Origin of the sequence: Frigoribacterium sp. Leaf263, assembly GCF_001422285.1 — a bacterium.
Classification (GTDB): domain Bacteria; phylum Actinomycetota; class Actinomycetes; order Actinomycetales; family Microbacteriaceae; genus Frigoribacterium.
In genome coordinates, this window is the sequence record NZ_LMMO01000004.1 from 500,298 (window position 1) to 555,492 (window position 55,195).

The 55,195-nt window shown below is 69.4% G+C and carries 64 protein-coding genes (2 of these 64 only partly in view); 57 read left to right on the plus strand and 7 right to left on the minus strand.

Annotated elements, in window-relative coordinates; all coding sequences use genetic code 11:
• From fusA to map, 28 genes are all read left to right on the plus strand, one after another.
• On the plus strand, positions 1–1,172 hold the 3' portion of the coding sequence (gene fusA / locus ASF17_RS11650) for an elongation factor G (RefSeq protein ID WP_055799864.1). The gene continues 943 nt to the left of window position 1, outside the view; the window shows 1,172 of its 2,115 coding nt (coding positions 944–2,115); the start codon falls outside the window, past its left edge; it ends in the stop codon at positions 1,170–1,172.
• A gap of 126 nt (positions 1,173–1,298) precedes the next feature.
• Positions 1,299–2,492, plus strand: coding sequence for an elongation factor Tu (gene tuf, locus ASF17_RS11655; protein ID WP_055799868.1), 1,194 nt, complete (start codon positions 1,299–1,301; stop codon positions 2,490–2,492).
• A gap of 126 nt (positions 2,493–2,618) precedes the next feature.
• Positions 2,619–2,831: an Rv0909 family putative TA system antitoxin gene (locus ASF17_RS11660; RefSeq protein ID WP_055799870.1), complete on the plus strand. Its 213-nt coding sequence runs from the start codon at positions 2,619–2,621 to the stop codon at positions 2,829–2,831.
• A 108-nt stretch (positions 2,832–2,939) separates the two neighbouring features.
• On the plus strand, positions 2,940–3,914 hold the full coding sequence (locus ASF17_RS11665) for a DNA topoisomerase IB (protein WP_055799872.1): 975 nt from the start codon (positions 2,940–2,942) through the stop codon (positions 3,912–3,914).
• A 96-nt stretch (positions 3,915–4,010) separates the two neighbouring features.
• On the plus strand, positions 4,011–4,838 hold the full coding sequence (locus tag ASF17_RS11670) for a DarT ssDNA thymidine ADP-ribosyltransferase family protein (RefSeq protein WP_055799874.1): 828 nt from the start codon (positions 4,011–4,013) through the stop codon (positions 4,836–4,838).
• A gap of 424 nt (positions 4,839–5,262) precedes the next feature.
• Positions 5,263–5,571 carry a 30S ribosomal protein S10 gene (gene rpsJ / locus ASF17_RS11675; protein WP_043593369.1) on the plus strand — a complete coding sequence of 103 codons (309 nt, stop codon included), beginning with the start codon at positions 5,263–5,265 and terminating at the stop codon, positions 5,569–5,571.
• Between the two features lie 17 nt (positions 5,572–5,588).
• Positions 5,589–6,239 (plus strand): 50S ribosomal protein L3, encoded by a 651-nt coding sequence (gene rplC, locus ASF17_RS11680; protein WP_167627285.1) that lies wholly within the window; start codon positions 5,589–5,591, stop codon positions 6,237–6,239.
• A gap of 3 nt (positions 6,240–6,242) precedes the next feature.
• Complete coding sequence (gene rplD / locus ASF17_RS11685) at positions 6,243–6,905, plus strand: 50S ribosomal protein L4 (protein ID WP_055799880.1); 663 nt, start codon at positions 6,243–6,245, stop codon at positions 6,903–6,905.
• The gene (gene rplW / locus ASF17_RS11690) at positions 6,902–7,201 is read left to right on the plus strand and encodes a 50S ribosomal protein L23 (RefSeq protein WP_055799883.1); all 300 of its coding nucleotides are present in this window, start codon (positions 6,902–6,904) and stop codon (positions 7,199–7,201) included. The genes rplD and rplW overlap by 4 nt, the downstream gene beginning before the upstream one ends.
• Positions 7,202–7,219: 18 nt before the next feature.
• A complete protein-coding gene (gene rplB / locus ASF17_RS11695) occupies positions 7,220–8,059 on the plus strand; it encodes a 50S ribosomal protein L2 (RefSeq protein ID WP_055799887.1) in 840 nt (279 codons plus the stop codon).
• Between the two features lie 12 nt (positions 8,060–8,071).
• Positions 8,072–8,353 carry a 30S ribosomal protein S19 gene (gene rpsS / locus ASF17_RS11700; RefSeq protein ID WP_055799891.1) on the plus strand — a complete coding sequence of 94 codons (282 nt, stop codon included), beginning with the start codon at positions 8,072–8,074 and terminating at the stop codon, positions 8,351–8,353.
• A 24-nt stretch (positions 8,354–8,377) separates the two neighbouring features.
• On the plus strand, positions 8,378–8,770 hold the full coding sequence (rplV, locus tag ASF17_RS11705) for a 50S ribosomal protein L22 (protein WP_055799894.1): 393 nt from the start codon (positions 8,378–8,380) through the stop codon (positions 8,768–8,770).
• Positions 8,770–9,549 carry a 30S ribosomal protein S3 gene (gene rpsC, locus ASF17_RS11710; RefSeq protein WP_043593357.1) on the plus strand — a complete coding sequence of 260 codons (780 nt, stop codon included), beginning with the start codon at positions 8,770–8,772 and terminating at the stop codon, positions 9,547–9,549. Before rplV ends, rpsC begins: the two co-directional genes overlap by 1 nt.
• Positions 9,550–9,551: 2 nt before the next feature.
• Complete coding sequence (rplP, locus tag ASF17_RS11715) at positions 9,552–9,971, plus strand: 50S ribosomal protein L16 (protein WP_055799897.1); 420 nt, start codon at positions 9,552–9,554, stop codon at positions 9,969–9,971.
• On the plus strand, positions 9,971–10,300 hold the full coding sequence (gene rpmC / locus ASF17_RS11720) for a 50S ribosomal protein L29 (protein ID WP_055799900.1): 330 nt from the start codon (positions 9,971–9,973) through the stop codon (positions 10,298–10,300). The genes rplP and rpmC overlap by 1 nt, the downstream gene beginning before the upstream one ends.
• Complete coding sequence (gene rpsQ, locus ASF17_RS11725) at positions 10,300–10,596, plus strand: 30S ribosomal protein S17 (protein WP_055799902.1); 297 nt, start codon at positions 10,300–10,302, stop codon at positions 10,594–10,596. Before rpmC ends, rpsQ begins: the two co-directional genes overlap by 1 nt.
• A gap of 34 nt (positions 10,597–10,630) precedes the next feature.
• Positions 10,631–10,999 carry a 50S ribosomal protein L14 gene (gene rplN / locus ASF17_RS11730; RefSeq protein WP_043593350.1) on the plus strand — a complete coding sequence of 123 codons (369 nt, stop codon included), beginning with the start codon at positions 10,631–10,633 and terminating at the stop codon, positions 10,997–10,999.
• Positions 11,000–11,002: 3 nt separating this feature from the next.
• On the plus strand, positions 11,003–11,362 hold the full coding sequence (gene rplX / locus ASF17_RS11735) for a 50S ribosomal protein L24 (protein ID WP_055799906.1): 360 nt from the start codon (positions 11,003–11,005) through the stop codon (positions 11,360–11,362).
• Positions 11,362–11,949 (plus strand): 50S ribosomal protein L5, encoded by a 588-nt coding sequence (gene rplE / locus ASF17_RS11740; protein ID WP_055799910.1) that lies wholly within the window; start codon positions 11,362–11,364, stop codon positions 11,947–11,949. Before rplX ends, rplE begins: the two co-directional genes overlap by 1 nt.
• Before the next feature lie 141 nt (positions 11,950–12,090).
• Positions 12,091–12,489 carry a 30S ribosomal protein S8 gene (gene rpsH / locus ASF17_RS11745; RefSeq protein WP_055799913.1) on the plus strand — a complete coding sequence of 133 codons (399 nt, stop codon included), beginning with the start codon at positions 12,091–12,093 and terminating at the stop codon, positions 12,487–12,489.
• A 6-nt stretch (positions 12,490–12,495) separates the two neighbouring features.
• Complete coding sequence (gene rplF, locus ASF17_RS11750; protein WP_055799916.1) at positions 12,496–13,032, plus strand: 50S ribosomal protein L6; 537 nt, start codon at positions 12,496–12,498, stop codon at positions 13,030–13,032.
• 2 nt (positions 13,033–13,034) lie between these two features.
• Positions 13,035–13,406 (plus strand): 50S ribosomal protein L18, encoded by a 372-nt coding sequence (gene rplR, locus ASF17_RS11755; RefSeq protein WP_055799919.1) that lies wholly within the window; start codon positions 13,035–13,037, stop codon positions 13,404–13,406.
• Positions 13,403–14,143 (plus strand): 30S ribosomal protein S5, encoded by a 741-nt coding sequence (rpsE, locus tag ASF17_RS11760; RefSeq protein WP_055799922.1) that lies wholly within the window; start codon positions 13,403–13,405, stop codon positions 14,141–14,143. The genes rplR and rpsE overlap by 4 nt, the downstream gene beginning before the upstream one ends.
• Positions 14,143–14,328, plus strand: a complete 186-nt coding sequence (rpmD, locus tag ASF17_RS11765) for a 50S ribosomal protein L30 (protein WP_055799925.1) — start codon at positions 14,143–14,145, stop codon at positions 14,326–14,328. The genes rpsE and rpmD overlap by 1 nt, the downstream gene beginning before the upstream one ends.
• Positions 14,328–14,957, plus strand: a complete 630-nt coding sequence (gene rplO / locus ASF17_RS11770) for a 50S ribosomal protein L15 (RefSeq protein WP_082475306.1) — start codon at positions 14,328–14,330, stop codon at positions 14,955–14,957. The genes rpmD and rplO overlap by 1 nt, the downstream gene beginning before the upstream one ends.
• Positions 14,958–15,025: 68 nt before the next feature.
• Positions 15,026–16,348, plus strand: a complete 1,323-nt coding sequence (secY, locus tag ASF17_RS11775) for a preprotein translocase subunit SecY (RefSeq protein WP_055799928.1) — start codon at positions 15,026–15,028, stop codon at positions 16,346–16,348.
• Entirely contained in the window at positions 16,345–16,968 is a 624-nt protein-coding gene (locus ASF17_RS11780) for an adenylate kinase (RefSeq protein ID WP_055799932.1), read from the plus strand. Before secY ends, ASF17_RS11780 begins: the two co-directional genes overlap by 4 nt.
• Positions 16,965–17,807: a type I methionyl aminopeptidase gene (gene map, locus ASF17_RS11785; protein WP_268761078.1), complete on the plus strand. Its 843-nt coding sequence runs from the start codon at positions 16,965–16,967 to the stop codon at positions 17,805–17,807. Before ASF17_RS11780 ends, map begins: the two co-directional genes overlap by 4 nt.
• A 62-nt stretch (positions 17,808–17,869) precedes the next feature.
• On the opposite strand, the gene ASF17_RS11790 is transcribed toward map, so the two are convergent.
• Positions 17,870–19,135: an LCP family protein gene (locus tag ASF17_RS11790; protein WP_055799936.1), complete on the minus strand. Its 1,266-nt coding sequence runs from the start codon at positions 19,133–19,135 to the stop codon at positions 17,870–17,872.
• 176 nt (positions 19,136–19,311) lie between these two features.
• Here ASF17_RS11790 and infA point away from each other — a divergent pair, with 176 nt between their 5' ends.
• The 12 genes from infA to ASF17_RS11850 all read left to right on the plus strand — a co-directional run bounded on the left by infA (position 19,312) and on the right by ASF17_RS11850 (position 30,058).
• A complete protein-coding gene (infA, locus tag ASF17_RS11795; RefSeq protein ID WP_043593329.1) occupies positions 19,312–19,533 on the plus strand; it encodes a translation initiation factor IF-1 in 222 nt (73 codons plus the stop codon).
• A 68-nt stretch (positions 19,534–19,601) separates the two neighbouring features.
• Positions 19,602–19,718 (plus strand): 50S ribosomal protein L36, encoded by a 117-nt coding sequence (gene rpmJ / locus ASF17_RS11800; protein WP_043593327.1) that lies wholly within the window; start codon positions 19,602–19,604, stop codon positions 19,716–19,718.
• A gap of 177 nt (positions 19,719–19,895) precedes the next feature.
• Positions 19,896–20,270, plus strand: coding sequence for a 30S ribosomal protein S13 (gene rpsM, locus ASF17_RS11805; RefSeq protein ID WP_055799939.1), 375 nt, complete (start codon positions 19,896–19,898; stop codon positions 20,268–20,270).
• Between the two features lie 45 nt (positions 20,271–20,315).
• A complete protein-coding gene (gene rpsK / locus ASF17_RS11810; RefSeq protein ID WP_055799944.1) occupies positions 20,316–20,714 on the plus strand; it encodes a 30S ribosomal protein S11 in 399 nt (132 codons plus the stop codon).
• Positions 20,715–20,902: 188 nt separating this feature from the next.
• On the plus strand, positions 20,903–21,895 hold the full coding sequence (locus ASF17_RS11815) for a DNA-directed RNA polymerase subunit alpha (protein WP_055799947.1): 993 nt from the start codon (positions 20,903–20,905) through the stop codon (positions 21,893–21,895).
• Between the two features lie 51 nt (positions 21,896–21,946).
• Positions 21,947–22,513, plus strand: a complete 567-nt coding sequence (gene rplQ / locus ASF17_RS11820) for a 50S ribosomal protein L17 (RefSeq protein WP_055799951.1) — start codon at positions 21,947–21,949, stop codon at positions 22,511–22,513.
• A 231-nt stretch (positions 22,514–22,744) separates the two neighbouring features.
• A complete protein-coding gene (locus ASF17_RS11825) occupies positions 22,745–25,432 on the plus strand; it encodes an ExeM/NucH family extracellular endonuclease (protein ID WP_082475308.1) in 2,688 nt (895 codons plus the stop codon).
• 89 nt (positions 25,433–25,521) lie between these two features.
• A complete protein-coding gene (locus tag ASF17_RS11830) occupies positions 25,522–26,424 on the plus strand; it encodes a tRNA pseudouridine synthase A (protein WP_200913477.1) in 903 nt (300 codons plus the stop codon).
• A gap of 173 nt (positions 26,425–26,597) precedes the next feature.
• Complete coding sequence (gene rplM, locus ASF17_RS11835) at positions 26,598–27,044, plus strand: 50S ribosomal protein L13 (protein ID WP_055799954.1); 447 nt, start codon at positions 26,598–26,600, stop codon at positions 27,042–27,044.
• Positions 27,045–27,076: 32 nt separating this feature from the next.
• On the plus strand, positions 27,077–27,562 hold the full coding sequence (gene rpsI / locus ASF17_RS11840) for a 30S ribosomal protein S9 (RefSeq protein WP_055799957.1): 486 nt from the start codon (positions 27,077–27,079) through the stop codon (positions 27,560–27,562).
• A gap of 26 nt (positions 27,563–27,588) precedes the next feature.
• Entirely contained in the window at positions 27,589–28,950 is a 1,362-nt protein-coding gene (gene glmM / locus ASF17_RS11845) for a phosphoglucosamine mutase (protein WP_055799961.1), read from the plus strand.
• Positions 28,951–29,020: 70 nt separating this feature from the next.
• Positions 29,021–30,058: a YdcF family protein gene (locus ASF17_RS11850; protein WP_055799965.1), complete on the plus strand. Its 1,038-nt coding sequence runs from the start codon at positions 29,021–29,023 to the stop codon at positions 30,056–30,058.
• Between the two features lie 55 nt (positions 30,059–30,113).
• On the opposite strand, the gene coaA is transcribed toward ASF17_RS11850, so the two are convergent.
• On the minus strand, positions 30,114–31,067 hold the full coding sequence (gene coaA, locus ASF17_RS11855) for a type I pantothenate kinase (RefSeq protein ID WP_055799968.1): 954 nt from the start codon (positions 31,065–31,067) through the stop codon (positions 30,114–30,116).
• A gap of 43 nt (positions 31,068–31,110) precedes the next feature.
• On the opposite strand from coaA, the gene glmS reads away from it, so the two are divergent.
• From glmS to ASF17_RS15760, 10 genes are all read left to right on the plus strand, one after another.
• Positions 31,111–32,973, plus strand: coding sequence for a glutamine--fructose-6-phosphate transaminase (isomerizing) (gene glmS / locus ASF17_RS11860; protein WP_055799972.1), 1,863 nt, complete (start codon positions 31,111–31,113; stop codon positions 32,971–32,973).
• A 37-nt stretch (positions 32,974–33,010) separates the two neighbouring features.
• Entirely contained in the window at positions 33,011–33,460 is a 450-nt protein-coding gene (locus ASF17_RS11865; RefSeq protein ID WP_082475309.1) for a holo-ACP synthase, read from the plus strand.
• Positions 33,457–34,545 (plus strand): alanine racemase, encoded by a 1,089-nt coding sequence (gene alr, locus ASF17_RS11870; protein WP_055799975.1) that lies wholly within the window; start codon positions 33,457–33,459, stop codon positions 34,543–34,545. Before ASF17_RS11865 ends, alr (ASF17_RS11870) begins: the two co-directional genes overlap by 4 nt.
• Positions 34,542–35,675: an alanine racemase gene (gene alr / locus ASF17_RS11875; protein ID WP_055799978.1), complete on the plus strand. Its 1,134-nt coding sequence runs from the start codon at positions 34,542–34,544 to the stop codon at positions 35,673–35,675. Before alr (ASF17_RS11870) ends, alr (ASF17_RS11875) begins: the two co-directional genes overlap by 4 nt.
• A complete protein-coding gene (tsaE, locus tag ASF17_RS11880; protein ID WP_055799981.1) occupies positions 35,672–36,196 on the plus strand; it encodes a tRNA (adenosine(37)-N6)-threonylcarbamoyltransferase complex ATPase subunit type 1 TsaE in 525 nt (174 codons plus the stop codon). Before alr (ASF17_RS11875) ends, tsaE begins: the two co-directional genes overlap by 4 nt.
• Before the next feature lie 61 nt (positions 36,197–36,257).
• Positions 36,258–36,938, plus strand: coding sequence for a tRNA (adenosine(37)-N6)-threonylcarbamoyltransferase complex dimerization subunit type 1 TsaB (gene tsaB / locus ASF17_RS11885; protein ID WP_055799983.1), 681 nt, complete (start codon positions 36,258–36,260; stop codon positions 36,936–36,938).
• Positions 36,935–37,477 carry a ribosomal protein S18-alanine N-acetyltransferase gene (gene rimI / locus ASF17_RS11890; RefSeq protein WP_055799986.1) on the plus strand — a complete coding sequence of 181 codons (543 nt, stop codon included), beginning with the start codon at positions 36,935–36,937 and terminating at the stop codon, positions 37,475–37,477. Before tsaB ends, rimI begins: the two co-directional genes overlap by 4 nt.
• Positions 37,474–38,562 (plus strand): tRNA (adenosine(37)-N6)-threonylcarbamoyltransferase complex transferase subunit TsaD, encoded by a 1,089-nt coding sequence (gene tsaD / locus ASF17_RS11895; RefSeq protein WP_055799989.1) that lies wholly within the window; start codon positions 37,474–37,476, stop codon positions 38,560–38,562. Before rimI ends, tsaD begins: the two co-directional genes overlap by 4 nt.
• Before the next feature lie 140 nt (positions 38,563–38,702).
• Positions 38,703–39,104, plus strand: coding sequence for a DUF4190 domain-containing protein (locus tag ASF17_RS11900; protein WP_055799990.1), 402 nt, complete (start codon positions 38,703–38,705; stop codon positions 39,102–39,104).
• A gap of 129 nt (positions 39,105–39,233) precedes the next feature.
• Positions 39,234–40,274, plus strand: coding sequence for a DUF4190 domain-containing protein (locus tag ASF17_RS15760; protein ID WP_162236421.1), 1,041 nt, complete (start codon positions 39,234–39,236; stop codon positions 40,272–40,274).
• A gap of 162 nt (positions 40,275–40,436) precedes the next feature.
• Here ASF17_RS15760 and ASF17_RS11915 read toward each other — a convergent pair whose 3' ends face one another.
• Positions 40,437–41,624 (minus strand): class I SAM-dependent methyltransferase, encoded by a 1,188-nt coding sequence (locus tag ASF17_RS11915; protein ID WP_055799999.1) that lies wholly within the window; start codon positions 41,622–41,624, stop codon positions 40,437–40,439.
• Positions 41,625–41,821: 197 nt separating this feature from the next.
• Here ASF17_RS11915 and groES point away from each other — a divergent pair, with 197 nt between their 5' ends.
• From groES to ASF17_RS11930, 3 genes are all read left to right on the plus strand, one after another.
• Positions 41,822–42,118 carry a co-chaperone GroES gene (gene groES / locus ASF17_RS11920; protein WP_055800001.1) on the plus strand — a complete coding sequence of 99 codons (297 nt, stop codon included), beginning with the start codon at positions 41,822–41,824 and terminating at the stop codon, positions 42,116–42,118.
• A gap of 289 nt (positions 42,119–42,407) precedes the next feature.
• Positions 42,408–43,337 (plus strand): EamA family transporter RarD, encoded by a 930-nt coding sequence (gene rarD / locus ASF17_RS11925; RefSeq protein ID WP_055800004.1) that lies wholly within the window; start codon positions 42,408–42,410, stop codon positions 43,335–43,337.
• Between the two features lie 108 nt (positions 43,338–43,445).
• Entirely contained in the window at positions 43,446–44,789 is a 1,344-nt protein-coding gene (locus ASF17_RS11930; protein ID WP_055800008.1) for an ABC transporter substrate-binding protein, read from the plus strand.
• A gap of 565 nt (positions 44,790–45,354) precedes the next feature.
• Here the strand turns inward: ASF17_RS11930 and ASF17_RS11935 are convergent.
• The 4 genes from ASF17_RS11935 to ASF17_RS11950 are packed head-to-tail and all read right to left on the minus strand — an operon-like array spanning position 45,355 to position 49,628.
• Positions 45,355–46,122: an ABC transporter ATP-binding protein gene (locus tag ASF17_RS11935; RefSeq protein WP_055800798.1), complete on the minus strand. Its 768-nt coding sequence runs from the start codon at positions 46,120–46,122 to the stop codon at positions 45,355–45,357.
• A gap of 17 nt (positions 46,123–46,139) precedes the next feature.
• Positions 46,140–47,204 (minus strand): ABC transporter ATP-binding protein, encoded by a 1,065-nt coding sequence (locus ASF17_RS11940; protein WP_156357433.1) that lies wholly within the window; start codon positions 47,202–47,204, stop codon positions 46,140–46,142.
• Positions 47,205–47,262: 58 nt separating this feature from the next.
• Entirely contained in the window at positions 47,263–48,249 is a 987-nt protein-coding gene (locus ASF17_RS11945) for a branched-chain amino acid ABC transporter permease (protein WP_055800011.1), read from the minus strand.
• 11 nt (positions 48,250–48,260) lie between these two features.
• On the minus strand, positions 48,261–49,628 hold the full coding sequence (locus tag ASF17_RS11950) for a branched-chain amino acid ABC transporter permease (protein ID WP_235476588.1): 1,368 nt from the start codon (positions 49,626–49,628) through the stop codon (positions 48,261–48,263).
• 281 nt (positions 49,629–49,909) lie between these two features.
• Between ASF17_RS11950 and guaB the strand changes: the two genes are divergently transcribed.
• From guaB to ASF17_RS11970, 4 genes are all read left to right on the plus strand, one after another.
• A complete protein-coding gene (gene guaB, locus ASF17_RS11955; RefSeq protein ID WP_055800015.1) occupies positions 49,910–51,412 on the plus strand; it encodes an IMP dehydrogenase in 1,503 nt (500 codons plus the stop codon).
• 139 nt (positions 51,413–51,551) lie between these two features.
• Entirely contained in the window at positions 51,552–52,673 is a 1,122-nt protein-coding gene (locus tag ASF17_RS11960) for a GuaB3 family IMP dehydrogenase-related protein (protein ID WP_055800018.1), read from the plus strand.
• Between the two features lie 115 nt (positions 52,674–52,788).
• Positions 52,789–54,648 carry a glycerol-3-phosphate dehydrogenase/oxidase gene (locus ASF17_RS11965; RefSeq protein WP_082475314.1) on the plus strand — a complete coding sequence of 620 codons (1,860 nt, stop codon included), beginning with the start codon at positions 52,789–52,791 and terminating at the stop codon, positions 54,646–54,648.
• A 226-nt stretch (positions 54,649–54,874) separates the two neighbouring features.
• On the plus strand, positions 54,875–55,195 hold the 5' portion of the coding sequence (locus tag ASF17_RS11970; RefSeq protein ID WP_055800022.1) for a cation:proton antiporter regulatory subunit. It continues 210 nt past the right edge of the window; the window shows 321 of its 531 coding nt (coding positions 1–321); its start codon is at positions 54,875–54,877; its stop codon lies beyond the right edge, outside the window.

The window sequence follows — 55,195 nt, forward strand, 5'->3', positions numbered from 1 at the left end:
AGCCCTTCTCGGCTCTGGCCTTCAAGGTCGCGGTGCACCCCTTCTTCGGTCGACTGACCTACGTGCGCGTCTACTCGGGATCCATCGAGTCCGGCGCCCAGGTCATCAACTCGACCAAAGACAAGAAGGAGCGCATCGGCAAGATCTTCCAGATGCACTCCAACAAGGAGAACCCGGTCGACAGCGTCACCGCCGGGCACATCTACGCGGTCATCGGTCTGAAGTTCACGACGACCGGCGACACCCTGTGCGACCCCTCCGAGCAGATCGTCCTCGAGTCGATGACCTTCCCGGAGCCCGTCATCGAGGTCGCCATCGAGCCGAAGACGAAGGCCGACCAGGAGAAGCTCTCCCTGGCCATCCAGAAGCTCGCCGAAGAGGACCCGACGTTCCGCGTCGAGCTCAACGCCGAGACCGGTCAGACGGTCATCAAGGGCATGGGCGAGCTGCACCTCGACATCCTCGTCGACCGCATGAAGCGCGAGTTCAACGTCGAGGCCAACGTCGGCAAGCCCCAGGTGGCCTACCGCGAGACGCTCAAGAAGGGCATCGAGCGCTACGACTACACCCACAAGAAGCAGACCGGTGGGTCGGGTCAGTTCGCCAAGGTCCAGATCGCGCTCGAGCCCTTCGAGGTCACGGCGGAGTCGACCTACGAGTTCGTCAACAAGGTCACGGGTGGTCGCGTTCCGCGCGAGTACATCCCGTCGGTCGACGCCGGCATCCAGGACGCCATGCAGGTCGGTGTCCTCGCGGGCTACCCGACCGTCGGCGTCCGGGCGCTGCTGCTCGACGGTGCGGCGCACGACGTCGACTCGTCCGAGATGGCCTTCAAGATCGCTGGGTCGATCGCCTACAAAGAGGCGGCTCGCAAGGCCCAGCCCGTTCTCCTCGAGCCGCTCATGGCGGTCGAGGTCCGTACGCCCGAGGAATACATGGGCGACGTCATCGGCGACCTCAGCTCGCGACGCGGGCAGATCTCGTCGATGGAAGACGCCAGTGGTGTGAAGGTCGTTCGGGCCAGCGTGCCGCTGTCGGAGATGTTCGGATACGTCGGTGACCTGCGGTCGAAGACCTCGGGCCGCGCCGTCTACTCGATGACGTTCGAGTCCTATCAGGAGGTCCCCTCGGCTGTCGCCGAGGAGATCATCCAGAAGAACAAGGGCGAATAGTCCCGAACCACGCGGCCGAACCTCGACCGCGTAACATGTACACACACCAATCCGCAGTGTCCGGTAGGCCGGGTCATCGACCCGGCCCCCGGCTCCACTGCAACCGAGTCCTGAGGAGGACCCACAGTGGCTAAGGCCAAGTTCGAGCGGACCAAGCCGCACGTCAACATCGGAACCATCGGTCACGTCGACCACGGCAAGACCACCCTCACCGCGGCGATCACCAAGGTGCTGCACGACAAGTACCCGACCCTCAACGAGGCGTCGGCCTTCGACCAGATCGACAACGCGCCCGAAGAGAAGCAGCGCGGCATCACGATCAACATCTCGCACGTCGAGTACCAGACCGAGAAGCGTCACTACGCTCACGTCGACGCTCCCGGCCACGCCGACTACATCAAGAACATGATCACCGGTGCGGCTCAGATGGACGGCGCGATCCTCGTGGTCGCCGCCACCGACGGCCCGATGCCCCAGACGCGTGAGCACGTCCTGCTCGCTCGCCAGGTCGGCGTCCCCTACATCGTCGTGGCCCTGAACAAGTCCGACATGGTCGACGACGAGGAGATCCTCGAGCTCGTCGAGATCGAGGTGCGCGAGCTCCTCTCCAGCCAGGACTTCGACGGCGACAACGCCCCCGTCGTGCAGGTCTCCGCTCTCAAGGCCCTCGAGGGCGACGAGAAGTGGGCCGCCACGGTCGCCGACCTGATGGACCAGGTCGACGAGAACGTCCCCGAGCCCGTCCGTGCCACGGACCAGCCCTTCCTCATGCCCGTCGAGGACGTCTTCACGATCACCGGTCGTGGAACCGTCATCACCGGTCGTGTCGAGCGCGGCATCCTGAAGCCGAACGACGAGGTCGAGATCGTCGGCATCAAGGAGAAGTCCTCCAAGACCACCGTCACCGCCATCGAGATGTTCCGCAAGACGCTCGAAGACGCACGCGCCGGTGAGAACGTCGGACTCCTCCTCCGCGGCACCAAGCGCGAGGACGTCGAGCGCGGCCAGGTCGTCGTCAAGCCCGGCTCGATCACGCCCCACACCGAGTTCGAGGCGAACGTCTACATCCTGTCCAAGGATGAGGGCGGCCGTCACAACCCGTTCTACGCGAACTACCGCCCGCAGTTCTACTTCCGCACCACCGACGTCACGGGTGTCATCACGCTGCCCGAGGGCACCGAGATGGTCATGCCCGGCGACACGACTGAGATCACCGTTCAGCTGATCCAGCCCATCGCCATGGAAGAGGGCCTCCGCTTCGCCATCCGTGAGGGTGGACGCACGGTGGGTGCCGGTACCGTCACCAAGATCATCAAGTAAGTACTGGTCCTCCAGCACTTCTGATCTCGTCAGAGAGGTCGGACCCTCCGGGGTCCGGCCTCTTCGTCGTATCCGGGTCCACCATGGAGGCGAGCCGGACGGACCGGCACGGACAGGAGAGATCTCATGGCTGGCTTCGACGACATCAGCAAGAAGGCCCAGGCGTTCCTCAAGGACGGCAAGGTCCAGGACGCCCTGAAGAGCGAGAAGGCCGAGGGTGTCAGCGACGACGTCCTCTCCGCGGTCGCGAAGGCCGCCGACAAGGCGACCGGCGGCAAGCACACCGACAAGATCGAGCAGGCGCGCCAGCAGGCGGACAAGCGGATCGGCGATCGCTGACCCGACCGCTCCAGCGACGCCCTCGTCGGGCGGCCCGGTCCTCCGAGGTCGCCCGATGGCGTACCCCGGGCCGATGCCGGCCCTGTCGGTGCGGTGTTGACTCGACGCATGCCGCGTCTCCGCCGTACAGATGCCAGCCGACCCGGGATCACGCGCCGACGATCGGGGACGGGCTTCACCTACCGTGACGAGACGGGCCTCCTCGTCACGGATCCCGATCTGCGGGCGCGCATCCGGCATCTCGGCATCCCGCCGGCCTGGACCGACGTGTGGATCGCGCCGTATCCGAACGGACACGTGCAGGCGACGGGCGTCGATGCCGCGGGCCGCCGTCAGTACGTCTACCACCCGACGTGGCGCGAGCAGAAGGATCGGGTCAAGTTCGACCGGGCCATGTCCCTCGCGGAGTCGCTTCCGGCGGCGCGTGGCCGGGTGACGCGTGACCTCCACCTGCCCGAACCCGTCCGGGCGAGGGCGCTGGCGGCGGGGTTCCGCATGCTCGACACCGGCTCCCTCCGCGTCGGGTCCGAGCGTTACGCCGAGCAGCACGGCAGTCATGGTCTCTCCACGCTCCTCTGCGCCCATGTCACCGTGTCGGACGACACCGTGGCGCTGTCGTTCCCGGCGAAGAGCGGACAGGCGTGGGAGTCCTCCATCCGGGACCCTGATCTCGCCGCCGTCGTGCGGGGGCTCAAGCGCCGGGGCCCGCGGGCCCGGCTCCTGGCCTGGCGCCCCGAGGCCGGCGCCGCCTGGCGCCCGTTGCACGCGGCGGAGATCAACGAGTACGTCAAGGAGCAGACCGGCGGCGACTTCACGGCCAAGGACTTCAGGACCCTCCACGGCACGGTGGCCGCCGCCGTCAGCCTCGCGAAGAGCGGGCCCCAGGAGTCCCGGACGAGGAGGCGCCGAGCCGTCTCGCAGGCGATGCAGGCGGCTTCCGAGGTGCTCGGCAACACCCCGACGGTCGCTCGCGGGTCGTACGTCGACCCGCGACTGGTCGACGCCTACGAGCACGGCGAGACGATCGACCCGAGGCGTCCGACCGCGGCCGAGTCCGAGGTCAGGGCCCTCCTCTACCGCTGATCCGGCATCACGGCATTAGTCACTGCTCGGCTCCATGACGTACCGTTGAGGGTTGCGTCGGATCGAGTCCGACGCCCGAGAGGAAATACTGCAGTGATGGACGAGTGCATCCACGGTTTCGAGAGGGAGCTCTGCGACATCTGCGCACCTCGCCGACGCGAGCCCCAGGTCGACGCCGACGGTCAGGTCGTGACCCTGGCGCCCAAGCGACGCGCCGCTTCGCGGAAGCCCGAGTCGCTCCGCAGCACCCCGGCCCTCCCGCGGGACATGGCCGCCTCGGCCGTGGCGGCGCAGTCCGCTCTGACGCCCGTGCCGGTGTTCGCCCAGCAGCGGGTCTACCACTGGACCCACGTCTCGAACCTCCCGGGGATCCTCGAGTCGCGTGAGATCACGGCGGGTGCCACGCCGACGCTCGACGTGAGCTCCGAGGCGACGCGGGCGCTCCGTGCCTCCGTGGCCACCGCCTCCGGTGCTCCCGTGGCGGATCACGTCCCGTTCTCGCTGTCCCCGCATGCGAGCGCCTGGGACACCCTCCGCACCGGTGCGGAGGGCTACGAGTGGTCGGACGCCGCGCGCTCGGCCAAGGCGACCGACTTCGTGATGCTCGTCGTCCCGGTCTCGGCGCTCGGTGACGACTTCGTGGTGACCGAGGGCGACGCCGCCGTGCAGGGCGTCCGCGCCGCCGTCGGCGTCGACGCGGCCTCGAGCATGGTGCGACGCTTCTCGCTCGCCGACCCCGACCTCCTCGAGCCCGAGGTCCTGGTCCCGTCACGGGTCGCCTTCGACGCCGTGACCCTCGTCGGCGTTCCGAACGACAAGGTCCGCGACTCGGTCAAGGCCCTCGTCGCCGACGCCGGCGGACACGCTCCGCGGGTCGCCGTCTACCCGCCCTGGTTCCGGCCCTCGCCCGTCGAACAGGCCTGATCACGCGGGTGCCGCGTCCGCCCAGGAGGCGCGCGCGGCACCTGCGGAAATCCGCGACACGCCCGGGTTGCAGCAAATGCAGGCGTGTGGCAAAATCGTCTAGTTCAACATTCCGAGTTGCGCCACGGGCGCCGCTATGGATCACTGCCAGGCAGTGCACAGACGCCATGCGTCTGGGCCGCGGGTAGCAGGACACATCTCACAATGGAATCCCTCGCGACGTCCGCCCTCCGGGTGCGACAGGCGGGGTGATGACCGCGATGATTGCCCTCCCCGGGTCTTCGCCGCGGCCTCCGCCCGGGTTCCGAGATGTTTGACACGAGAACAGCGGTACGCGAGAGACACGTAGTGCCAGATGTTTGCCCAGCAAACAGCGTCAGGCGGCCCCCGAGGTGCGCGACGTCCGAATGAGAGAGAGTCACACATGGCGGGACAAAAGATCCGCATCCGACTTAAGTCGTACGACCACGAGGTCATCGACACTTCCGCGCGCAAGATCGTCGACACGGTCACCCGCGCGGGCGCTACGGTGGTCGGCCCCGTGCCGCTGCCGACCGAGAAGAACGTGGTCGTCGTGATCCGTTCGCCCCACAAGTACAAGGACTCGCGCGAGCACTTCGAGAAGCGCACGCACAAGCGCCTCATCGACATCGTCGACCCGACGCCGAAGGCCGTCGACTCGCTCATGCGTCTCGACCTGCCTGCCGACGTCAACATCGAGATCAAGCTGTAGGGGAGGCGACCATGACCATCAGCACCACCAAGAACGTCAAGGGCCTGCTCGGCAAGAAGCTCGGCATGACCCAGGTCTGGGACGAGAACAACAAGCTCATCCCCGTGACCGTCGTGGAGATCGCGCCGAACGTCGTGACCCAGGTCCGCTCGCTCGAGAAGGACGGCTACACGGCCGTCCAGATCGCCGCCGGTCAGATCGACCCCCGCAAGGCCACCAAGCCCGCCGTCGGACACTTCGACGCAGCCGGTGTGACGCCCCGCCGCCACCTCACCGAGGTCCGCACCGCCGACGCCGCCGAGTACGCACTCGGTCAGGAGCTCACGGTCGACACCTTCGAGGCCGGCCAGAAGGTCGACGTCGTCGGAACCTCCAAGGGCAAGGGCTTCGCCGGTGTCATGAAGCGTCACAACTTCAAGGGCGTCGGCGCCTCGCACGGTGCTCACCGCAACCACCGCAAGCCCGGCTCGATCGGCGCCTCGTCGACCCCCAGCCGTGTCTTCAAGGGCATGCGCATGGCCGGTCGCATGGGTGGCGACCGCGTCACCATCCTGAACCTCACGGTGCACGCCGTCGACGCCGAGAAGGGTCTGCTGCTCGTCAAGGGCGCCGTCCCCGGTGCTCGCGGCCGCATCGTTTTCGTCCGTACCGCCGTGAAGGGGAAGTAGCTCATGGCCACCACTACAGCATCGGCCACCTCGGTCGACGTCCTCGACGCCACCGGCTCGAAGACCGGCACCGTCGAGCTCCCCGTCGAGCTCTTCGACGTCGTCACCAACGTCCCGCTGATCCACCAGGTCGTCGTGGCCCAGCAGGCCGCAGCCCGTCAGGGAACCCACAAGACCAAGCGTCGTGGCGAGGTCTCCGGCGCCGGCCGCAAGCCGTTCAAGCAGAAGGGAACCGGTCGCGCTCGTCAGGGCTCGATCCGCGCCCCTCAGATGACCGGCGGTGGCATCGTCCACGGGCCGCAGCCGCGCGACTACGCGCAGCGCACGCCCAAGAAGATGATCGCCGCAGCCCTGCTCGGAGCCCTCTCCGACCGTGCGCGCGGAGCCCGCGTCCACGTCGTCGAGAGCTTCGTCGCCGATTCGATCTCGACCAAGGTCGCGCTCGACCTCCTCGCGTCCGTCGCGTCGAGCAAGCACGTCCTGATCGTCGTCGACCGCGACGACGAGCTGACCCGCAAGAGCGTTCGCAACGTGACCACGGTCCACGTGATCACGTACGACCAGCTCAACGCCTACGACGTGCTCGTCAGCGACGACATCGTCTTCACGAAGAGCGCCTTCGACGGCTTCGTCGCCTCGAAGACCAAGAAGGAGGCCTCCGCATGAGCGGCTACGGCAAGGACCCTCGCGACGTCATCATCTCGCCCGTCGTCTCCGAGAAGAGCTACTCCCTGATCGATCAGGGCAAGTACACCTTCATCGTCGACCCGCGGTCGAACAAGACCGAGATCAAGCTCGCCATCGAGAAGATCTTCGACGTCAAGGTCGACAGCATCAACACGCTCAACCGGACGGGCAAGACCCGTCGCACCCGTTTCGGCACCGGCAAGCGCAAAGACACCAAGCGCGCCATCGTGACGCTCAAGTCCGGTTCCATCGACATCTTCACGGCTGTCGGCTAGGGAGCAGAGGGATAAAACATGGCTATTCGTAACTACAAGCCCACGACGCCGGGTCGCCGCGGTTCGTCGGTCGCCGACTTCGCGGAGATCACGCGTTCGACGCCCGAGAAGTCGCTGCTCCGTCCGCTGACCAAGTCGGGCGGGCGCAACAACGCCGGCCGCATCACGACGCGACACATCGGTGGTGGCCACAAGCGCCAGTACCGCGTGATCGACTTCCGTCGTCACGACAAGGACGGCATCAACGCCAAGGTCGCTCACATCGAGTACGACCCCAACCGCACCGCGCGCATCGCGCTGCTCCACTTCCTGGACGGCACGAAGCGCTACATCATCGCCCCGAACAAGCTGTCGCAGGGCGACATCGTCGAGTCGGGTGCCGGTGCCGACATCAAGCCCGGCAACAACCTGCCGCTGAAGAACATCCCCGTCGGTACGGTCATCCACGCCATCGAGCTGAAGCCCGGTGGAGGCGCCAAGATGGCTCGCTCCGCCGGTGCCTCGGTCCGTCTGGTCGCCAAGGACGGCCCTTACGCGCAGCTCCGTCTGCCGTCGGGCGAGGTCCGGAACGTCGACGCCCGCTGCCGCGCCACGATCGGCGAGGTCGGCAACGCCGAGCAGTCGAACATCAACTGGGGCAAGGCCGGCCGCATGCGCTGGAAGGGCGTCCGCCCGACCGTCCGTGGTGTCGCCATGAACCCCGTCGACCACCCGCACGGTGGTGGTGAGGGCAAGACCTCCGGTGGTCGCCACCCGGTCAGCCCGTGGGGCCAGAAAGAGGGCCGCACGCGCCACCCCAACAAGGAGAGCGACAAGCTCATCGTCCGTCGTCGTAACGCTGGCAAGAAGCGTAAGTAGGAGTTGTAGAAGATGCCACGCAGTCTTAAGAAGGGCCCCTTCGTTGACGACCACCTGCTCCGCAAGGTCGTCTCGCAGAACGAGGCCAGCACGAAGAACGTCATCAAGACCTGGTCGCGCCGATCGATGATCATCCCGAACATGCTGGGACACACCATCGCCGTGCACGACGGACGCAAGCACATCCCCGTGTTCGTGACCGAGAGCATGATCGGCCACAAGCTCGGTGAGTTCGCGCCCACCCGCACCTTCCGTGGTCACGTGAAGGACGACAAGAAGGGTCGTCGCCGCTAACGCGGCGACGTAAGGAGGAGAGAAATGGTGGAGTCGATCGCACGCGTGCGTCACATCCGCGTCACCCCCATGAAGGCCCGTCGCGTCGTCAACCTGATCCGCGGCAAGCAGGCCCTCGAGGCCCTGGCCATCCTGAAGTTCGCCCCCCAGGGTGCGAGCGAGCCCGTCTACAAGCTCGTCGCGTCGGCCATGGCCAACGCCCGTGTCAAGGCGGACAAAGACAACAGCTACCTCGACGAGCAGGACCTCTACGTGAGCCGTGCATTCGTCGATCAGGGTGCAACCCTCAAGCGGTTCCAGCCGCGAGCCCAGGGGCGCGCCTTCCAGATCCTGAAGCGCACCAGCCACATCACGATCGTCCTCGCGACGCCTGATGAGGTCGAGGCTGCCGACGCTACGAAGAAGGCGAGCAAGTAATGGGCCAGAAGGTCAACCCGTACGGCTTCCGTCTGGGCATCACCACCGACCACGTGTCGCGGTGGTTCACCGACAGCACCAAGCCGGGACAGCGTTACAGCGACTACGTCGCCGAGGACGTCAAGATCCGCACCCTGCTCAAGACCTCGCTCGACCGCGCCGGCGTGGCCAAGATCGAGATCGAGCGCACCCGTGACCGTGTCCGCGTCGACATCCACACCGCCCGTCCGGGCATCGTGATCGGTCGTCGTGGCGCCGAGGCCGAGCGCATCCGCGGCGACCTCGAGAAGCTCACGAGCAAGCAGATCCAGCTCAACATCCTCGAGGTGAAGAACCCCGAGGCCGAGGCTCAGCTCGTCGCGCAGGGAATCGCCGAGCAGCTCGCTGCTCGTGTCGCGTTCCGTCGTGCGATGCGCAAGGGCCTCCAGGGCGCCCAGCGCGCCGGCGCCAAGGGTGTCCGCATCCAGGTGTCGGGTCGCCTCGGCGGCGCCGAGATGAGCCGCTCGGAGTTCTACCGCGAGGGCCGCGTGCCCCTGCACACGCTCCGCGCCAACATCGACTACGGCTTCTACGAGGCCAAGACCACCTTCGGTCGCATCGGTGTCAAGGTCTGGATCTACAAGGGCGACATCACCAACAAGGAGCTCGCACGCGAGCAGGCGAACCAGAAGTCGTCTCGCCCCGAGCGCCGTAACGACCGTGACGGTGCCCGTCGCGGCGGGGGCGACCGCGCTCCCCGCGAGCAGAAGGCACCCGCCACCACAGGAGCTGAGGCGTAACCATGCTTATCCCCCGTCGTGTCAAGCACCGCAAGCAGCACCACCCCGGTCGCAGTGGCCAGGCCACTGGTGGCACCAAGGTCAGCTTCGGTGAGTACGGCATCCAGGCACTCACGCCCGCTTACGTGACCAACCGTCAGATCGAGTCCGCTCGTATCGCCATGACGCGTCACATCAAGCGCGGCGGCAAGGTCTGGATCAACATCTACCCCGACCGTCCCCTCACGAAGAAGCCCGCCGAGACCCGCATGGGTTCCGGTAAGGGTTCGCCCGAGTGGTGGGTCGCCAACGTCAAGCCGGGTCGCGTGCTCTTCGAGCTCAGCGGCGTCAGCGACGAAATCGCGCGCGAGGCACTCACTCGTGCGATCCACAAGCTGCCCCTCAAGGCACGCATCATCAAGCGCGAGGAGGGCGACGCATAATGGCGATCGGATCCAAGGAGCTCCGTCCGACCGAGCTCGACACTTTCGAAGACGAGCGTCTGGTCGACGAACTGAAGAAGGCCAAGGAAGAGCTGTTCAACCTGCGCTTCCAGTCGGCGACCGGCCAGCTCGAGAGCCACGGCCGCCTGCGCGCCGTGAAGCGCGACATCGCTCGCATCTACACGGTCCTGCGTGAGCGCGAGCTCGGCATCCGTGCCACCCCCGTCGCCGTCGAGGCCGCCCCCAAGGCGACCAAGAAGTCGACCAAGAAGGCCGCCGCCGACGAGGCGCCCGCCGCCGAGACCGTCGAGACTGCCGAGGAGAAGTAATGGCTACCGAGAACAAGACCGAGGTCGACTCGGCAGCCGTCGAGACCCGCGGCTACCGGAAGACCCGTCGCGGCTACGTGACCAGCGACAAGATGGACAAGACCATCACCGTCGAGGTCGAGGACCGCGTCAAGCACCCCCTGTACGGCAAGGTCATCCGCCGCACGTCCAAGGTCAAGGCGCACGACGAGGCCAACGCGGCCGGTGTCGGCGACCTCGTCGTGATCAGCGAGACCCGTCCGCTCAGCGCCTCCAAGCGCTGGCGCCTGGTCGAGATCCTCGAGAAGGCGAAGTAGGCCTCGCGGCCTGCTTGCGTAGAAGGAGACACAAGTGATTCAGCAGGAATCCCGCCTCAAGATCGCCGACAACACCGGTGCGAAAGAGATCCTCACCATCCGCGTCCTCGGAGGCTCCGGCCGTCGTTACGCCGGCCTCGGTGACGTGATCGTCGCGACGGTGAAGGACGCCATCCCCGGCGGAAACGTGAAGAAGGGTGACGTCGTCAAGGCGGTCATCGTTCGTACCAAGAAGGAAGTCCGTCGTCCGGACGGCTCCTACATCAAGTTCGACGAGAACGCCGCAGTGATCCTGAAGGCCGATGGGGACCCTCGTGGCACCCGCATCTTCGGGCCGGTCGGTCGCGAACTTCGCGACAAGAAGTTCATGAAGATCATCTCGCTGGCGCCGGAGGTTATCTAAGTCATGGCAAACATCAAGAAGGGTGACCTGGTTCAGGTCATCACCGGCGCGACGCAGACGCGTGGCGGCGACCGAGGCAAGCAGGGCAAGGTCCTCGAGGTCCTCGTCGAGCGCAACCGCGTCGTCGTCGAGGGTGTCAACCTCGTCACGAAGCACGTGCGCGTCGGCCAGACGCAGCGCGGCACCAAGACCGGTGGCATCGAGACGCACGAGGCTCCCATCCACGTGTCGAACGTCGCCATCGTCGACCCCAAGACCAAGAAGCCCACGCGAGTCGGCTTCCGTGAAGAGACGGTCACCAAGGACGGCGTCACCAAGACCGTCCGTGTCCGTTACGCCAAGGCGTCGGGAGAGAACCTCTGATGACTGACACCACCACCACGACCCCGACGGCGCTCCCGCGCCTGAAGGCGAAGTACCGTGCGGAGATCCTTCCGCAGCTGAAGAGCGACTTCGGTTTCACGAACGTCCACCAGGTCCCCGGCCTGGTCAAGATCGTCGTGAACACCGGTGTCGGCGAGGCGGCCCGCGACAGCAAGATCATCGACGGTGCCATCAAGGACCTCACCGCCATCACGGGTCAGAAGCCGCAGGTCACGAAGGCCCGCAAGTCGATCGCCCAGTTCAAGCTCCGCGAGGGTCAGCCCATCGGCGCCCACGTGACGCTTCGCGGCGACCGCGCCTGGGAGTTCCTCGACCGGCTCCTGTCGCTCGCTCTTCCCCGTATCCGCGACTTCCGTGGTCTGAGCGACCGCCAGTTCGACGGCAACGGCAACTACACGTTCGGTCTCACGGAGCAGAGCATGTTCCACGAGATCGACCAGGACCGCATCGACCGTGTGCGTGGATTCGACATCACCGTCGTGACCACCGCCAAGAACGACGACGAGGGACGCGCGCTGCTCAAGGCGCTCGGCTTCCCGTTCCGTTCGGCCGACTCGGCCAAGTAAGATCGTCCGGTCGGCAACTCGCACGTCGAGTTGCCGACCGTTCCCCTGAGGTCGCAGAGATTCGCTCTGCGACCACCCGATCGTCCAGGTCGGCACCCGGTGTACCGGATGTCGAAACCGGATGAGAAAGAGATCAATCGCATGACGATGACAGATCCGGTCGCAGACCTGCTGACCAGACTGCGCAACGCGAACTCGGCCTTCCACGAGACCGTGTCGCTTCCGAGCAGCAAGCTCAAGTCCCACATCGCCGAGATCCTCAAGCGCGAGGGTTTCATCGAGGCGTGGAAGGTCGAAGACGCTCGCGTCGGTCAGACCCTCACCATCGACCTCAAGTACGGCCCCGCCCGTGAGCGCTCCATCAAGGGCATCAAGCGCGTGTCGAAGCCCGGTCTCCGGGTCTACGCGAAGTCGACCGAGATCCCTCAGGTGCTCGGTGGACTCGGTGTAGCCATCCTGTCGACTTCCTCCGGTCTGCTGACCGACCGTGAGGCCCAGAAGAAGGGCGTGGGCGGAGAAGTCATCGCCTACGTGTGGTAACTCGTCATGTCTCGAATCGGAAGACTCCCCATCTCGATCCCGTCCGGGGTCGACGTGAAGATCGACGGCCAGGCCGTCACCGTCAAGGGCCCCAAGGGTGAGCTGTCGCTCATCGTCAAGAGCCCCATCGAAGCCAAGCTCGAAGAGGGCACGGTCGTCGTGACCCGCCCCGACGACGAGCGCGAGTCGCGTTCGCTGCACGGCCTCACCCGTACCCTCATCGCCAACCAGATCATCGGTGTGACGCAGGGCTACACGAAGGGCCTCGAGGTCGTCGGAACCGGCTACCGCGTCCAGGCCAAGGGCTCGAACGTCGAGTTCGCCCTCGGTTACTCGCACCCCATCACCGTCGAGCCGCCCGCGGGCATCAGCTTCACGGTCGAAGGCAACAACAAGCTCACGGTCGTCGGCATCGACAAGCAGGCCGTCGGCGAAGTCGCCGCCAACATCCGCAAGCTGCGCAAGCCCGAGCCCTACAAGGGCAAGGGCGTGCGCTACGCCGGCGAGGTCGTCCGCCGCAAGGCCGGAAAGTCAGGTAAGTAATCATGGGTCTCGGTACACGAGGAAAGAGCAAGTCGGCCGCCACCAAGCGCCGTCACACCCGCCTGCGCAAGAAGGTCGTGGGCACCGAAGAGCGCCCCCGTCTCGTCGTCACCCGTTCGGCCCGGCACGTCTTCGTGCAGGTCGTCGACGACAGCAAGGGCTTCACCGTCGCCAGCGCATCGACCCTCGAGGCCGACATGCGCTCGTTCGACGGCGACAAGACCGCGAAGTCCCGCAAGGTCGGCGAGCTCGTCGCCGAGCGCGCGAAGGCAGCGGGCATCGAGGCCGTCGTGTTCGATCGCGGCGGCAACAAGTACGCCGGACGCGTCGCGGCCATCGCCGAAGGCGCCCGAGAGGCTGGTTTGAACCTGTGAGCGACGCTACGAACACCACACCCCCCGCTGAGCCCGAGGCGACCAAGGCTCCGGCCGAGGCCGTCGTCGAGCGTCCCGTCGAGACGGCTGCCGGATCCGAGTCCAACAACCGCGAGGGTGGTCGCACCGACCGCCGTGGCGGCCAGGGCCGCGGAGACCGCAACGCCGGTGGCCGTGGCCGTGGCGACCGCGACGACAAGAGCCAGTTCCTGGAGCGCGTCGTCACGATCAACCGCGTGTCGAAGGTCGTCAAGGGCGGTCGTCGCTTCAGCTTCACCGCGCTCGTCGTCGTCGGAGACGGCAACGGACTCGTCGGCGTCGGCTACGGCAAGGCCCGCGAGGTCCCCACGGCCATCAGCAAGGGCGTCGAAGAGGCCAAGAAGAACTTCTTCCGCGTCCCGCGCATCGGCAACACCATCCCGCACCCCGTGCAGGGTGAGGCCGCTGCCGGCGTCGTCATGCTGCGTCCGGCTTCCGCCGGTACCGGTGTCATCGCCGGTGGTCCCGTCCGCGCCGTGCTCGAGTGCGCCGGTGTCCACGACGTCCTGAGCAAGTCGCTCGGTTCGTCGAACACGATCAACATCGTCCACGCGACCGTCGAGGCGCTCAAGCAGCTCGAGGAGCCGCGCGCCGTCGCTGCTCGTCGTGGGCTCGACATCGACGCCGTCATGCCGGCCTTCATGGTCCGTGCAGAGCAGGCCGCGCGCGACGCCGCAACCGAGAAGGCAGGTGCATGATGGCCGCCAACCTCAAGGTGACCCAGATCAAGTCCGTAATCAGCGAGAAGCAGAACCAGCGTGACACGCTGCGGAGCTTGGGCCTCAAGCGCATCGGCCAGTCGGTCGTGCGCGAAGACAACAAGCAGAACCGCGGCTACGTCAACACGGTCGCTCACCTCGTGAAGGTCGAGGAGATTGACTAATGGCTGACGAGAAGAAGGAGACGGCCGAGAAGGCCGCTCCGAAGAAGGCTGCCGCCACGAAGGCGACGACCACCAAGGCGGCTCCCAAGGCCGCCGCCAAGAAGCCGGCCGCCGACAAGGCAGCTGCTTCGACGGGTTCGACCACCAAGGCCGCTCCCGCCGCGAAGTCGTCCGACGACGTCGCCCGTCCCCAGGTGCTCAAGGTGCACCACCTTCGCCCGGCTCCCGGTGCCAAGAAGGCGAAGACCCGTGTGGGACGCGGTGAGGGTTCGAAGGGTAAGACCGCCGGACGTGGAACCAAGGGTCAGAAGGCCCGGTACCAGGTCAAGGTCGGCTTCGAAGGTGGGCAGATGCCTCTGCACATGCGTACTCCGAAGCTGCGCGGGTTCAAGAACCCGTTCCGCGTCGAGTACCAGGTCGTGAACCTCGAGAAGCTCGGCGAGCTCTACCCGCAGGGTGGGGACGTCACCGTGAGCGACCTCGTCGCGAAGGGCGCCGTCCGCAAGAACGAGAAGGTCAAGGTCCTCGGACAGGGCGACCTCAGCGTCAAGCTGACCGTCGCGGTCGACAAGGTCTCCGGCTCCGCCGAGGACAAGATCGTCGCCGCCGGCGGGTCCGTCACCAAGTAATCACCTGAGGGGGTGGTCCGCAAGGGCCACCCCCATCAGTCGTCTATCCTCGTACCGGGAGGCACCACGTGTTCAGAGCTGTCGCGCGAATCATGCGCACCCCCGACCTTCGTCGCAAGATCGGGTTCACGCTCGGCATCATCGCGCTCTTCCGGTTGGGTTCGTTCATCCCCGCACCGTTCGTGGACTACCAGAACGTGCAGCTCTGCCTGGCCGGCAACACGGGCACCTCGGGTCTCTACGAGCTCGTCAACCTCTTCAGCGGCGGGGCGCTGCTCCAGCTCTCCGTCTTCGCGCTCGGCATCATGCCGTACATCACATCGTCGATCATCGTGCAGCTGCTGCGCGTGGTCATCCCGCACTTCGACACCCTGTACAAAGAGGGCCAGTCGGGTCAGGCGAAGCTCACCCAGTACACGCGCTACCTCACCATCGCCCTCGGCATCCTCCAGTCGACGACCCTGATCACCGTGGCCCGCTCCGGCGCCCTGTTCAGCGGATCCGGCGCTGCCGAGTGCAGCCAGCTGATCACGAACGACGCCTGGTACGCCGTGATGCTCATGGTCATCACCATGACGGCCGGAACCGGCCTCATCATGTGGATGGGCGAGCTCATCACCGAGCGCGGCATCGGCAACGGCATGTCGCTGCTGATCTTCACCTCCATCGCGGCGCGTTTCCCCACGGCCCTCTGGAGCATCGCTCAGGCCCGCAGCTTCGAGATCTTCCTCATGGTCATCGCCGTCGGCCTGGTCATCATGGCCGCCGTCGTCTTCGTCGAGCAGTCCCAGCGACGCATCCCCGTGCAGTACGCCAAGCGGATGGTCGGCAGGCGGACGTACGGCGGCAACAACACGTACATCCCCATCAAGGTGAACATGGCCGGCGTCGTGCCCGTCATCTTCGCCTCGTCGCTCCTGTACCTCCCGGCTCTCGTCGCTCAGTTCAACCAACCGGCCGACGGCACGGCGCCTCCCGCGTGGGTCAGCTGGGTGCAGGCCAACCTCACCTCAGGCGACAACCCGCTCTACATGCTCGTGTACTTCGCGCTCATCGTCGGGTTCACGTACTTCTACGTCGCGATCACCTTCAACCCCGAAGAGGTCGCCGACAACATGAAGAAGTACGGCGGGTTTATCCCGGGCATCCGCGCCGGTCGACCCACGGCCGAGTACCTCGACTACGTGCTCACCCGCGTCACGCTCCCCGGTGCTCTGTACCTCGGCATCATCGCCCTCATCCCGCTGATCGCCCTGGCGACCGTGGGGGCGAACCAGAACTTCCCCTTCGGAGGCGCGAGCATCCTGATCATCGTCGGCGTCGGTCTCGAGACGGTCAAGCAGATCGACTCGCAACTCCAGCAGCGTCACTACGAAGGGCTCCTCCGATGACCGCCGGTGTCGACGGCGCGGTCAGCCCGCGCCTCCTGATCGTCGGTCCTCCCGGCGCGGGCAAGGGCACTCAGGCCACGGCGATCGCTCAGGCCTTCAAGATCCCCGCCATCTCGACGGGCGACATCTTCCGGGCGAACGTGAAGAACGAGACCGAGCTCGGACTCAAGGTCAAGGCGATCCTGGACGCCGGAGACTACGTCCCGGACAGCCTCACCAACGAGCTCATCTCCGACCGCCTGAGCCAGGCGGACGCGGCCGAAGGGTTCCTCCTCGACGGCTACCCCCGCACGATCCCTCAGGTCGAGTTCCTCGACGCCCGTCTCGCCGCTCAGGGTCAGGCGCTCACCGCGGTCGTCCAGCTCGTCGCCGACCGCGACGCGATCGTCGAGCGGCTCCGCAAGCGGGCTCTCGAGCAGGGGCGCTCCGACGACACCGAAGACGCCATCCGCCACCGTCAGGACGTCTACCTGCGCGAGACCGCTCCTCTCATCGAGACGTACCGTGAGCGCGGACTGCTCGTCGACGTCGACGGACTGGGCAGCGTCGACGAGGTGGCCGCACGCATCGACGCGGCCCTGAACGACCGCGGCCTGCGTCCCGTCGCGGCGGCCTCCTGACGCGCGTGGGTCTGCGCCGACCCGGGATCTACAAGAGCCGGGACGAGATGCGGTCCATGATCCGTCCGGGTCTGCTGACGGCGGAGTCGCTCGACGCCGTGGCCGCGGCCATCCGACCCGGGGTCTCGACTCTCGAGCTCGACGCCATCGCCGAGAAGGTCATCCGCGACGGTGGCGGCGTGCCCAACTTCATGCTCGTCCCCGGATACAGTCACACGGTCTGCGCCTCCGTCAACGACGAGGTCGTTCACGGGATCCCGGGTGAGCGCGTGCTCCGCGCCGGCGACATCGTCTCGATCGACAGCGGTGCCGAGGTCGACGGGTGGAACGGCGACAGCGCCCGCACGTTCGTCCTCGACGCGGCCGATGCCACCGAGGTGGACTTCGAGCGCCGTCGTCTGAACCGGGTGACCGAAGAGGCCCTCTGGCACGGCATCGCGGCTCTGGCGACCGCCCGTCGACTCGACGAGGTCGGTGGCGCGATCGAGGACCACGTCGAGAGCCAGGGCGTGTTCGGGATCATCGAGGACTACACCGGTCACGGCATCGGCCGTTCCATGCATGAGGATCCGCCGGTCTTCAACTACCGCGTGTCCGGTCGCAGCCCAGTCGTCAAGCCGGGTCTCGTGGTGGCCATCGAGCCCATGATCACCCTCGGAACGATCGACACGGTGACGCAGGCCGACGACTGGACGGTCTCGACGACGGACGGCTCCGACGCCGCGCACTGGGAGCACTCGGTGGCCGTCCACGACGGTGGCATCTGGGTCCTCACGGCAGCCGACGGAGGAGCCTCAGGACTCGCGCCCCTCGGCATCCGCCCGGTGCCCATCGCCTGACGGGCGCGACGTCGCCGCGACGTCCCCGCCGGACCCTCTCGCGCCTCCTCGGGCCGCCGGGGTCAGCCGTTGCCGACCGAGCAGGTCTGCTCGGCCGCCGTCTGACCGCTGATGGACGACGGGAGCGTCGAGACCGGCGCCTCCGTCGAGGCCGGATCTGGGACGGATGTCGGAGCCGGGGAGGTGCCGGTCGCCTCGGTCGGTTCGGTCGTCTCGCTGGGCGCGGGGGCATCCGAGGAGCCTTCGACGACGGAGGCGCGTCCGGTGGCCTCGTCTCCGACCGTGAACTTGGTGTCGGCGGCGAGGGCGGCGTTGAGCGTCGCGGCGTCCGCCTCGGCCGGGACGACGCGGTTGGAGTCGTACGGGTCGTCGACCACGGGGTACTGCACGAAGACGATGTCGGCGGGGGAGAGCCCGCGCGCCGCGTACGCGAGCTGGACGAGCGTGTCGGGGGAGTTGAGGGTCGACGAGAGCTCCATGTTGCCGAGAGCCGCCGACGCCAGCTTGTAGAGGGTCGCCGGGTTCGAGAGCGTGCCCACGGAGAGGATCTGGCGCATCATGGCCGACAGGAACACCTGCTGCGAGCTGATCCGCGCGAGGTCGCTGCCATCGCCGACACCGTGACGCGTGCGCAGGAACGCCAGCGCATCGACGCCCTGGAGAGAGTGCGTCCCGGCCGCCAGGTCGAGACCGCTGTCGGTGTCGGTGATCTGCTGCGCGACGCAGACGTCGACGCCGCCGAGGGCGTTGGACATCTCGATGACTCCGTCGAAGGTGATGGCCGAGGCGTAGGGGATGGCGAGCCCCGTGAGGGACTCCACGGTCGACACGGTGCACGACAGGCCGCCGCGTTCGAGGGTGGTGTTGAACTGCGTGCGGCTCTCCGCGGGGTAGTACGTGCCATCCGGACCGGTGCACTCGGGGACGTCGACCATCAGGTCGCGCGGGAAGCTGATGGCGCTCAGCTGCTGGTGGTCCTCCGACAGGTGGACGAGGATCGTCACGTCGTTGCGGGCGCCCTCGGTCGTCCCGGCGTCGATGGCGCTGTCGGCCACGCGGACGTCCGTCCCGACGAGCAGGATGTTCGCGCCTCCCTGGATCTCGGAGATCTTGACGTCCCGCACGGTGTCCTCGTTGCCGAGCACCACCGTCGACACCCCGGACGTCGCGGATCGCACGGCGATGGCCGCCACGGACGCGCCGCTCACGAGGACGACGGCGAGGCCGCCGGCGACCAGGGCGAGAAGAGGGCGGAGAGGTCCGCGTCGACGGAGCCGACCGTGACGGGCGACGCCGCGCAGCCGCGACGGGGTGGGGCGACCGGGCATGCGGGCTCCTCTTCGGCGTGTCTCGTCGGATCCGGCGTGTCGCATCGACATCGCGGGTTGCTGAACTATAGCGGCATCACCTAAGCTCGACCTTTGGTGTCTCGTGCTCGTTCTGTGCGCGGGTTCACCGCATCCCCGCACGACCAACACCCCCGAACCTGAGCGACAGTGAGGCTATGGCCAAAAAAGACGGTGTCATCGAAATCGAAGGCGCAGTGATCGAGGCTCTTCCCAACGCGATGTTCCGCGTTGAGTTGACGAACGGCCACCGAGTTCTCGCCCACATCTCCGGAAAGATGCGTCAGCACTACATCCGCATCCTCCCCGAAGACCGCGTGATCGTCGAACTCTCGCCCTACGACTTGACCCGCGGCCGGATCGTCTACCGCTACAAGTAGGGCGTGCTGGAAAGGAACGGCCTCACGCACCCGTGAGGCACGAAGCCAGCGAGATCAAGGAATCAGCAATGAAGGTCAACCCCAGCGTCAAGCCCATCTGCGAGCACTGCAAGGTGATCCGCCGCAAGGGCAACGTCATGGTCATCTGCAAGAGCAACCCGCGCCACAAGCAGCGCCAGGGCTAGCCCTCGGGTCGCGTGACGCGGCCTGAAGATGCCGGATCGGCTCCGCCGGTCCACTGCAACACCGACAAAGCAGCACCAGAACCACGATCGCTCCGGCGGTCGCGGGGACACCCCGGGGCGGAGGCCCGGGCACCGGTGCTGTGACAGACCTCCACCACTCTCCGAGGAGAAGCCACCATGGCACGTCTAGCAGGCGTTGACATCCCGCGCGACAAGCGCGTGGAAGTCGCACTGACCTACATCTACGGAGTCGGGCGCACGCGTGCGCTCCAGACTCTCGCCGACACCGAGATCGACGGCAACATCCGCGTCAAGGACCTGACGGACGATCAGCTCGTCCTTCTCCGCGACCACATCGAGGGCAACTTCAAGGTCGAGGGTGACCTCCGTCGCGAGGTCGCCGCCGACATCCGCCGCAAGGTCGAGATCGGCAGCTACGAAGGCATCCGCCACCGCCGCGGCCTGCCTGTCCGCGGACAGCGCACCAAGACGAACGCTCGTACCCGCAAGGGCCCGAAGCGCACCGTCGCCGGCAAGAAGAAGGCTCGCTAGGCCCCGGCGCCCGCCGTACTCGCCCTTAGGTTGTAGGAGAAAAAATTGGCAGCACCGAAGTCGGCCGCGCGTAAGCCCCGCCGCAAAGAGAAGAAGAACGTCGCCGTGGGTCAGGCCCACATCAAGAGCACGTTCAACAACACCATCGTTTCGATCACCGACCCCTCGGGTGCCGTGCTGAGCTGGGCTTCGTCCGGCGCGGTCGGCTTCAAGGGTTCGCGCAAGTCGACGCCCTTCGCCGCGCAGCTCGCTGCCGAGTCGGCCGCTCGACAGGCGCAGGAGCACGGCGTCAAGAAGGTCGACGTCTTCGTCAAGGGTCCGGGTTCCGGTCGCGAGACGGCGATCCGTTCGCTTCAGGCCGCCGGCCTCGAGGTGGGCTCGATCAACGACGTCACCCCGCAGGCGCACAACGGCTGCCGCCCGCCGAAGCGTCGTCGCGTCTAACTGAGTTCCCGCCCGTCGCGTCCCCCTCATCCGGTCATCGGATGGAGGGGGCGCGGCGGGCTACACCGCGTTCACACCGCCTCCAGCGTCACCCGCCGGGGCCCCACAACTCAACAGACCCGACCGGCCCGCCACCTGTCGTACCGCCAAGAGTCATATAGCGGACTCTTCGCCGAAAGGAATCCACAGTGCTCATTGCACAGCGCCCCACCCTCACCGAGGAGAACATCTCGGAGTTCCGTTCACGCTTCGTGATCGAACCCCTCGAGCCCGGTTTCGGCTACACCCTCGGCAACTCGCTGCGCCGCACTCTTCTGTCGTCGATCCCCGGAGCCGCTGTCACCAGCATCCGCATCGACGGTGTGCTGCACGAGTTCACGACCGTCCCCGGTGTGAAAGAAGACGTCACCGAGGTCATCCTCAACATCAAGCAGCTCGTCGTCTCGAGCGAGCACGACGAGCCCATCACGGCGTACCTGCGCAAGCAGGGTGCCGGTCAGGTCACGGCCGCCGACATCTCGGCCCCGGCCGGTGTCGAGATCCACAACCCCGAGCTCGTCATCGCGACCCTGAACGACAAGGCCAAGTTCGAGCTCGAACTGACCATCGAGCGTGGCCGCGGCTACGTCTCGGCCGTCCAGAACCGCAGCGAGTTCAGCGAAGCGGGCCAGATCCCGATCGACTCGATCTACTCGCCCGTGCTCAAGGTGACCTACCGCGTCGAGGCGACTCGTGCCGGTGAGCGCACCGACTTCGACCGCCTGGTCGTCGACGTCGAGACGAAGCCGGCGATCTCGCCGCGCGACGCCATCGCCTCGGCCGGCCGCACGCTGACGGAGCTCTTCGGCCTCGCCCGTGAGCTGAACACCGCCGCAGAGGGCATCGAGATCGGCCCCGCGCCGGTCGACGCCGTCCTGTCGAGCGAACTGCAGACCCCGATCGAGGACCTCGACCTGTCGGTCCGCAGCTACAACTGCCTGAAGCGCGAGGGCATCAACACGGTGTCCGAGCTGGTCGCACTCTCCGAGACGCAGCTCATGAACATCCGCAACTTCGGTCAGAAGTCGGTCGACGAGGTGAAGGACAAGCTTGTCGAGCTCGGTCTCTCGTTGAAAGACACGGTCCCCGGGTTCGACGGAGCCCACTTCTACAGCGGTTACGACGAGGAAGAGACCAACTAGGTCTCGTCTCCCGACGCCCTGATCATCTTCGACAGCTAGGAAACAAAGATCATGCCCAAGCCCACCAAGGGTCCCCGCCTCGGAGGCGGCCCGGCTCACGAGCGTCTGATGCTCGCGAACCTCGCCGCTTCGCTCTTCGAGCACAAGAGCATCAAGACGACCGAGACCAAGGCCAAGCGCCTGCGTCCCGTCGCCGAGCGCCTCGTCACCTTCGCGAAGCGGGGCGACCTCGCGTCGCGTCGTCGTGCGATGCAGACGCTGCGCAACAACAAGGACGCCGCGCACATGCTCTTCACCGAGATCGCGCCGCTCGTCGAGAACCGTGAGGGCGGCTACACGCGCATCACGAAGCTCGGCTTCCGCAAGGGCGACAACGCCTCCATGGTGTCGATCGAGCTCGTCCTCGAGCCCGTCACCCCCAAGGTGAAGTCGTCGTCGAGCAGCAAGTCGGCCCCGGCCGCCGCTGCTCCCGCCGAGGAGGCCCCGGTCGAGGAGACCGAGACCGTCGAGGAGTCGGCGCCCGTCGAGGCCGAGACCGAGACGGCTGCTGCCGACGAGGTCGAGGCCGATGCCGCCGAGAAGTCGGACGACACCGCGAAGTCGGACGACACGAAGTAGTCGAGTCCCTCCGGAAGGACCCTGCAGCCCTCGTGCTGCGGGGTCCTTCTTCGTCGTCCCGGGGGTCGGTCCCGGGGGCCGGTCCTGGGCGGCGACCCCCGGTCCTCCGCTTGGGGGCCACCCGTGTACCCCGCTCGGGGGGTGTTCACTCGGGCGTCACGTCCCGGAAACCTGTGGAGATGCCAAGAAACATAAGGTCGTGTCGTCCCTGCCTCTCCGACGAAGGATCGCATGTCCGTTCGCCCCCGCCCCCTGACCCGGAAGCACATCGCCGTGGCGACCGGGCTCGCCCTCCTCGTGGCGCCCCTCGCGCCGCTGACCGCCGCCGACGCGGCCACCTCGGCCCCCGCCGCGGTCGCAGCCGCCGACGGCCTGATCATCGACGAGGCGTACCTCAAGGGCGGAAGCGCGAACGCGCCGTTCACCCACAAGTTCGTCGAGCTGTACAACCCGACGAGCAGCGCGATCTCGCTCGCCGGCTGGTCCCTGCAGTACCGCGCGGCGACCGCGACCGCCGTGTCCGGCGTCGGCGCCCTCGCCGGCACGGTGCCCGCCGGTGGCAGCTTCCTCGTGCAGCTCACGAGCAACGGCACCGTCGGTGAGGCGCTGCCCACCCCCGACGCGACGCTGGGGCTGAACCCCAGCGGCTCGACCGGCACCCTCGTGCTCTCGGATCGGGCGACGGCCGTGACCCTGCCGACCGGCGCCTCCTCGGTGGGTGTCGACGGAGTCGTCGACCTGCTGGGCTACGGGACCTCGAACACGTACGAGACCCGGGTCGCGGCGACCTCGGGCGGGAACGCCGTCCCCAACTCGCTGACGCGCACCGACCACGTCGACACCGACGTCAACGGCGACGACTTCTCGGTGTCCGACGTCGTCACGCCCACCAACTCGACCGGTGGCGGTGACGTGCCCACGGATCCCGAGGAGCCCACCGAGCCCGCGCCGTCGGTCGACGTGACCATCGCCGAGCTGCAGGGCGCGACGGCCACGAGCCCGTACGACGGGCAGCGCGTGACCACGCGCGGCGTCGTCACCGCGACGTACCCGACCGGCGGGCTGAACGGCTACGTCATCCAGACCCCGGGGACGGGAGGCGCGCTGGACTCCGCGACGCACGGCGCCTCGGACGCGGTCTTCGTCTTCTCGTCGGCGACCGCCTCGTCCGTGTCGATCGGCGACTACGTCGAGACGACCGGTCAGGCCGGCGAGTACTTCGGTCTCACGCAGGTGACCGTCGCGACGCCCGCCGACCTGACGGTGCTCGACGCCGGATCGGTCACGGCTCCGCTGCCCGCGACGGTCGGATTCCCCGAGACCGACGCCGAGCGCGAGGCGCTCGAGAGCATGCTGATCGCGCCGCAGGGCGAGTTCACCGTCAGCGACGTCTACACGACCAACCAGTACGGCGAGGTCGTGCTGGCGGCCGGCGACGGCCCGCTGCTGCAGCCCACCGAGGTGGCCCGCCCCGGAAGCGCGGAGTACACGGCGGCGGTCGCCGAGATCGCGGCCCGCAAGGTCGTCCTCGACGACGGATCGTCCGTCAACTTCTTCACGGCCTCGAACCAGTCGATCCCCGTGCCGTACCTCTCGACGGAGACGCCGGTCACCGTGGGTGCGCCCGTCACCTTCGACGAGCCGCTCATCCTGGACTTCCGCAACTCGTCGTGGAAGCTGCAGCCCACTGAGCGGGTGACCGGCGACACGGCCACGGCCGATCTGCCGGTGTCGTTCGGGAACATCCGCGAGGCCGCTCCCCGCGACGTCGGGGGCGACCTCCGACTCGCTGGGTTCAACGTGCTGAACTACTTCCCGACCACGGGTGATCAGCTGACCGGCTGCACGTACTACACCGACCGCTTCGGCGAGCCGGTCACCGTGCAGGGCGGCTGCGACGCGCGCGGAGCCGCGAACCAGGCGAGCTTCGAGCGCCAGCAGGCGAAGATCGTCGCGGCCGTCAACGGGCTCGACGCCGACGTGGTCTCGCTCGAGGAGATCGAGAACTCCGCCCGCTTCGGCCAGGACCGCGACGCGGCGCTGTCGACCCTGGTCGACGCTCTGAACGCCGACCTCGGCTCCGACGAGTGGGCGTTCGTCCCCTCGCCCGCCGCCCTCCCGGCGAACGAGGACGTCATCCGCCTGGCCTTCATCTACAAGAAGGCGACGACCGAGACCGTGGGAGGGTCGCGCATCCTGACCGACGCGCCGGCCTTCAGCAATGCCCGTCAGCCGCTCGCCCAGACGTTCGCTCCGGTCGGCGCGCCCGACGACGCGGACTTCGTCGTGATCGCGAACCACTTCAAGTCGAAGGGCAGCGGCACCGGCGTCGACGCCGACCTGGGCGACGGGCAGGGCGCCTCGAACGCCTCGCGGGTGAACCAGGCGGAGGCGCTGGCCGCGTTCTCGACGCGGGTGCAGGCGGATGCCGGCACCGACAAGGCGTTCCTGATCGGCGACTTCAACGCCTACTCGCAGGAGGACCCGATCGAGGTGCTGCGCGACGCCGGCTACACCGACCTGGGGTCGACCGAGACCGACGAGTACAGCTACGTGTTCGGCGGCCTGAGCGGATCGCTCGACCACGTGCTCGCCAGCCCCGCCGCGGTCGAGGCCGTGTCCGGGGTCGACATCTGGAACATCAACGCGGGCGAGTCGGTCGGTCTCGAGTACAGCCGCTACGACTACAACGCGGCGCCGCTCTTCGCCGACGGCCCGTACCGGTCCAGCGACCACGACCCGGTCGTCGTGGGGCTCGAGCTGGTCGGCGACGTCACGCCCGAGGAGCCTGGGCAGCCCGGCGAGCCCGAGCAGCCCGGTCACGGGGGAGGCGCGCCCACCCTCGGCCAGATCGTCACGGCGATCGTCACGGCGGTCATCGACTGGTTCAAGCAGCTCTTCGGCTGGCGCTGGCGGTAGCCGGCGGGTCGGGTGAGCCCGGCCGGTGCTGAGCAGGGCCCCGCGTCGTCGACGCGGGGCCCTGTCCTCGTCTCTCGTAGAATCGCAGGGTGACGACGACCGACGAACAGGCCCTGACGCGGGTCCGACTGAACGTCGCGTACGACGGCACCGGCTTCTCGGGCTGGAGCGAGCAGCCCGGTCGACGCACGGTCCAGGGCGAGATCGAGCAGGCCCTCGTCACCCTGTTCCGGCGACTCGGCGACGTGCCGACGGTCACCGTGGCCGGGCGGACCGACGCCGGAGTCCACGCTCGGGGTCAGGTCGTCCACCTCGATCTGACGGATGCGCAGATCGCGCAGCTCCAGCGGCCGCACCGGGGCATGGTCGACCGGTCGCCGCTCGATGCCCCGACGGTGCTGGCGCGTCGCCTGAACGGGCTCGCGGGCGCGTCCGACGAGATCGTCGTCTCGGGAGGGCGGGTCGCGCCTCCCGGGTTCCATGCCCGTTTCGGGGCGCTCTGGCGACGGTACGAGTACCGCATCGCCGACCGGGGTGCCGAACGCGACCCGGCGAGGCGGGGTCATACGCTCTGGTACGACCAGCGTCTCGACCTCGATCTGATGAACGCCACCGCCGCAGGTCTCCTCGGGCTGCACGACTGGGCCGCCTACTGCCGCCACCGCGAGTACGCGACGAGCATCCGCGAGCTGCAGGAGTTCCGATGGAGGCGCGAGGCCGACGGCGTGCTGATCGCGACCGTGCAGGCGGACGCCTTCTGCCACAACCTCGTGCGGAACCTCGTCGGCGCGTGCGTCGCGGTGGGCGAGGGCGTGCTGCCCCAGCATCGGGCCGTGGGCATCCGCCGCGAGGCCGCACGCAACGGCGAGTTCCGCGTCGTCCCCGCCCACGGGCTGACGATGGTCGAGGTCGGCTATCCGCCCGACGACGAGGTCGCGGCGCGGACGCTGCTGACGCAGGTGAAGCGGTCGGCCGCCCAGGTCGACGAGTGACGTTTGACGCCCCTGAGGCCGTCGGGTATCGTTGCCCCTTGGTGTCTGCGCAACTGCGCGCTTTCGCCCGAAGTTGAGCCCTCCACCTGATTCGTTCTCGTCGCATCTGCCTCGAGAACGGCGCCGGAGCGGGATTCACGAACCTCTCACCTCGACAAGGAAGCAGCACTACTGTGACGCGCACTTTCTCCCCCAAGCCGGCTGACGTTCAGCCGAACTGGCTGATCATCGACGCCAACGACGTCGTGCTCGGCCGTCTCGCCAGCCACGTGGCAGCCCTGCTGCGCGGCAAGCACAAGCCGACCTTCGCCCCGCACATGGACATGGGCGACTTCGTCATCGTCATCAACGCCGACAAGGTGGCCCTCACCGGCTCCAAGCTGGCCGAGAAGCTCTACTACCGTCACTCGGGCTACCCGGGCGGCCTGACGGCCACCACGTACTCCGAGATGGTCGAGAAGCACCCCACGCGTGCGGTCGAGAAGGCCATCCGCGGCATGCTGCCGAAGAACTCGCTGGGCCGTGCCCAGATCAAGAAGCTGAAGGTGTACGCGGGTGCCGAGCACCCCCACGCTGCTCAGCAGCCCACGGTTTACACCCTCGACCAGGTCGCCCAGTAGCGTCCGCCTTCAGACTTAAGGATTCCCACACAGTGGCTCAGATCGCAGATTCCATCGACCAGGCTCCCCAGAGCTTCACCACCGAGAGCACGGCCACCGAGGCCGAGGCGACGCCCCGCGCCGTCCTGAACGTTTCGGGTTCGGCCGTCGGTCGCCGCAAGGAGGCCATCGCCCGCGCTCGCCTCGTGCCCGGCACCGGCACCTTCGTCGTGAACGGCCGCACGCTCGAGGAGTACTTCCCGAACAAGCTGCACCAGCAGCTGATCAACGACCCGTTCAAGGTCCTCGACCTGCTCGGCGCGTACGACGTCACCGTCAAGGTGACCGGCGGCGGCCCCTCCGGCCAGGCCGGCGCGCTGCGCCTCGCGATCGCCCGTTCGCTCAACGAGATCGACCGCGAGAACAACCGTGCGACCCTCAAGAAGGCCGGCTTCCTGACTCGTGACGCCCGCGTCATCGAGCGCAAGAAGGCCGGTCTCAAGAAGGCCCGCAAGGCCTCGCAGTTCTCGAAGCGCTAAACGCGCACTCCACGGCAGGTCTCGCGATGTCGCGTCTCTTCGGTACCGACGGTGTTCGGGGCCTCGCCAACCGTGAGCTGACCGCCGCGCTCGCCCTGGGCCTCGCCCAGGCGAGCGCGGTGGTGCTCACGAAGGGGCATCACGCCGATGCCCGACGCGCCGAGGGGCGGCGACCCGTCGCCGTCGTGGCACGCGACCCCCGCATCTCGGGGGAGTTCCTGACCGCCGCCGTCAGCGCGGGTCTGGCCAGCTCCGGTGTCGATGTGCTCGACGCCGGGGTCATCCCGACCCCCGCGGCGGCGTTCCTCGTCGACGACATCGGCGCCGACTTCGGCGTGATGATCAGCGCCTCGCACAATCCGGCGCCCGACAACGGCATCAAGTTCTTCGCGTTCGGCGGCACGAAGCTGCCCGACGAGGTCGAGGACCGCATCCAGGCCGCGATGAGCGAGCCCCAGCTGATGCCCATCGGCGCCGACGTCGGTCGGATCCGGCGCTTCGCCGACGCCGAGGACCGCTACGTGCTGCACCTCCTCGGCGCGCTGCCCAACCGCCTCGACGGCATCCACGTCGTCCTCGACTGCGCCCATGGCGCCGCGGCCGCCGTCTCGCCCGAGGTGTTCACCGACGCCGGTGCGAAGATCACGCTGATCGGCGCCGACCCCGACGGCGTGAACATCAACGACGGCGTCGGTTCGACGCACCTTGACAACCTCGCCCGTGCCGTCCTCGAGCACGGCGCCGACGTCGGGATCGCGCACGACGGCGACGCCGACCGCTGCCTGGCCGTCGACGCCACCGGCGCCGTGGTCGACGGCGACCAGATCATGGCCATCCTCGCCGTCGCTCAGAAGGAGCGCGGCGCCCTCGCCTCCGACACCCTCGTGGCCACGGTCATGAGCAACCTCGGTCTCACCCGGGCCATGGCCGAGAACGGCATCACCGTCCGCCAGACCCGCGTCGGCGACCGGTACGTCCTCGAGGACATGAACGAGCACGGCTTCACGCTCGGCGGTGAGCAGTCCGGTCACATCGTCTTCAGCGACTACGCGACGACGGGCGACGGGATCCTCACCGGCCTGTCGCTGGTGGCTCGCATGGCGGCGACGGGCAAGAGCCTTGCCGAGCTCGCCTCGGTCATGACGGTGTTCCCGCAGATCCTCATCAACGTCACGGGCGTCGATCGCGATCGTCTCGCCGACGACGAGGGCGTCGCCGAGGCCGTCGCCGCTTTCAGCGACGAGCTCGGAGACACGGGGCGGGTCCTCCTCCGTCCGTCGGGCACCGAGCCCGTCATCCGGGTCATGGTCGAGGCGGCCGACCAGGCGACCGCGGATCGCGTCGCCCACGCTCTGGCCGACGTCGTCCGCGAGCGGCTCGCGCTCTAGCGGGTCCGACCCGCGCCTGCCTCAGGCCCCGCGTCCCCGCACCCGTGCCGGCGTCGGGCACCATGGGTGCATGCTCCTCCTGCTGCCCGCCGTGGTCTTCGCCGTGCTCTACGTCGTCAGCCGCGTCCGTGACGCTCGCCGTCTCCGCAACGGCGTGTTCCTCGTCGCAGCCCTCGGCTGCCTGCTCGTGGCCGGTGTCCTCGAGGTCGCCGCGACCGGGCCCGCACAGCAGAGCGCCGTCCTGCTCGGCGTCCTTTTCGTCGGACTGCTCGTGGTGGTGCTCGCGTTGTTCCTGCTCGGCAACGGAGTCACCATGCTGCGTTCCGAGGGGCGCAGCCTCGGCAACCTGCTCTCGCTGCTGGCGGGCGTCGCCATCCTGCTCGTGCCGGTCGCCGCGGCCGTGCTGGTCTTCGGGCCCGACGTCGTCGAGCTGCCGGGACCGGTCGGGGTCGTGCTCGTCGCCCTGGGCGTCCTCCTGGTCTTCGTCGCGGGGTACGCGGCCGCGACCTTCGCCGCGTTCGGGCTCTATTCGCTGGTCTACAGCCGCTACCGGCACACGCGCACTCCCGCGACGGTGGTCGTGCTCGGCTCCGGCCTAATCCGCGGCGAGGTGCCGCCGCTGCTGCGCAGCCGTCTCGACAAGGCGCTCTCGGTCTACCGCTCCGTGCCCGGCACGGTCGCGAGGCCGCTGCTGGTGCCGTCGGGCGGCCAGGGCTCCGACGAGCCGCGCGCGGAGGGCGACGCGATGGCCGAGTACCTCCTCGCGCAGGGAGCCGACCCCGCCGACGTCCGGCCGGAGACCGCCTCGACGAGCACTCGCGAGAACCTGCTCCTCTCGCGCGAGGTGCAGCGCGCCGCCGGCCGCGACGGCAGCACCCTCGTCGTGACGAACGATTACCACGTGCTGCGCGCCGCCCTGCTGGCCCGCTCGATCGGGAGCGACGCCCAGGTCGTCGGGTCGCCGACGGCCGCCTACTACGTGCCGAGCGCGTTCCTCCGCGAGTACATCGCGATCATGGTCGAGCATCGGCGGCTGAACGCCGCGGCGGTGCTGACGCTGGCGGGGCTCGTCGGGCTGGCCGTCGTCTGGTCGCTGCTGCCGATCTGACCCGACCCGCGCCTCCTCGGCCCCTGGCGGCAGGGCGACGGACGGGGCGGTCCGGTCAGATCTTGCGGAGCAGGACCGAGTCGACCTTGTGATCGGCGGACTTCCGGAGCACCAGCGTCGCGCGGGACCTCGTGGGCAGCACGTTCTCGAGCAGGTTGGGCTCGTTGACCCCGCGCCAGATGCCCGACGCGAAGCGCCGCGCCTCGCCCTCGTCCATGTCGGCGAAGCGGTGGAAGTACGAGCGCTCCTGCGTGAACGCGCTCTTCTGCAGGGCGAGGAACCTCTCGACGAACCAGTTCTCGATGTCGCCCGTGCGGGCGTCGACGTAGACGGTGAAGTCGAAGAGGTCGCTGAGCGCGAGGCGACCGCCGAGGGGCGGCTGCAGGACGTTCAGGCCCTCGACGATCAGGATGTCGGGTCGACGGACGACGACCTCGGCGCTCGGCATGATGTCGTAGCTCGTGTGCGAGTAGAAGGGTGCGCGCACCTCCTCGGCGCCGCTCTTGACCTGCGAGACGAAGCGCAGCAGGTGACGCCGGTCGTACGACTCGGGGAACCCCTTGCGGTGCATGATCCCGCGGCGCTCGAGCTCGGCGTTGGGGTAGAGGAAGCCGTCCGTCGTGACGAGCTCGACGCGCGGGGTGTCGTCCCACCGCGACAGCAGCTCTCTCAGGAGGCGCGCGACGGTGGACTTGCCGACTGCGACGGACCCGGCGACGCCGATCACGAACGGCGTCCGCTGCGCGCGTTCGCCGAGGAAGTCGCTGGTCGCCCGGTGCAGATTGCGCGCCCCGGCGGCGTACAGGTTCAGCAGGCGGCTGAGCGGGACGTAGACGTCCTGGACCTCGCTCATGTCGAGCCGGTCGCCGAGCCCGCGGAGCTGGACGATCTCGGTCTCGGTGAGAGGGAGGCGCGTGGCCGGGGCCAGATCGGCCCACGCGGCACGGTCGATCTCGACGAACGGGGAGGCGTGCGCGGTCGCGTGCGTCGTCGGGGTCGCGTCGGCCATGGGGTCGAGGCTACCCGCTGGCCGAAGCCGTAGGATCGTCCCCATGTGCGGAATCGTGGGTTACGTCGGAGAAGTCGGTCTGGGCGAACGGAGCGTGGAGGTGCTGCTGGGCGGTCTCAAGCGCCTCGAATACCGCGGCTACGACTCGGCGGGCGTCGCCGTGATCGACGCCGACGGTCGTCTCGACAGCCGCAAGAAGGCCGGCAAGCTGAAGATGCTGATCGACGACCTCGAGGCCACCCCGCTGGTCGACGGCCGGACGGGGATCGGCCACACGCGCTGGGCGACGCACGGCGGCCCGACCGACTCGAACGCCCACCCCCACCTCGCCGACGACGGTCGGCTGGCGCTGATCCACAACGGCATCATCGAGAACTTCTCCGAGCTGAAGGCCGAGCTCGTCTCCGAGGGCGTCGAGTTCCAGAGCGAGACCGACTCCGAGGTGGCTGCGCACCTGGTCGCGCGGGCCTATCGTGCCGGTGGCGGCGACCTGGCCGAGGCCCTCCGCATGGTCGTCAACACCCTGCACGGCGCCTTCACGCTGCTCGTCGTGCACGCCGACCAGCCCGGCCTCGTGGTCGGCGCCCGTCGCAACTCGCCCCTGGTCGTCGGTCTCGGCGACGGCGAGAACTTCATGGGCAGCGACGTGGCCGCCTTCATCGCGCACACCCGTCGCGCGATGTCGATCGGGCAGGACCAGCTCGTGTCGATCCGCCCCGACTCGGTCGAGGTCGTCGACTTCGAGGGCCGCCCCGTCGAGACCACCGAGTTCGAGGTCGACTGGGACGCCTCGGCCGCCGACAAGGGCGGCTGGTCGAGCTTCATGGCGAAGGAGATCAGCGAGGAGCCCGAAGCCGTCGCCAACACGCTGCTCGGTCGCGCCGTCGACGGCGCAGTCACCCTCACCGACCTCGACGGCGTGCGCGAGCAGCTGCTCACCGTCGACCGCGTCATCGTGATCGCCTGCGGCACGGCCGCCTACGCCGGCATCCTCGGCAAGTACGCCATCGAGCAGTGGGCGCGCATCCCGGTCGAGGTCGAGCTCGCCCACGAGTTCCGGTACCGCGACCCCGTGCTCGACGCCCGCACGCTGGTCGTCTCGATCAGCCAGTCCGGCGAGACGATGGACACCCTGATGGCCGTCAAGTACGCCCGCGAGCAGGGTGCGCAGGTGCTGTCGATCTGCAACACGCAGGGGTCGACCATCCCTCGCGAGTCCGACGCCGTCATCTACACGCACGCCGGCCCCGAGGTCGCGGTCGCGTCGACCAAGGCGTTCGTGGCGCAGGGCACCGCGCTGTTCCTCCTCGGTCTGCACCTCGCCACGCTGCGCGGCACCCTGACCGCCGAGCAGATCGCCGAGCAGGTCACCGACCTGCAGGCCATCCCCGAGAAGATCACCCGCGTGCTCGAGAGCTCGGACCGCATCCGGACCCTCGCCGGCTGGATGGCCGACACGCGCTCGGTGCTGTTCCTCGGCCGTCACGTCGGGTACCCGATCGCCCTCGAGGGCGCGCTCAAGCTGAAGGAGCTCGCGTACATCCACGCCGAGGGCTTCGCCGCCGGCGAGCTCAAGCACGGTCCCATCGCGCTGATCGAGCCGGGTCAGATCGTCTTCGTCATCGTGCCGAGCCCTCGCGACCCCCGCAGCCTGCACCCCAAGGTCGTCTCGAACATCCAGGAGATCCGCGCCCGAGGCGCCCGGGTCATCGCGATCGCCGAGGAGGGCGACGCGGCCGTGCTGCCGTTCGCCGACGAGGTGCTGCACATCCCGCTCGCGGCCCCGCTGTTCGAGTCGCTCCTGGCCGTCGTGCCGTTGCACATCTTCGGGATGGAGCTCGCCGCGGCCAAGGGGCTCGACGTCGATCAGCCCCGCAACCTCGCGAAGTCCGTGACCGTCGAGTAGATGCGATCCGGGCACCGATGACACACCGAGCGACAGCGTGATCGCCGGCATCGGGGTCGACGTGGTCGACCTCGCGCGCTTCGAGCGATCCCTCACCCGGACCCCGGCTCTGCGGGGGCGTCTGTTCGGCGACGACGAGACGCGACTGCGCGACGGCTCGCCCCGGTCGGCCTCGTCGCTCGCCGCACGGTTCGCCGCCAAGGAGGCGCTGATCAAGGCCCTGGGCGGGTCGACGGGGGTCTCGTGGCACGACATCGTCGTCGTGTCCGACGACCAGGGCGCCCCGTCGTTGGCGCTCCGGGGCGGGGCGGCGGCCCTGGCCGACAGCCGCGGCGTCGCGCACCTGCACCTCTCGCTCAGCCACGACGGCGGGGTGGCCGTCGCCTACGTCATCGCCGAGCAGGCCGACCGGCCCGCTGGCGGCACCACCGACCGACCTCCGTCGGCGACCATCCGAGACGAACCCGAGGAGACGATCCCCGCGTGACGCAAGACGCCATCATCACCGTCGACACCGCGGCCCTGCGCCACAACGTGAGCGTGCTGCGCGCCGCCGTGGCCCCCCGCGCCGTCATGGTCGTCGTGAAGGCCAACGCCTACGGGCACGGTGCGGTCGAGTCCGCGAGGGCGTTCGTCGAGGCCGGTGCCGACTGGCTGGGGGTGGCCGACCTCGACGAGGCGCTCGAGCTGCGCCGGGCCGGCATCACGGCGCCGATCCTCGCCTGGCTGCACGCGCCCGGCGAGACGTTCGAGGCCGCCGCGGCCCACGACGTCACCCCCGCCGTGTCTGACGTCGCTCAGCTCGAGGCGGCGGCCGCCGCCGGCGTTCGGGCCGTCCACCTGTGCATCGACACCGGTCTGAGCCGCAACGGCGCCGTCGAGGCCGAGTGGCCCGCGCTCTTCGGCCGCGCGGCGGAGCTCGCCGACCGCCTGCCCGTCGAAGGGCTGATGAGCCACCTCTCGAACGCCTCACCCGAAGAGGACGGCAAGCAGGCCGCCGCGTTCGTCCGCGCACGCGGTCTGCTCGGCGACCTCGGCATCGACCCCGAGCTGTCGCACCTCGCCGCCTCGGCGGCCGGTCTCAGCTACTCGGGCACCCGCTTCGGACTCGTCCGGTTCGGCCTGGCCGCCTACGGCATCAGCCCCTTCGGCGGGCGCACGGCCGCCGAGTGGGGGCTGCGCCCGGCGCTGACGCTCTCCGCGCCCGTCACCACCATCAAGCGGGTGCCCGCCGGCGAGGGCGTCTCGTACGGCTACCTGTTCCGCCCCGAGCGCGACACCACGATCGCCGTGGTCCCGGTCGGCTACGCCGACGGCGTGGACCGCGCCGCGAGCGACCGGGCCTCCGTGACCATCGGCCGTCGCACCTACCGGGTCCGGGGGCGCATCGCGATGAACGCCCTCGTGATCGACGTGGGCGACGATCCCGTCGAGGTGGGCGACGACGTCGTGCTCTTCGGCGATCCCGCGTCCGGGCACCAGAGCGCCGAGGACTGGGCCACCGCCTCCGGGGGGATCGCCTACGAGACCGTCGCCTGCCTGTCGGGCGCCCTGACCCGGAGATACCTGTGAGCGCCGGCTATCTGCGACGGGCGACCGTCGACCTCGCGGCCTACCGCGCCAACCTCTCGTCGCTGGTCGAGCGTCTCGCGCCGGTCGAGGTGCTCGCCATCGTCAAGGCCGATGCGTACTCGAACGGCATCGACGTCATGGTCCCCGAGGCCGTCGCCGCCGGCGTCCGCTGGTTCGGCACGGTCGAGCTCGCCCCGGCGCTGCGACTGCGACGAGCCGGCGTGGCGCTCGAGGCGTCCTTCTTCGCCTGGCAGCTCGGACCCGACGACGACTACGCGGGGGCCGTCGAGCACCGGGTCGACCTCGGCGTGTCGACGCTCGAGCAGCTCGAGGCCTTCGCGGACGCGGCCCGCCGGGCCGGCTCCGAGGCGTTGGTGCATCTGACCATCGACACCGGCCTGCACCGCGAGGGCTGCCTCCCCGCCGACTGGGCCGAGTTCGTCTCCCGGGCGGTGGCCCTCCGCGACGAGGGCGTGGTGCGCCTCCGCGGGGCCTTCTCGCACGTCTCCGAGACCAGCGAGGCCGACGACCACGCGGCGTCGGTCGTGTTCCGCAAGGCGCTCGCCGACGCCGAGGCGCTCGGCGCGACGTTCGAGAAGCGGCACATGTCGTCGAGCTCGGCGGGCATGGAGCACCCCGAGAGGCGCTTCGACATGGTGCGCATGGGGTCGAACGGCTACGGCATCCCCGTGACGGAGGGCGTCACCGCGAGCGACCGGGGTCTGCGGCCCGTGCTGACCCTGAGCGCCTGCGTCGTGCGCGTGAAGCGGGTCCCCGCCGGCACGGGCGTCTCGTACGACTACACGTACCGGGCCGAGCGCGACACGACGCTCGCGCTCGTGCCGATCGGCTACGCCGACGGCGTCAGCAGGCGGGCCCAGCACGGGGTGGAGGTGACGGTGCGGGGTCGCCGGTACCCGATCGTCGGGCGCGTGGCGATGGACCAGTTCCTGATCGACGTCGGCGACGACCCGATCGAGGTCGGCGACGAGGTCCTGCTCTTCGGGTCGGGCGACGGCGGCGAGCTCACCATCGGCGAATGGGCCGAGGCCACGGGCACGATCCCCGAGGAGGTCTCGTGCCGCATCGGCGCGCGCGTGCCGCGCGTGTACCTGGGCCGCCGGGCATGACCGACGACGCCCTCCCGCTCTTCGACGGTCCGGTGTCCGACGCCGAGACGATGGAGGCCCTGGGCCGCCGTCTCGGCGGCCTGCTGCGGGCGGGCGACCTCGTCGTCCTGACCGGTCCGCTGGGTGCCGGCAAGACGACGCTCACCCGCGGCATCGGCGAGGGGCTGCAGGTGCGCGGGCAGGTCGCGAGTCCGACCTTCGTGCTCGCGCGGACCCACCCGAGCGCGACGGGCGCGCCCCTCGTCCACGTCGACGCCTACCGGCTGGGGGGCGCGGCCGAGCTCGACGACCTCGACCTCGACTACGAGGGATCGGTCGTCGTGGTCGAGTGGGGAGCGGGGCTGCTCGACGGCGTCTCCGAGTCGTGGCTCGACGTCGTGATCGAGCGACCGACCGGCGCGGGAGCGGCCGCCGCCGACCCCGCGAGCGACCCCGACTCCGATGCCGACCCCGACGCCACGGTCGACGAACCGCGCCACGTGACGATCACCATGCACGGGCCCCGCTGGGCCCACCTCTAGACACCGCGGCGCGAGCCGAGGAGGCGCGGGTCGTGTCGGACGCGTCGCCTACGATTGACAGGTGATCCTGGCCATCGACACCTCCGCGGGGACGACCGTCGCCGTCGTCGACCGCGACCGCGGCGTGCTCGCCGAGCGGACCGAGACGGACACCCGGCGTCATGCCGAGGTGGTCGGCACCCTCATCGAGTCGGCCCTCGCCGGGGCCGGCGTCGTGCCGACCGACCTCAGCGCCGTCGTCGCCGGCGTGGGGCCGGGGCCGTACACGGGGCTGCGCGTCGGCATCGTCGCCGCGCGCGCCTTCGCCTTCGGCATCGGGCGCCCGTGCCTCGCGGTCGCCAGCCACGACGCGGTCGCCTTCGAGCGCCTCTCGACGGGCGCGGGCGGCAGCGGCTCGGTGGCCACGCCGAGCGGGCGACTCGACGCGCCGCTCGTCGTGGTGACCGACGCGCGTCGTCGCGAGGTCGCGTGGACGGCCTACCGCGGGCTCGACGCCGACGGGCTGCCGGTGCCCCTCGACGGCCCGACGCTGGCCCGCCCGGCCGAGCTCGACGGCGTCCTCGGCGAGGCCGCCGCCTGGCCGCGCACCGACCCCGACGACACCGCGGTGTCGGCCGCCGCGCTCGGGATGCTCGCCGAGCGGCTCTTCGAGCACGGCCGGGAGTTCGCCGGGCCGGCGCCCCTCTACCTCCGCGAACCCGACGTCACGGTCTCGGCCGGTCCGAAGCCGGTCGGGCGATGAGCGCGACCCTCCGCCGTGCCTCCCTGGGCGACCTCGACCGCGTCATGGCACTCGAGACCAGCGTCTTCACGACCGACGCGTGGTCCCGCGAGGGCATGGCGCACGAGCTGGCGTCGCCCGACGGCTGGTACCTCGTGGCCGAGGACGACGAGGACGACGATGTCGTCGGGGCGGGCGAGACCCCTCTGGCCGGTTACTGCGGTCTGCTGGTGCTGCCCGGCGCCCCGGACGCCGACGTGCAGACCATCGCGGTGGCCCCCCGGGCTCGCCGCCGTGGACTCGGCCGCGCCCTCATGACCGAGATGATCGACGAGGCGCGCCGCCGTCGGGTCCGCAAGATGTTCCTCGAGGTCCGCGCCGACAACCCCGGCGCCCAGCACCTCTACGAGTCCCTCGGCTTCGAGCCCATCGCCGTGCGTCCGCGCTACTACATGCCCGACGGGGTCGACGCCGTCGTGATGCGGCTCGACCTCACCCCCGCGTCGACCGGCGCGGTCGGCACGTCGGACGCCGCCTCGCAGACAGGACACTCCTCGTGACCCCGACCCGCGCCTCCTCGGCCTCCACCGCCCCGTCGGAGCCCCTCGTGCTCGGCATCGAGACGAGCTGCGACGAGACCGGCGTCGGCATCGTCCGCGGCACGACGCTGCTCGCCAACGTCATCTCGTCGTCGATGGACGAGCACGCGCGGTACGGCGGCGTCGTGCCCGAGGTCGCCGCGCGGGCGCACCTCGACGCGATGCAGCCGGCCCTCGAGGCGGCGCTCGCCGAGGCCGGCGTCACCCTCGACGAGCTCGACGCGATCGCCGTGACGAGCGGGCCGGGGCTCGCCGGCGCCCTCATGGTCGGCGTCGGAGCGGCCAAGGCCCTCGCCCTCGCGACCGGCACCCCGCTCTACGCCGTCAACCATCTGGTCGGGCACGTCGGCGCCGACGTGCTCCGCGACGACGACAGCGAGATCGAGCTGCCGACCATCGCCCTGCTGGTGTCGGGCGGGCACACGTCGCTGCTGCACGTCCGCGACCTCGTCGACGACGTCGAGCTGCTCGGCGAGACCATCGACGATGCGGCCGGAGAGGCCTTCGACAAGGTGGCGCGCCTCCTGGGGCTGCCCTACCCCGGCGGGCCGCAGATCGACCGCGTCGCCGTCGACGGCGACCCCGCCGCGATCCGGTTCCCCCGCGGGCTCACCCTGCCGAAGGACCTCGTCAAGCACCGTTACGACTTCTCGTTCTCGGGCCTGAAGACCGCGGTGGCGCGCTGGGTCGAGCGTCGTCGCGACGAAGGAGGCGCGGTGCCGGTCGCCGACGTCGCCGCGTCGTTCCGCGAGGCCGTCGCCGACGTGCTGATCACCAAGGCGCTCGCGGCCTGCGCCGACCTCGGCGTGCCGCGCCTGCTGCTCGGCGGGGGAGTGGTCGCCAACGCACGCGTCCGCGAACTCGCCCACGAGCGCTGCGCCGCGGCCGGCGTCGAGCTGCGCGTGCCGCCCCTGTCGCTCTGCACCGACAACGGCGCCATGATCGCCGCGCTCGGCGCACAGCTGGTCGCCCGCGGGCATGCTCCGTCGCCCCTCGACTTCGGAGCGGACTCGACTCTGCCCGTGACCTCGGTCTTCGTGGCCTGAGCGCCGGGCGGCGCCCTGCGGCGATGGACGGACCGGTCCTCCACGGGAGCGCGCATTCTCCACGGGTGGGGCGGGCTCGGGGCGGACGCGGGTCGGTTCCGCGTAGGCTCGGGGCCACTCAGACAGAAGGAGACCTCGGCATGACCGACCACGACCCGGCCCGCCAGGGCCCGCAGAACCCGCAGGGCGCCCCCGCCGCCTACCCGCAGCAGCCGTACCAGCAGAACCCGTACCAGAACCAGGGTCAGGGTCAGGGCGGCTACGGGCAGCAGAACCCGAAGACCAACGTCCTGGCCATCGTGTCGCTGGTCTCGAGCATCCTCAGCTCGTTCATCTTCAGCATCGTCGCGATCGTCACGGGCCACATCTCGCTGCGCCAGATCAAGCGCACCGGCGAGCAGGGCAAGGTCATGGCGATCATCGGCCTGGTGCTCGGCTACCTCGGCCTCCTCGGCGCCATCGCCCTCGTCGTCTTCTTCATCGCCGCCATCGCGGCGGGCGGCTTCGCGTACGACCAGAGCTACGGCACCGACGGGTTCTGATCTCTCCGGGTGTCCTCATCGACGACGTCGATACCATGACGGGGTCCGCGCTCACCGGCGCGGGCCCCGTCGTGCTCCGGGCCTCCGCGCCCGCACCACGACCGCCGCTCTGCACTCGAAAGGGTCCTCATGGCCACCGACGACACGACATCCGACCCGGCCGGCCAGGGGCCGCCGGCCGACGCCTCCGCCGACGCCTCCGCGTCCGCGCCGTCCTCGGCTCCGAGGTCGACCGGGCCTGACGGGTCCGCTCGCGACGAGGTTTCGGCGGGGTCACCGCCCCTGCCGCCGACCGCGTTCCCCGGCGCTGCCACCCAGCCCGCGCCTCCTGCGGGCTCACGGCCGACCGGCGACCCGTTCGTGGCGCCGGGGCAGCATCCCGCCCCGGGCGGCTCGGCACCGGCGCCGCAGGGGCCTCCCGGCTCGGCGCCCTACGGGCAGCCCGGCGCTAACGGTCAGCAGGGCCAGGCCGGCGCTTACGGTCAGCAGGGTCAGCCTGGTGCGTACGGTCAGCAGGGTCAGCCTGGTACGTACGGTCAGCCCGGACCCACCGGCCAGCAGGGTCAGCCTGGTGGGTACGGTCAGCAGGGTCAGCCTGGCCCGTATGGAGAGCAGGGTCAGCCCGGTGCCTACGGTCAGCCCGGCCCGTACGGTCAGCAGGGGCGGCCCGGCCAGCAGGGTCAGTACGGCGCCCCTCACGCCGCAGGTCGGCAGCAGCCCTACGGCGGACCGCAGCAGCCCTACGGCGGACCGCAGCAGCCCTACGGCGCGCCTCAGCAGCCCACCGGAGCCCCCCGGCCGCAGCAGCCGTACGGCGCTCAGCCGCAGTACGGCGCCCCGCAGCCCTACGGCGCCCAGTACGGCTCGTACCAGCAGGGCGCTGGTCGGCCGACGAGTCTGCTGAGCATCCTGTCGATGTCGGCGTCGATCCTCGGGGTGCTGGTGTCGCTCATCCTGTTCGGCACGGGCATCGTCTTCTCGATCGCCGGCGTCGTCCTCGGTCACCTCGGTCAGAAGCGCGAGCGTCACGCCCGCGGCTTCTGGCTCACCGGTCTCATCACGGGCTACGCGGGGATCGGCATCTCGCTGCTGATCATCGGACTGTGGGTCGTCTTCTTCCAGTGGATCGGCAACATGCCGCCGACCGGCGGGTACTACAGCGGGTCCTGATCGCCCCGACACCCGACGGCCGCCGCACGTCATGGGTGCGGCGGCCGTCGTCGTCGGTCCGGGTGCACCGCGTCGCGGACGGCGCGGAGCCCGTTCCGACCAGGCTCCGTCACCCGCGCGTCGACACGCGGGTCGACCCACGCGTGGACCCGCGCGTCGGGCTCAGGCGCGTTCGCAGAGCAGGGCCGTGTGGCGCCCCGCGACGCGGGTCAGCACCAGCGTCGCCGAGTTCGTCCCCTGCAGCGACAGGCGCTTGCGGAACGTCGCGGGGTCGACGTCGACCCCGCGCTTCTTGATCTCAAGGCGGCCGATGCCCCGCGACCGCAGCTCGCGCTTCAGGGTCCGCTCGTCGAGGGGGAACGTCTCGAGCACCCGGAACTGCTGCGCGAACGGGGTCTCGACCCGGTGGTCGGTGCTCAGCCAGGCGATGTCGCGGCTGATCATGCGTGCATCGATCGACCGTGCGAGGTCCCCGATCAGCCGGGCGCGGATGACGGCGCCGTCGGGTTCGTGGATCCACTCGCCGATGTCGTCGACGTCGACGTCGTCCGAGTCGGCGGGCGCGGTCAGCTCCGCCGCCCCGGAGGCGCTGATCACGAGCGCCGATCGGCCCACTCCGGTCCGTGCGAGCGGCCCGAACCAGACGCCCGCCTCGACCACGTCGCGATCGACCGAGATCCACTGGCACTCGGCGTCGGTTGGGAGGAGGTCGCGGTCGATGCCGGGGCCGAGCTTGACCCCGGTGGGCAGGCGCTCGGCGAAGCCGAACGCGACGTCGAGCGACGGCGACCAGTCGGCGGGGTCGGCGATCCGCTTCGTCGCGCTGTGCCCGCCGGTCCGCCGAGCCGGATCGAGGTAGACCCCGTCGACGTCGCTCAGATCGGTCGTCTCGGCGTCCCCCTGGCGCACCCTCGACGACGGCCACGGCGAGAGGTTGTATGACGCGACGGCGGCGGTGACCTCGTCGCGGTCGACGGCGAGCACGTCGAGCTCGAGCGCGGCGAAGGCGAGGGCGTCGCCGCCGATGCCGCAGCCGAGGTCGGCGACGCTGCGGAGCCCGGCGGAACGGAAGCGGTCGGCGTGACGGGCGGCGACTCCGAGCCGCGTGGCCTGTTCGAGGCCCGCCTCGGTGAAGAGCATGCGGCTGGCGAACTCGCCGAACTTGCCCTCGGCCCGGGCTCGGAGGCGCGCTTGCGTCAGCACGGCGGACACCCGCTCGGGCGGGTGGCCCTTCTTGCGCAGGGCGGCGACCGACGAGACGACGTCGTCGGAGGCCTTCCACGCGGGCAGAGAGTCGAGCAGCCGGAGCCCCTCGGGAGAGAGGACTTCGAGCAGCTCCGAGGCATCCATGTCGTCCAGTCTCGTGCATCCGCGAGGGGGCGACTCCCGCCGCTCGGGCGGATCCGCGCTGCTCCGGGGCAGCGGTCCGGCTCGACTGGCACTCGGATTGACCGAGTGCCAGTGACGCCCTACAGTTGTTTCTGGCACTCGCACGTGGCAAGTGCCAACCCACGTTTTTCGAAGTTCCGAGAAAGTAGAGGTCAACCGTGTCGGTCTCCATCAAGCCGCTCGAAGATCGCATCGTCATCCAGCAGGTCGAAGCCGAGCAGACCACGGCCTCCGGCCTGGTGATCCCCGACACCGCGAAGGAGAAGCCCCAGGAGGGCGAGGTCGTCGCGGTCGGACCGGGTCGCATCGACGACAACGGCAACCGTGTGCCCCTCGACGTCGCCGTCGGCGACAAGGTCATCTACAGCAAGTACGGCGGAACCGAGGTCAAGTACGGCGGAGAGGACTTCCTCGTCCTCTCGGCTCGCGACGTCCTCGCCGTCGTCGTCCGCTAGTCGGTCGACAGAGCATCATCACGTGAACCCCCGCTTCGGCGGGGGTTCTCGTCGTCTCACCCCCCGGGAGGCGCGGCTCGGCCCCTCCGCGCACCGCGCCTCCCGAGAACGGCAGACGAGCACTCCACCGTGGCAGAGGTGGACGTGTCGGGGTGTCGGCCGGTCCGCTTACAGTCGTGACGTGACCAGCAGTCGTTCCCGCACCTCCTCCGCCTCCTCCGTTCCGTCAGCCGAACCGGCGGCCGGCGGCGACCCGACTGCCACGGGCCGTCCGGCAGCCGACCCGGCCGTGCGCTCGGGGCTGGCGTTCGCCGTCGGCGCCTACGGGCTCTGGGGCGTCCTGCCGGTGTTCTTCCTGCTGATGTCGCCGTCGGGGCCCTTCGAGATCGTGGCCTGGCGCATCGTCTTCTCGCTCGTCTTCTGCCTGGTGCTGCTGGCCGTGACCCGGGGCCTGCCGTCGTTCATCCGGTTGCTGCGACAGCCTCGTCTCGTCGCGACGATGGGTCTGGCCGGCGTCTTCATCGTCGTCAACTGGACGGTCTTCATCACCGCGGCGCTCGCCGGCCACGTCGTCGAGGCCGCCCTCGGGTACTTCATCAACCCGATCGTCACGGTCCTGCTGGCCGTCGTGGTGCTGCGCGAGCGACTCCGCCCCGCTCAGTGGGCCGCCGTCGCGTTGAGCGGCGTCGCCGTGCTCGTCATCGCGGTGGGCACCGGCGACATCCCCTGGGTGTCGCTCGTGCTCGCGTTCTCATTCGGTCTGTACGGGCTCGTCAAGAAGCAGGTCGGCGGCCGGGTCGACGCCGTCGGCGGGCTGACCCTCGAGACGATGCTCATGACGCCGGTGGCCGGTGCGGCGCTGATCGTCATGGCCGCCACGGGTCTCGGCGGCGGGGTCGTGTTCGGCTCGGTCTCGGTCGTCCACACGCTGACCGTGATCAGCTCGGGCGTCGTCACCGCCGTGCCGCTGCTGTTCTTCGCGTCGGCCGCACGTCGGCTCCCGTTGGCCACGATCGGTCTGACCCAGTACCTCGCGCCGGTTCTGCAGCTCGTGGTCGGCGTGGTGCTGCTCCACGAAGAGATGCCGGTCACGAGGTGGATCGGCTTCGCCATCGTCTGGGTCGCGTTGATCGTGCTGTCGGTCGACGCGCTGCGGGCGAACCGCCGAAACCGCGGTATTGAGCGCAAGTCACGAATTGCTAACGAAACGGTCCAGTGACGACGAGAACACACGCCAGAAACAATCCAGCCCTAGTTTCTACTCAATCGCGAGGACCGTCTGCCTAGTGTCGGTCCGGCTCTCCGCGCTTCACGAAAGGGACTACGGATGATCCGATCCACCAAAGGCCTGAAGGCTCTGGCGCTCGCAGGGGCCGCCTCCGTCCTTCTGGCCGCCTGTTCGTCGACGTCGTCGACTCCGTCGGAGGGCTCGTCGTCGTCGCCCTCGGCCTCGGCGTCGCAGAAGGCCGACCCCGCAGCATCGTGCGAGGCTCCCAGCAGCCCCGGACAGGACGCCCTCCGCATCGGCACGATCCTGCCGAACACGGGAACCCTCGCCTACCTGGCACCGCCCGCCGAGGCCGGCATCGGCCTCGCGGTCGAGGACATCAACGCCGCCGGCGGCGTGCTCGACCAGGACGTCGTCGTCGAGCCCCGCACCGACTCCGGTGACAGCAACGACCTCACCGTCTCGAGCGCCGCAGCGACGCAGCTCATCGACGCGAAGGTCCCGGTCGCGATCGGCGCCGAGTCGTCCAGCGTCACGCTGAACGTCATCGACCAGCTGACCGCCGCCTGCATCGTCGAGATCTCGCCGGCCAACACGGCGTCCGCGCTCAGCGGCTACTCGTCGTACTACTTCCGCACCGCGCCGCCGGACTCCGTCCAGGGCTCGGCCCTCGGCACGCAGATCGTCAACGACGGTCGCGCCAACGTCGCGTTCCTCGTCTTCAACGACACCTACGGCACCGGTCTCCGTGACGCCGTCCAGGAGTCGGTGGAGGCCTCGGGCGGCTCCGTCGTCTACGGCGGCACCGGCGAAGGCCAGGAGTTCCCTCCCGGTCAGACGACCTTCTCGTCCGAGGTGACGGCGGCCCTGGCCACCGACCCCGACGCGATCGTCATCCTCGCGTTCGACGAGACCAAGTCGATCGTCCCCGAGCTCGTCGCCCAGGGCGCCGACATGACATCCATCTACATGTCGGACGGCAACACGGCCGACTACAGCGAGGACTTCGACCCGGGCACCCTCGAGGGCGCTCAGGGCACGATCCCCGGTGCGTTCCCCTCGACCGACCTGCAGAAGCGCTTCAACGACTTCTACCAGGAGAGCGCGGGCTCGGCCCTCACCGACTACTCGTACGCACAGGAGTCCTACGACGCCACCATGCTCGCCGCGCTCGCCGCGGTGAAGGGCGGCGGAACCGACTCCGGCACCATCCAGGCCAACATGGCCTCGGTGTCGGGCGCCGACGGCGGCACCGAGTGCGCCACCTTCGCCGACTGCAAGACGGCGATCGAGGCCGGCGACGACATCGACTACACCGGCCCTTCGGGCATCGGACCGTTCGATGACCAGAACGACCCGTCGAGCGCCTTCATCGGCATCTACAAGTTCGACGGCGACAACAAGATCGTCTACCAGACGGCTGTCGAGGGCTCGGTCCAGTAACTCCGTCCCTTCTCCAGCGGAGGCCCCGGCGCGTGTGCGCCGGGGCCTCCGTCGTGCGTGCGGTGCGTGTGGTGCGCGTGGTGCGCGTGGTGCAAGCGGCGCGTGCGGTCAGCGCGTCCAGCGCGTCCGTCCGGCGCGGTCGAGGGGTCGGAAGATGCCTTCGCGGCCCGGTTCGACGTTGCCCCGGATGCTCGAGTGGTCAGAAGGTGTCCTTCGCGGCGTGTGGAAGGGCATCTTCTGACCACCCGGGGCTCCCGGGAGGGTGCGGGTCCGGGTCCGGGATCGGATGCGCCGCGTCTGCTCGAGTGGTCGGACGGTGTCGTTCGCGGCGTCTGGAAGGACATCTTCTGACCACCCTGGGTCGCGGGGCGGGATGATGCCGCCCGCACGACGCGAGCCCGGCACGGCGCGAGCCCGCACGGCGCGAGCCAGCACTACGCGAGCCCGCACGGCGCGAGCCCCGCACGGCGCGAGCCCCCCCCACGACGCGAGCACCACGGCACGACGGAGGCCCCGCACGTCGAGCGTGCGGGGCCTCCGGGGCGATGCGGGTGTCGCGTCGGCGTCAGTGCGACTCGTCGACGTCCTTCGCGAGCGTGCCGAGGTACAGCTCGATCACCTTCGGGTCGTCCGCGAGCTCGCGTCCGGTGCCCGAGTAGGCGTTGCGGCCCTGGTCGAGCACGTAGCCGCGGTCGCAGATCTGCAGGCAGCGGCGGGCGTTCTGCTCGACCATGATGACCGAGACGCCTGCCTTGTTGATGCGACGGGTGCGGATGAACGTCTCGTCCTGGCGGACGGGCGACAGGCCGGCCGACGGCTCGTCGAGCAGCAGCACCTTCGGGTCCATCATCAGCGCGCGCGCCATGGCGACCGACTGGCGCTCACCGCCCGAGAGGGAGCCGGCGCGCTGGCCGCGACGGTCGCCGAGCACGGGGAACAGATCGTAGATGTACTCGAGTCGCTCGGCGAACTTCTTGGGGCGGAGGAACATCCCCATCTGCAGGTTCTCCTCGATGGTGAGCGACGGGAACACGTTGTTCGTCTGCGGCACGAACCCGACGCCGGCCTGGACGAGCTTGTTGGCCTTCAGGTTCGTGATGTCCTCGCCGCCGAGCGTGACGCCGCCCGAGTGGATCTTGACGAGGCCGAACAGGGCCTTCAGCAGCGTCGACTTGCCGGCGCCGTTCGGGCCGATGATGCCGATGAGCTCGCCGGGGTAGCAGACGAGGTCGCAGCCGTTGAGGATGTTGACCCCGGGCAGGTAGCCCGCCACGAGGTCGCTGGCGTTCATGATCGGTTCGATGCCCGCGAACTTCTCGGTTCCCGGGTGCATCTGGGTGGTCGAGGCGCTCATGCCTTCTTGTCTCCGGTCTGCTGGTCGTCCGCCGCGTTCGTGGCGGTCGGGGTCGAGGGGTCGGGCGAACCGGGCAGGTCGCGTCCGGGGACTCCGCCGCCGGTGGCCGAGGAGGCGCCGGTCGTGTCGTCCGCGCGGGCCGCGTCCTCGGCGGCCACCTCCTGCTCGAGCTCCTCGAGCACGGCGTCGGTGAGCAGCGAGTCGTCGCCCAGGTCGGTGTCGTGGTGCGCGCCCAGGTAGGCGTCGATGACGGCCTGGTCGTCCATGACGGTGTCGGCGGGACCCTCGGCCACGACCTTGCCCTCGGCCATGACGATCACCCAGTCCGAGATGTGGCGGACCATGTGCATGTCGTGCTCGACGAAGAGCACGGTGGTGCCCTCGTCGCGCAGGCTCTGGATGTGACCGAGCAGCGACTGCGTCAGGGCCGGGTTCACGCCGGCCATGGGCTCGTCGAGCATGATCATCTCGGGGTCGCTCATGAGGGCGCGGGCCATCTCGAGCAGCTTCCGCTGGCCGCCGGAGAGGCTGCCGGCGTAGTCGTCCTTCTTCTCGTGGAGCTTGAAGCGCTTGAGGAGGTCCTCGGCCTTCGCCGTGATCTCGCGTTCGCGGGCCTTCCAGAGCGGCGGGATGATGCCGATGAAGAAGTTCTCGCCGGGCTGGTCGCGTGCGCCGAGCAGCATGTTCTGCATCACGGTCAGACGCGACAGCGCCTTCGTCAGCTGGAACGTGCGCACCATGCCCGCCCGGGCGACCTTGGCGGCGCCGACGTTGCCCATCGGTTTGCCGTCGAAGACCCACTTGGCGGTCCCCTCGCCGCGGCTGAATGCCGTGGGGGCGGAGGAGGCCTTGTCGAAGCCGGTCAGCAGGTTGAAGAAGGTCGTCTTGCCGGCCCCGTTCGGGCCGATCAGCGCCGTGATCGCGCCGCGCTGCACCTCCACGTGTCCGACGTCGACGGCGGTCATGCCGCCGAAGCGACGCACGACGTTGTCGACGGTCAGGATGGGGTCGGGCTTCGAGGAGCCGGGCGTGCGGTCGACGCCGGTCAGCTTGCTGCGCAGGGCGTCGCGGTCGTAGTCGTAGCCGGCCTTGCGGGCCCGGCCACCGGTCGTGGTTGTCTCAGACACTGAACGACAGCTCCTTCTTGTTACCGAGGATCCCCTGTGGCCTGAAGATGATCAGGCACATGAGGGCGACGCCGACGAGCACGTACGAGAACTGGTCGGCCTGTTGGTTGCTCATGATGCTCGCGGGGATGAAGTCGCCGGCCAGGGTGCGGATCAGCAGCCGGACGGAGAAGAACAGCACCGCTCCGAGCACCGGTCCGAAGACCGTCGCCGCACCACCGAGCAGCAGGGCCGTCCAGATGAAGAAGGTCGTCGAGCGGCCGAGGGCGTCGGGCTGGACCGACGAGGGCAGCACGTAGATGATCCCGGCGAGCGAGCCGATCACACCGCCGAAGACGAGCGCCTGCATCTTGTACGAGAAGACGTTCTTGCCGAGGCTGCGCACGGCGTCCTCGTCCTCGCGGATTCCCTTCAGCACGCGACCCCAGGGGCTGCGGCTGAGCAGGAACACGATGACGCAGAGCAGCGCGACGAGGCCCCAGGCGACGATGCGGATCCACCAGCCGCTGACGCCGTTGTTGTCGTAGGTGAACCACAGGATCGTGGTCTGACCGTCGGGCAGCGGCGAGAGCGCGGTGAAGGCGTCGCGGTACGACGAGCCGGTGATGCCGTTCGAGCCGCCGGTGACGTCGGTCAGGATGCTCGATCTGCCGACCATGCGGATGATCTCCGCCGCGCAGATCGTCACGATCGCCAGGTAGTCGCCGCGGAGCTTCAGCGTCGGGACGCCGAGGATCAGCGCGAAGATCACACCGCAGAGCAGACCGATCAGGACGGCGACCCCGATGGGGAGTCCGCTGGTCAGCGAGATGGCGAATCCGTAGGCGCCGACCAGGAGGAAGGCCGCCTGGCCCATGTTGATCAGCCCGGTGAAGCCGAAGTGGATGTTGAGGCCGATGGCCGCGAGGGCGAAGGCCGCCGTGGTGGGCGCGAGCGCCTCGCCGGTGAGGGCACGGAGCAGAGAGATGACGTAGTCCATGAGTAGTCCCCTTAACCGATCCGCTCGGCGCGACCGAAGATGCCCTGCGGCCGGAACAGCAGGATCACGATCAGGATCAGCAGCGCGGTGGCGTACTTGAAGTCACCCGGCAGGACCAGGTTGGTCAGTTCGACGATGACGCCGATGATGAGCGAGCCCGCGAGGGCGCCGAACGACGTCCCGAGCCCGCCGAGTGTCACGGCGGCGAACATGAGCAGCAGGATCTGCAGACCCGTCATCCAGTTGACGCCGTTCAGCACGAGGCCGAGCATGACGCCCGAGAGGCCGGCGAGACCCGCCGCGACCGTCCACACGAGGCGGATGATGCGGTCGACGTCGATGCCCGAGGCGGCCGCGAGGGCCGGGTTGTCCGAGACGGCGCGCGTCGCGCGACCGGTGCGCGTCTTCGTCAGGAACAGGCCGGTCAGCACCAGCACGACGATCGAGACGCCCATGGCCACGTACGACTGCACCGTGAGGGTGATGCCCGCCAGGGTGACCGTCGAGGGGTTCGCCGTCTGGATGCGGACGGTCGCCGCGCCGAAGAAGTACTGGAACGCGTACTGCAGCGCGATCGAGAGGCCGATGGTGACGATCATCAACTGGGTCAGACTCAACCCCCGCCGTCGGAGGGGCTTCCAGATCGCCCAGTCCTGGATGAACCCGGTCGCCGCGCAGAGCACGACGGTGAGCATCGCGGCCAGGAAGATGTTCATGCCGAGCTGGTTGGCGAAGACGTACGCCAGCAGACCGCCGAGGGTCACCTGCTCGCCGTGCGAGAAGCTGCTGAGACCGGTCGTGCCGTAGATGAGCGACAGGCCGATGGCCGCCAGTGCGAGCAGGAGACCGAGGCGGATGCCCGAGGCGAGCTGCTGCCCGACGCGCTCCCAGTTGAACGCCGCGGCGGTGTCGCCGGTGGTGGCGCCCTCGGTCGCACTGAGCTGGAAGATCACGCCGGCGTTGGCGCCGAGCGTGGCGTTGACCATGCGCTCGTCCTGCTCGGCGTTCGTCAGGAACTCGCCGTCGGGCAGCGAGTCGGTGTCGAGGGCGACGGTGTACTGGCCGCCCTCGGTGACGGGGAGGGCCCAGCGGCCGGTGCCGTCGACCTCCGCCGTTCCCTCGAAGCCGCCGGGGCCCGTCACGGTGAGGACGACGCCGCTGGCGGGCTCGCCCTCGGATGTCCGGATGCTGCCCTGGATGCAGGCGGTGTCGGCGTCGACGGCACACGAGGCGGTCGCCCCGCCCTGGGCCCGTGCGGGCTCGGGGGCGATCATCACGGACAGGAAGGCGCCGGCCAGTGCGAGCAGCAGCGTCAGGACTGTGACGAACAGGGCAGGCCGCAACGGTGTCGGCGGTGCGATGGTCGTGTCGGGTTTCACGGAACCTCCTGGACAGGTGCCAGTCGGGGCGATGCCCCGGGTGCCGCTGGCTACCGTCGTTGGTGACGCTACTTTCGCCGTGTGTCGGCCATGTTTCGCGCACGACACAGGCAAGAGTCGAAAAATCGTCGCTGTTCTGTGACCTTTTCGCGCCTCCTCGGCCGTCTGGGGCCGTCGGGACCCGGAATGCAGGAGGCGCGGGGCGGGTTAACATCGACTACCGGCGGTCGACGGCGCTCCGGTGCTCCACCGCCCACCACTCGCTCCTTCGAAGGGGACTCATGGACCAGCCGGATCCGTTCGGATTCATCGGACTCACGTACGACGACGTCATGCTCCTCCCCGGGCGCACCGACGTGATCCCGAGCGAGGCCGACACCTCGTCGCGGCTGACCAAGCGCATCCGCGTGGCCGTGCCGCTGCTCTCGGCCGCGATGGACACCGTCACCGAGTCGCGCATGGCCATCGCCATGGCGCGCCAGGGCGGCATCGGCATCATCCACCGCAACCTCTCGATCGCCGACCAGGCGGCGCACGTCGACAAGGTCAAGCGCAGCGAGTCGGGCATGATCACCAACCCGGTCACCACGAGCCCCGACGCGACCGTCGCGGAGGTCGACGCGCTGTGCGGTCAGTTCCGCGTCTCGGGTCTGCCGGTCGTCGAGTCCGACGGCACCCTCGTCGGCATCATCACCAACCGCGACATGCGCTTCGTGTCGACGTTCGAGATGCAGACGACGCTCGTCCGCGACGTCATGACCTCGGCCCCGCTCATCACGGCCCCCGAGGGCGTCGACCCCGACTCGGCGATCGCGATCTTCGCCGAGCACAAGATCGAGAAGCTGCCCCTCGTCGACGCCGACGGCAAGCTGCGCGGTCTCATCACGGTCAAGGACTTCGACAAGAGCGAGAAGTACCCCGACGCCACGAAGGACGACGAGGGTCGTCTGCGCGTCGGCGCCGCGATCGGCTTCTTCGGCGACGCGTGGGAGCGCGCCTGCGCCCTGCGCGACGCGGGCGTCGACGTGCTCGTGGTCGACACCGCCAACGGCGAGAGCACCGGCGAGCTCGACATGATCCGCCGCATCAAGGCCGATCCGACGTTCGCCGCCATCGACGTGATCGGCGGCAACGTCGCGACCCGTTCGGGTGCCGAGGCGCTCATCGAGGCCGGAGCCGACGCGATCAAGGTCGGCGTCGGCCCCGGCTCGATCTGCACCACCCGCGTCGTCTCGGGTGTCGGCGTGCCCCAGGTCACGGCCGTCTACGAGGCGTCGCTGGCGGCGCGCGAGGTCGGCGTGCCGGTCATCGCCGACGGCGGTCTGCAGTACTCGGGCGACATCGCCAAGGCGCTGGTCGCGGGGGCCGACACGGTGATGCTCGGCTCGCTGCTGGCCGGCTGCGACGAGAGCCCGGGCGACCTGGTGTTCGTCGGCGGCAAGCAGTTCAAGAACTACCGCGGCATGGGCTCGCTCGGTGCGATGCAGACCCGCGGCAAGAACACGTCGTATTCGAAGGACCGCTACTTCCAGGCGGACGTCCCCTCCGATGACAAGCTCATCCCCGAAGGCGTCGAAGGACAGGTGCCCTACCGCGGGGCGCTCGGCAACGTCGTGTACCAGCTGACCGGCGGCCTGCGTCAGTCGATGTTCTACGTCGGCGGCCGCACGGTCGACGAGCTCAAGGCGAAGGGCAGGTTCGTCCGCATCACGGCGGCCGGCCTGAAGGAGAGCCACCCGCACGACCTCCAGATGGTCGTCGAGGCGCCCAACTACCGTCGCTAGCCGTCGCCGGCGCGCGGCCGGATGTTCTGCGCGAAGAGGGACGTGATGCCGCCGGGCCCGGCGACACCACGTCCCTCTTCGGCTGCGTCGCGGCCGACCCGGCCGGGGGCGGGGGGCTCGCCTCCGGTAGGGTGGCCCGGTGACTGAGGTAGAGATCGGCGTATCCAAGCGTGCCCGCCGCGCGTACGCGTTCGACGACATCGCGATCGTCCCGAGCCGGCGGACGCGCGACCCGCGCGACGTCTCCGTGAGCTGGTCGATCGACGCGTTCACGTTCGAGTCGCCGATCATCGCGGCGCCCATGGACTCGGTGGTCAGCCCGGCCACGGCGATCCGCATCGGGCAGCTCGGTGGTCTCGGGGTGCTCGACCTCGAGGGCGTCTGGACCCGTTACGACGACCCGGAGGCGGTGCTCGCCGAGATCCGCGACCTCCCCGAAGCCGAGACGATCGCGCGCATGCAGCAGATCTACGCCGAGCCGATCAAGCCCGAGCTGGTCACGGCCCGTCTGGCCGAGATCCGTGCGGCCGGCGTCGCCGTCGCCGGCTCGCTGAGCCCGCAGCGCACGCAGGACCTCTACCAGACGGTCGTCGACGCCGGTGTCGACATCTTCGTCATCCGCGGCACGACCGTGTCGGCCGAGCACGTGTCGAAGACGACCGAGCCGCTGAACCTCAAGAAGTTCATCTACGAGCTCGACGTGCCGGTCATCGTGGGCGGCGCTTCGACGTACACGTCGGCGCTGCACCTCATGCGCACGGGGGCTGCGGGCGTGCTCGTCGGGTTCGGGGGCGGCGCCGCCTCGACGACCCGCGCCTCCCTGGGCATCCACGCGCCCATGGCGACCGCGATCGCGGACGTCGCGGGTGCGCGTCGCGACTACCTCGACGAGTCGGGAGGGCGGTACGTGCACGTCATCGCCGACGGCGGTCTCGGCACCTCGGGCGACATCGTCAAGGCCGTCGCCTGCGGCGCTGACGCCGTCATGCTCGGGGCCGCGCTGGCGCGAGCCACCGATGTCCCCGGCGGCGGGTTGCACTGGGGCGCCGAGGCGCACCACCCCGAGCTGCCCCGCGGGCGTCGAGTGGACGTGGGCCAGGTCGGCACCCTCGAGAAGATCCTCTACGGCCCGGCCGAGACGGTCGACGGCCAGGCCAACCTCATCGGGGCCCTCCGGCGGTCGATGGCCACCACCGGGTACAGCGACCTCAAGGAGTTCCAGCGCAGCGAGGTCGTCGTCGCCCCCTACCAGCCGCACTAGCCGGTCGGTCGTCCCCAGCTGAGCGCCGCCTCATGGCGGGCTCGGCCGTGGGGGCGTTGGATGGACCCGTGGACGCGACGAGCGTCCCGGTTCCGATCCAACGATGGAGGCTCGCATGGCCAGGTCCGCGTCCGTTTCGCTCTCGACGAAGCTCGGCCCCGACGAACGGGCGGCCGCCGTCGAGGTGATGAAGACCAGAGAGCTCGACATCCTCGTCATCGGCGGCGGCATCGTCGGCGCCGGCTCGGCCCTCGATGCCGTGACCCGCGGTCTCAGCGTCGGCATCGTCGAGGCCCGCGACTGGGGCTCGGGCACGTCGAGCCGGTCGTCGAAGCTGGTGCACGGCGGGATCCGCTACCTCGAGCAGCTCAACTTCCGGCTCGTGCGCGAGGCCCTCATCGAACGCGGGCTGCTGCTGCAGCGGCTCGCGCCGCACCTGGTCAAGCCGGTGCGGTTCCTGTACCCGCTGAGCAAGCCGGTCTACGAGCGGTTCTACATCGGCGCGGGCATGGCGCTCTACGACATCTTCAGCTGGACGGGTGGGCGCCCGCCCGGGGTGCCCCACCACCGGCACCTGAGCAAGACGCAGGTGATGCGGGCGATCCCGAGCCTGTCGAAAGACGCCGTCGTCGGTGGCCTGACGTACTACGACGCCCAGGTCGACGACGCGAGGTACGTCTCGTCGCTGGTCCGCACCGCCTCGGCCTACGGCGCTCACGCGGCGAGCCGCATCCGGGTCGAGGGCTTCGTGAAGGTGGGCGAGCGCGTGGTCGGCGTGAAGGCCCACGACTACCAGACGGGCGAGCACTTCGAGATCCGCGCCAAGCAGGTCGTCAACGCGACCGGCGTCTGGACGGACGACACGCAGGCCATGGTCGGCGAGCGGGGCCAGTTCAAGGTGCGGGCGTCGAAGGGCGTGCACCTGGTGGTGCCCCGCGATCGCATCCACTCCGATATGGGCATGATCTTCCGCACCGAGAAGAGCGTGCTGTTCGTGATCCCGTGGGGTCGTCACTGGCTGGTCGGCACGACCGACACCGACTGGGATCTCGACAAGGCCCACCCGGCGGCGACGGCCGCCGACATCGACTACATCCTCGAGCACGTGAACCGCGTCATGGCCGTGCCCCTCACCCGTGACGACGTGGAGGGCGTGTACGCGGGTCTGCGTCCCCTGCTGGCGGGCGAGTCGGACCAGACGTCGAAGCTGTCCCGTGAGCACATCGTCGCTCACACCGTGCCCGGCCTCGTCGTGGTGGCCGGCGGCAAGTGGACCACGTACCGGGTCATGGCGGAGGACGCCATCGACGAGGCGGTGGCGGCGCTCGACGGCCGCATCCCCGAGAGCACGACGATGGAGATCCCGCTGGTCGGCGCCGAGGGGTATCACGCGGCGTGGAACAAGCGGGGCAGGATCGCGAAGGCCTTCGGCGTGCACAAGGTGCGCATCGAGCACCTGCTGAACCGCTACGGCACGCTCACCGACGAGCTGCTCGACCTGATCCGCGACGACCCGTCGCTGGCCGAGCCGCTGCCCGGGGCGGACGACTACATCCGTGCCGAGGTCGTCTACGCGGCCAGCCACGAGAGCGCCCTGCACCTCGAGGACGTCCTGGCGCGACGCACCCGCATCTCGATCGAGGCGTGGGACCGCGGCGAGTCCGCGGCGCCCGTCGCGGCCCGGCTCATGGCCGGCGTGCTCGGCTGGAGCGACGACGAGGCCGAGGCCGAGGTCGCGAACTACCTGAAGCGCGTGGCGGCCGAGCGCGCCAGTCAGCTCGAGCCCGACGACGAGTCCGCCGACCGGGTGCGCCTCGAGGCTCCGGACATCGCCTTCGGCTTCGAAGAGGACGACATGATCGTCCCCGGCGCCGATCAGGGCGGTGCCCCGAAGGCCGACGAGGACGTCGTCGAGCCGGCCGGCACGCCAGGCGACGACACGTCCGCCGAGCGACCGGACGGCACGGCCGGCTGAGCCGCTCGAGGGGGCGTGCAGGAGGCGCGGTGACGGTCCGACCGGCACCGCGCCTCCTGCCGTCCGCGGCGTCCGGCACGGCCCCGTCGGGCGCCCGCCACCGGCCGACGGGCCGGGAACAAAGCGCCGCGGGGCGCGGTTGTGACCACCATGAGCAGCCCGGTCCGGGCGTCGGCGCCCGACGCTAGGCTGAGACGACTGCCCCCGAATCCACTGGAGACGAACCATGGTTGACGTGCGTCGAGTCAAGCTCCCCGGCGTCGGGGTGCTGCACACCTTCATCACCGACGACGGCGGCAAATGCGGTGTGATCACGCACCGCTCGGGTCACAGCGATCTGATCACGTTCAGCGACGAGGCCGACGGGGCCGACGTCACGAAGGTCTCGCTGCGCCTCAGCGAAGACGAGGCGCACACGCTGGCCGAGCTGCTCGGCGGCACCCGCATCACGGAGTCGCTGTCGGCGCTCGACCAGATCCCGGGTCTCAGCATCGACTGGTTCACGGTCGACTACGACGACCACATCGCCGGGCAGCCGCTCGGCGAC

Coding starts and splice junctions, on each gene's coding strand:
- rpsH (WP_055799913.1), top strand. CDS start 12,091: ATGACGATGACAGATCCGGTCGCAGACCTGCTGACCAGACTGCGCAAC.
- ASF17_RS11660 (WP_055799870.1), top strand. CDS start 2,619: ATGGCTGGCTTCGACGACATCAGCAAGAAGGCCCAGGCGTTCCTCAAG.
- rplO (WP_082475306.1), top strand. CDS start 14,328: ATGGCTGACGAGAAGAAGGAGACGGCCGAGAAGGCCGCTCCGAAGAAG.
- ASF17_RS11850 (WP_055799965.1), top strand. CDS start 29,021: ATGCTCCTCCTGCTGCCCGCCGTGGTCTTCGCCGTGCTCTACGTCGTC.
- ASF17_RS11915 (WP_055799999.1), bottom strand. CDS start 41,624: ATGGATGCCTCGGAGCTGCTCGAAGTCCTCTCTCCCGAGGGGCTCCGG.
- rpmC (WP_055799900.1), top strand. CDS start 9,971: ATGGCGATCGGATCCAAGGAGCTCCGTCCGACCGAGCTCGACACTTTC.
- rplX (WP_055799906.1), top strand. CDS start 11,003: ATGGCAAACATCAAGAAGGGTGACCTGGTTCAGGTCATCACCGGCGCG.
- coaA (WP_055799968.1), bottom strand. CDS start 31,067: ATGGCCGACGCGACCCCGACGACGCACGCGACCGCGCACGCCTCCCCG.
- rplQ (WP_055799951.1), top strand. CDS start 21,947: ATGCCCAAGCCCACCAAGGGTCCCCGCCTCGGAGGCGGCCCGGCTCAC.
- ASF17_RS11780 (WP_055799932.1), top strand. CDS start 16,345: ATGACCGCCGGTGTCGACGGCGCGGTCAGCCCGCGCCTCCTGATCGTC.
- rpsC (WP_043593357.1), top strand. CDS start 8,770: ATGGGCCAGAAGGTCAACCCGTACGGCTTCCGTCTGGGCATCACCACC.
- guaB (WP_055800015.1), top strand. CDS start 49,910: ATGGACCAGCCGGATCCGTTCGGATTCATCGGACTCACGTACGACGAC.
- rpmJ (WP_043593327.1), top strand. CDS start 19,602: ATGAAGGTCAACCCCAGCGTCAAGCCCATCTGCGAGCACTGCAAGGTG.
- infA (WP_043593329.1), top strand. CDS start 19,312: ATGGCCAAAAAAGACGGTGTCATCGAAATCGAAGGCGCAGTGATCGAG.
- ASF17_RS11935 (WP_055800798.1), bottom strand. CDS start 46,122: ATGCACCCGGGAACCGAGAAGTTCGCGGGCATCGAACCGATCATGAAC.
- ASF17_RS11930 (WP_055800008.1), top strand. CDS start 43,446: ATGATCCGATCCACCAAAGGCCTGAAGGCTCTGGCGCTCGCAGGGGCC.
- ASF17_RS11665 (WP_055799872.1), top strand. CDS start 2,940: ATGCCGCGTCTCCGCCGTACAGATGCCAGCCGACCCGGGATCACGCGC.
- ASF17_RS11945 (WP_055800011.1), bottom strand. CDS start 48,249: ATGGACTACGTCATCTCTCTGCTCCGTGCCCTCACCGGCGAGGCGCTC.
- rplE (WP_055799910.1), top strand. CDS start 11,362: ATGACTGACACCACCACCACGACCCCGACGGCGCTCCCGCGCCTGAAG.
- ASF17_RS11965 (WP_082475314.1), top strand. CDS start 52,789: ATGGCCAGGTCCGCGTCCGTTTCGCTCTCGACGAAGCTCGGCCCCGAC.
- rplV (WP_055799894.1), top strand. CDS start 8,378: ATGGTGGAGTCGATCGCACGCGTGCGTCACATCCGCGTCACCCCCATG.
- ASF17_RS11900 (WP_055799990.1), top strand. CDS start 38,703: ATGACCGACCACGACCCGGCCCGCCAGGGCCCGCAGAACCCGCAGGGC.
- rpsM (WP_055799939.1), top strand. CDS start 19,896: ATGGCACGTCTAGCAGGCGTTGACATCCCGCGCGACAAGCGCGTGGAA.
- rplP (WP_055799897.1), top strand. CDS start 9,552: ATGCTTATCCCCCGTCGTGTCAAGCACCGCAAGCAGCACCACCCCGGT.
- glmS (WP_055799972.1), top strand. CDS start 31,111: ATGTGCGGAATCGTGGGTTACGTCGGAGAAGTCGGTCTGGGCGAACGG.
- glmM (WP_055799961.1), top strand. CDS start 27,589: ATGTCGCGTCTCTTCGGTACCGACGGTGTTCGGGGCCTCGCCAACCGT.
- ASF17_RS11825 (WP_082475308.1), top strand. CDS start 22,745: ATGTCCGTTCGCCCCCGCCCCCTGACCCGGAAGCACATCGCCGTGGCG.
- ASF17_RS15760 (WP_162236421.1), top strand. CDS start 39,234: ATGGCCACCGACGACACGACATCCGACCCGGCCGGCCAGGGGCCGCCG.
- rplF (WP_055799916.1), top strand. CDS start 12,496: ATGTCTCGAATCGGAAGACTCCCCATCTCGATCCCGTCCGGGGTCGAC.
- rplB (WP_055799887.1), top strand. CDS start 7,220: ATGGCTATTCGTAACTACAAGCCCACGACGCCGGGTCGCCGCGGTTCG.
- ASF17_RS11790 (WP_055799936.1), bottom strand. CDS start 19,135: ATGCCCGGTCGCCCCACCCCGTCGCGGCTGCGCGGCGTCGCCCGTCAC.
- rpsS (WP_055799891.1), top strand. CDS start 8,072: ATGCCACGCAGTCTTAAGAAGGGCCCCTTCGTTGACGACCACCTGCTC.
- rplW (WP_055799883.1), top strand. CDS start 6,902: ATGAGCGGCTACGGCAAGGACCCTCGCGACGTCATCATCTCGCCCGTC.
- tsaE (WP_055799981.1), top strand. CDS start 35,672: ATGACCGACGACGCCCTCCCGCTCTTCGACGGTCCGGTGTCCGACGCC.
- rpsQ (WP_055799902.1), top strand. CDS start 10,300: ATGGCTACCGAGAACAAGACCGAGGTCGACTCGGCAGCCGTCGAGACC.
- rpsJ (WP_043593369.1), top strand. CDS start 5,263: ATGGCGGGACAAAAGATCCGCATCCGACTTAAGTCGTACGACCACGAG.
- rplR (WP_055799919.1), top strand. CDS start 13,035: ATGGGTCTCGGTACACGAGGAAAGAGCAAGTCGGCCGCCACCAAGCGC.
- ASF17_RS11670 (WP_055799874.1), top strand. CDS start 4,011: ATGGACGAGTGCATCCACGGTTTCGAGAGGGAGCTCTGCGACATCTGC.
- rplD (WP_055799880.1), top strand. CDS start 6,243: ATGGCCACCACTACAGCATCGGCCACCTCGGTCGACGTCCTCGACGCC.
- rpmD (WP_055799925.1), top strand. CDS start 14,143: ATGGCCGCCAACCTCAAGGTGACCCAGATCAAGTCCGTAATCAGCGAG.
- rimI (WP_055799986.1), top strand. CDS start 36,935: ATGAGCGCGACCCTCCGCCGTGCCTCCCTGGGCGACCTCGACCGCGTC.